Raw genomic sequence first — 56,177 nt, forward strand, 5'->3', positions numbered from 1 at the left:
GCCGGGCCGCAGCTGGACGCCGATCGCGGCAGGCATCCATGCGGCGGGCGCCCGCAGCAGGGCCAGCAGCTGCAAGGCGCACAGCGCGCCGGCCAGGGCGAGCGGCAGGGCAAGCCGGCGCAGCAGGCCCTTCATGCCGCGCTCCGCAAGGCGGGCTGGCGCAGGGCCGCCGCCGCATCGGCCAGCATCCGGCTGATTTCCAGCGCGTGCCGGGGACGGTCCCCGGGCCGCTCGGCCAGCAGTTTGCGCAGCAGGGGCAGGGCCGGGGCGGCGCGGCCGGCGAACAGGGCGGCCTCGTCGGCCTGCAGGACGGCCGGCCGGCCCTGGGCCGCCAGCACGGCCGCCGCCTCTCGTCCATGGGCCTGCCAGGCCTGGCCGCAGGCGGCGCTGTAGCGCAGCAGGCGTCCGCACACCAGGTAGTAGAGCAGGGCGCCGAGGGCGAAAATGTCGCAGGCCGCGCCGGTCAGGTAGCCGTCCGCTCCGGGGAAGAACTGCTCGGGAGCCTGCCAGTTGGCGGTGCCGCCGTAGGAGTGGGCGCGCAGGTCGTCGAGGCGCCGGTTGGTGCCGAAATCGGCCAGCTTGAGGGTGTTCGTGCCGCGCTCGAGCAGCAGGTTGCCGGGCTTGAGGTCGAGGTGGCGCCAGCCATAGGCGTGCACCTTGGCCAGCGCCTGGTTGACCTGCGCGGCCCAGTCGAGGGCCTGCAGTACCGGCACCGGGCGGCCGGCGGCCTGCTCTGCGGCCAGGTGGGCGGCCAGGTCGCCGTCCAGCAGTTCGAGCGCCAGCGCCGGCATGCCCTGGTGTTCGCCGGCGTCGACCAGGCGCACGATGTGGCGGCCGTCCCAGGGCGCCAGGCCGCGCAGGAAGGCGAGCTCGGTGCGGGCGCAGGCGATCCAGCGGGCGCGAAGCGGCGCCGGCGCGCGTTCCATCTGCTCGGTGTTGACCAGCTTGAGCGCCACGCCCGGTCCGGCGCCCGGGGCGTCGGCGCGCCATACCACGCCGTAGGCGGAGCCGGCCAGCGCTTCGCGCAGCCGGTAGTGTCCACCCGCCAGTTCCACGATGCTGCCTGCTTCGACCATGTTCTCTCCTCATCCGCCAATGCCCTGGACAAGCGGGGGGCGGATGAAAGCGGGGCGCGCGTCCTGTTGACGCGCGCGCAGGCCACGATTTGTATCGGAAAGCTATAATTTGCGAATTTGCAATTGATGAGAGTTCGACGAGCCTCATGAGCGCCCAGCACGACCTGCTTCACCCAGCCGCAAGCGGAACTGTCGACGCACAGGCAGCGCCCAGCGCGCTGCGCATCGCCGTCGTCATCCCTGCTATAACGAGGCGCTGACGATCGGGCAGCTAGTGCGCGACTTCCACGTCCACCTGCCGCAGGCCCAGGTCTACGTCTTCGACAACAATTCCAGCGACAACACGGGCCAGCTTGCGCGCGAGGCCGGCGCCATCGTCCGCAACGTGGCGATGCAGGGCAAGGGCAGCGTGGTGCGGCGCATGTTCGCCGACGTCGAGGCCGACGCCTACATCATGATCGACGGCGACGGCACCTATGACGTGAGCGCGGCGCCGAGGCTGGTCGACAGGCTGCTGCACGACGGCCTGGACATGGTCGTGGGCAGCCGCGTCAGCGCCGGGCAGGGCGCCTACCGTTTCGGCCACCGGACGGGCAACAGCATGCTGACCGGCTTCCTCTCGACGATCTTCGGCCGCACCTTCACCGACATCCTGTCCGGCTACCGGGTGTTCTCGCGGCGCTACGTGAAGTCGTTCGCGGCGCATTCCTCGGGTTTCGAGATCGAGACCGAGCTGACGGTGCACGCACTCGAGCTCCGCATGCCAGTGGCGGAAGTCGAGACCGTGTACGGCGCACGCCCGGCAGGCTCGGTCAGCAAGCTCAGTACCTGCCGCGACGGCGTGCGCATCTTCCTGACCATCCTGCGGCTGTTCAAGTCCGAAAAGCCGCTGGGTTTCTATTCGATCGCCTTTGCCCTGTGCGCCCTGGCCTCGATCGACCTGGCGATTCCGATCTTCGTCACCTACCTGGAAACCGGCCTGGTGCCGCGCCTGCCCACCGCCGTGCTGTGCGCGGCATTGATGCTGCTCGGGGTGATCCTGCTCGCTTGCGGCATCATCCTCGACGCCGTCACCAAGGGACGCATCGAGCAGAAGCGTTTTTCCTATCTCGCCGTGCCCGCCTTCGATCCGTCCGGCGAAAATGCGTAGGGACGCACGCCCGGCGGGGCAGTTCGGCCGCTTCGCCGTGGCCGGCGCCTTCGGCATGGTGGTCGACATGGCCGTCCTCTACGCCGCGCTGGCCTTGGGGGCCGGCTGGATTGGGGGGCGCCTGCTGTCATTCCTGGCGGCGGCGAGCTTCACCTGGGCCGCCAACCGGCGCTACACCTTCACGGCGACCGCGTCGCCCTGGCGCGAGTGGGTGCGCTACCTCGCGAGCATGGCGGGCGGAATGGCGGTCAATTTGCTGGTGTACGGGCTGGTGCTCTCGCTGCTGCCGGAAGCGTGGTGGGCGCCGGGCGCCGCCGTGGCCTGCGGTTCCGCCGCCGGGCTGGCCGTCAATTTCGTCAGCGCGAAATTCCTGGTATTCAGAGCATGAGGGATGTCGATGGGTTCTCCTAAGCGGCTGTTCGCCGCACTCGAAGCATGGTTCGTGCGCCGCACCGCGGCGCTGGCGCACCCGCGGGCGCCGCGCCGCGCCATGTGGCTCGTGCCGGTGCTGTTCGGCCTGCTGTCGGTCGGCCTCGGCCAGGACCAGAACTGGGACCTGAGGAACTATCACTGGTACAACGCCTACGCCTTGCTGAACGGGCGGCTGGACATCGACATGGCCCCGGGCCAGTGGCAGAGCTATTTCAATCCGCTGATCGACCTTCCTTATTACCTGCTGAGTACGACACTGCCCGGCCCCGTGGTCGGTTTCCTGATGGGCTATGTGCATGGGCTGAACTTCGTGCTGCTGCTGGCCATAGGCCGCCGCCTGCTCGGCGAGCGCGCCGGCGGCGCGCGCCTGGCGCTGCTGCTGGCCCTGTCAGGGACCTGCGGCGCCGCCTTCCTGTCGGAGCTGGGCAATACGATGGGGGACAACCTGACCGCGCTGCTGGTCCTGTCCTCGCTGCTGCTGGTGCTGCGGCGCTGGGAGGCGCTGCAGGCCTGGTCCGCCGCCGCGGCCAGCCTCATGCTGCTGTCCGGCCTGCTCATGGGACTCGGCACGGGCCTGAAACTGACCAATGCCACCTATGCCGCCGCGCTCTGCATCGCGCTGCTGCTGGGCCTGGCCGCCCCCTTGCGCGCGCGGTTTGCCCTGGCCTTCACGCAAGGCTGCGGGGTCCTGGCGGGGATGCTGGTCACGGGGGGCTACTGGTGGCTGGAGATGTGGGAGCGCTTCGGCAATCCGCTCTTCCCTCAGTTCAACAACATCTTCCGCAGCCCGCTGGCGCAGCAATTGGGCGTGATCGACGATTTCCACCTGCCGCGCCATGCGCTGGAAGCCTTGTTCTGGCCCTTCGTCTTCGCCATCGATGTCGGCCGCGTATCGGAAATCCCGCTCAAGATCGCGGCCGTGCCTGTCCTCTATGCGCTGGCGCTGCTGTTCCTGGTGGTGCTGGCGGTGGACGGTGTCCGCGGCCGGAAGGCGCACGCCCGGCTTTCGCCACGTGCGCGTTTCATCCTGATCTTCGCCCTGGTCGCCTACCTGGCCTGGATGAAGCTGTTCGGCATCTACCGCTATCTGGTGCCGCTCGAACTGCTGGCGCCACTGCTGATCTGGATCCTCATTGAGCGCCTGGCGGCGCCCGGCAGGGCGGTGCGGATCGGCGGCTGGCTGCTGGCCGCCACCACCATCGTGGTGTTCCCCTTCGACACCTGGGGACACGGCGGCTGGGCCTCGCCGAACTTCAGCGCGCAAGTGCCGCCGCTTGCGCGGCCGGCTGCCACCATCGTGTTTACGGCCCATGGGGATCCGCCGATGGGCTGGCTGGCGACCTTCTTCCCGCGGGACGTGAAGCTCATTGCGCTGGCCGGCGGCTTCCCGGAATCGCCCCCCTATCTGGAGCGCATCCAGGCTGCCGTCGGGTCCCGCCCGGGGCCGCATTACGTGATGCTGTCGGCAGCCAGGAGCGACAAGGAGAACAGTCTGCAACGCAAGCGCGCGCTGGCGGACTTCTTCGGCTTCACCGCGAGTACGCAAGGCTGCGCCCGGCTGGAGAAACTGGCGCGCCGCCTCCACGCCGACGTCAAAGCGGCCGCCGAGCCCGGACGCGCCTGCACGCTGGAGTTGCCGCAGCGCTACCTCGCAGGACTGCCGGAACAAGACCGCGCCCTCATGCAGGCTGCCCGGCAGGGAATGCGCCGTTATGGCCTGAGGATCGACGAGGCCGCTTACAAGACTTATCCCGCCGCCCTGGGTGCGACGCCATTCCCGTTCCGCTTCTGCCCGGTGACGGTCGAGCGCTGAACGAACGAAGGGCCGGATCCTGCGGAACAGGTCCGGCCCCGCTTGCTGCCGTCCAGAGGACGGAAGGGGTGATCAGCGGCCGTAGTAGCCGCGGTCGCCGCGATCCCAGCGGTCGCCGCGGTCCCAGCGGTCATCGCGGTCCCAGTGGCGGCGGCCATGGCCATGGCCGCGTCCCGGATGGACGTAGACCGGGCGCGACTCGATGTACACGGGGCGCGGCTGGACATAGACCGGACGCGGTTCCACATACACCGGGCGCGGCTGCACGTAGACCGGCGCCGGGCGGTAGTTGCTGGTGGCGTAGCCGCGGTTGTCGTAATAACCACGGTTGTCGTAATAGCCACGATTATCGTAGTAGCGGCGGTCGTCGCGGGTCGAGATCGAGCTGCCCACCGCCGCGCCCAGCACGCCGCCGACGATGGCGCCCTCGGTGCCGCCGGCACTATGGCCGATGGCGGCGCCGAGCACCGCGCCAACGGCTGTGTTCGTACCGCGGTCGCCAGCCATGGCCGCTGGCGAAGCAGCGGCAGCCGCCAGCAGGACCGCACCAAAGGTTTTCGAATTCAACATGGCTTTTTCCTCTCGCCCCAGCGGAGATCGGATGATCGCTGCAACGCCGGGCATGGAATCACTATAGCCTCGTGTTCCAAGCATTCCACGCGTTAATACAGATTCTTACAACTCCGGCGCGGCTGTAACATTGGCCGCCGCCGCCGCCGCCGCCGCCGCCGCTGCCGCGGCCGGCCCTTGCAGTGGCGCGCCGCCGCCCCATCTACCCAGCATCTTCTTTCCGCGTCCACTTCCATGCGACCCAGCCGTAGCTTCGTGATCCTGCTTTCCCTCCTCGTCCTGCTCCAGGTGTACATCGGCATGCGGCTGCTGCCCGACCTGGCGCTGGGGATGGCCGGCAACATCGCCGCCGTGCTCGCCCTGGTGCTGCTGACCGTGCTGGTTCCGGTCGGTCTGATGTCGGCTTCGCTGCGCCGCCGGCGCTGGTCGGGGATGGTGGCCTGGGCCGGGCTGCTGTCGATGGGCTTTTTTTCTTCGCTGCTGGTGGCGACCCTGCTGCGCGACCTGGTGCTGCTGGGCCTGATGGCGGCCGGCCTCCTGAGCCCGGCGATCGGCCGGGGCAGTGCGCTCGCGGTGCCGCTGGTGGCCGCCGGCGTGACCCTGGTCGGCTTCGTGAACGCGCGCCGGGTCGCGCGCGTGGTCAGGGTCGACGTGCCGATCGCCCGGCTGCCGCCCGAGCTGCATGGCTATTCCATCGCCCAGATCTCCGACATCCATGTGGGGCCGACCATCAAGCGCGCCTTCCTGAACGCCATCGTCAACAAGGTCAACGCGCTCGGCGCCGACGCCATCGCGATCACGGGCGACCTGGTCGACGGCAGCGTGCAGCGCCTCAGCCTGCACACCCAGCCGCTGGCGCGCCTGGCCGCGCCCGACGGCGTGTACTTTGTCACCGGCAACCACGAATACTATTCGGGCGCCGAAGAATGGATCGCCGAGGTGCGCCGCCTGGGCGTGACCGTGCTGCTCAACCAGCACGTGGTGCGCCGGCGCGGCTCGGCGGCCCTCATGATTGCCGGGGTGGCCGACTACACGGCGCATTTCTTCAATCCCGCCCACCGCAGCGACCCGCGCGCCGCCGCGGCTGGGGCGCCGCAGGACGTCGACGTGCGCGTGCTGCTGGCCCACCAGCCGCGCAGCGCGCCGGAAGCGGCGGCCGCCGGCTTCCACCTGCAGCTGTCCGGCCATACGCACGGCGGCCAGTTCTTCCCCTGGAACCTGTTCGTGCCCCTGCAGCAGCCCTTCGTGGCCGGCCTGAAGCGGGTGCGCGAGATGTGGGTGTACACCAGCCGCGGCACCTGCTACTGGGGCCCGCCCAAGCGCTTCGGCGCGCCGTCCGAGATCACCCTGGTGCGCCTGGTCCCTCAGTAAAATACATGTCAATACGGAAATAAAAGCTCGGCAAAAACGCACCGGATGCGCTATTGTTGGCGTCTTTGTCGACCCGACCATAGGATACCCACGCATGAACCGCCGTAGCCTCCGTCTCCCCGTCCTGACCGTCCTTGCGGCCAGCCTTGCCAGCCTGGCCAGCCTGTCCGCCTACGCCGCCAGTCCCGGCAACGATCCGGCCGCGCTGGCGAAGATCCGCGACGCCGCGATGCAGAGCGACTACGCCTGGGAGCGCACGGCGGACATGACCGACCTGATCGGCCCGCGCCTGTCCGGCTCGCCGGGCGCGGCGGCGGCGGTGGCCCAGGTGGCCGAGGCCATGCGCAAGCTGGGCGCCAAGGTGACCCTGCAGCCGGTCAAGGTGCCGCACTGGGTGCGCGGCGTCGAGACCGGCGAGCTGGTCGCGTACAAGGGCCGTCCCGAGGGGATCACCCAGCGCGTGGTGCTCACCGCCCTGGGCGGCTCGGGCGCGACCCCGGCCGAGGGATTGACGGCGCCGGTGCTGGTCGTCAGGAGTTTCGACGAGCTGAAGGCGCGCGCCGGCGAGGTGAAGGGCAAGATCGTCCTGTTCGACGTGGCCTTCGACCAGCACATGGCGGACCGCGGCCTGGCCGGACCGGCGTACGGCCAGGGCTCCGCCTACCGCCGCGACGGCCCGCGCCTGGCCGCCGAGCTGGGCGCGGCGGCGGCCCTGGTGCGCTCGGTGGGCGGCGCCAGCTACCGCCTGCCGCACACGGGCGGCACCGGCCTGCAGGACAACGCGCGCATCCCGGCGGCGGCCGTGACGGCGGAGGACGCCATGCTGATGGCGCGCCTGGCCAAGCGTGGCCCGCTGAGCATGCGCATGGTGCTGACCCCGCAGATCCTGCCGGACGCCGACAGCTACAACGTGATCGCCGACCTGCCGGGCACCGACAAGGCCGACGAGATCGTGATCGTGTCCGGCCACCTGGATTCCTGGGACCTGTCCACCGGCGCGCACGACGACGCGGCCGGCGTGGCCAGCGCAATGGCCGTGCTCGATACCTTGAAGAAGCTCGATTACCGTCCGCGCCGCACGATCCGCATGATCGCCTGGATGAACGAAGAGAACGGCGCGCGCGGCGCGCGCGGCTACCTGGCGGCCGAGGAGGGCAACGCCGGCAAGCACTTCGGCGCGATCGAAAGCGACAACGGCGCCGGCCGTCCGTTCGGCATGCGCACCAGCGTGCCGCCGCAGGCGATGAAGCTGTTCAGCCCGCTACAAGCCGCCCTGCAGCCGCTGGGCGCGGGCGTTTTCCAGCGCCAGGACGCCTTGCAGACCGGCGACCTGTCGGGCCTGGAGCGCGCGGGCGTGCCCAGCTTCGCTCCGCTGATCGACACCTCCAGCTATTTCGATTACCACCACACGCCGGCCGACACGCTGGACAAGGTGGACCCGGACCACCTGCGCCGCCACGTGGCGGTGATGACGGCCACCGCCTGGTTCCTGGCCAACATGGACCAGCCGATCGGCCGCGCCAGCGTGCCGGAACGCTGATCCCGGGCGCGGCGTATCCCGGACCGGGGATCAAGCGCTCGGGATGCGCCTGACCGCGCGCGCATGGCCGCGGTAGGGCCGCCCGTAGATGGTCTGGATGCCGCTCGCAAAGTTCTGGCCCCAGACCAGCTGGACCCGGGTTTCGTGCGGCTCGCTGGACCAGTACCACTCGCGTTCGAAGGCTTCGCGCAGGTTGGCGAACAGGAGCGCCAGTTCGCGCCGGGACGGCAGCACGCCGCCGTTCTGCATGGCCCAGTCGCAGGCCGCCGGCCAGCTCACGTCCGCCACGTCGCCGGGCAGCAGGATCAGGTGGTAGTCGGGTTCTTCCTTCCCCAGGATCAGGCCTGCGTATTGCTCGTCTTCGCGCAGCATCCCCCGGATTTGCATGTATTCGCCCATGGTGTTCCTTCGCAAGTGATGGCAGTCCGGTTCGACCGTCCGCCCCGCACCTTAGTTGCGTGGATCTTACGATTTGGATCATGCAAATAGCTGATTTCTATCAAGAAACCATGTGGTGTGTGCTACCCGAGGAAACAGCGAAAAAAAAGTTGAACTTAGGAAGTTTCCTCCACTCAAAGAAGCATTCCGTTTCTTTGGCTCAGGGAGTTTCGCATGCACAAATTCGTTCAAGTTTCGTCGATTGCCCTCGGACGCGGCCTGCTGTGCGGCTGCGCCGCGATCCTGTTGAGCGCGTGCGGCGGCAATGGCGGCGACGCCGCAGCCGCCGGTCCGGTGACCCAGACCGCAGCCGAGGTGCTCGACAGCAAGACTTCTGCGGCCGTCCGCTTCGACCCAAGGAATCCGGCGGTGGCGGAAGCGGCAACGGCCGCCGCGATCGCCGGCACCAGCGCCGATGAGACCGCGGGACCGTCCGCGGAGAGCGCCACGCCTGAACCGGCGCCGGCCGCTCCGGCGCCTCAGCCTGCCGAGACGGCCGCCATGCCCGTGGCCCCCACTGCACCGGCCCCGGGCGCCGCTCCAGCCGCTGCCGGCACGGCCCGCATTTACGTCGCAGGCGCCGGGCAGGCGGCCGTGCTGTAGGAGCTCGGACCTCGGGCAGCAGCGGGGGCGCGATGGCCCGTGTCCGACGGATGAACTTTTCTGGCGGCCGGGAGCATAATGGAGTCCTTCCCACCCGACGCGGAAGGACAATCCCATGAAAACGCTCGTCCCGATTGCCGCCGCCGCGCTGCTGGCCGGCAGCGCCCCTGCGCTTGGCGCATCCTCCTCGCTCACCCCGGCGGACGAAGCGGCCGCCTTCAAGGCCGCCGGCTTTACGCTGAAGGGCAAGCAGTGGCGCAAGTGCGAAGATCCGTCGCCGGCGTATTCGCCAGGCGAACTCAGCGAGGTGCGTGACCTGAACGGCGATGGCGTGCCCGAAGCGCTGATCACCGAAAGCAGCAGCTTTTGTTTCGGGCATAGCGGCGCCGCCTACACGCTGGTGTCGAAACAGGCCACCGGCAGCTGGAAAAAAATCACGGGCGGGACGGGCATGGTGGCTGTCTTGCCTGCGAAGGGCAAGGACGGCTGGCCGGACCTCGAGGTCGGCGGCCCCGGCTTCTGTTTTCCGGTAGAGCGCTGGAATGGCAAGGCCTACGTGCTGAACCGGCACCAGTACGAGGGGAGGGCCTGCCGGCCGGGCCGGTGAGGCTAGTCGATCGGCAGCGCGATCTGCGGCCCTTGCTTGCCCTTGTTCACATCGGTGCTGACCTTGTGCCACTCGAAGGCTTCCGGCGGCAGCGCCGCGCGGCGCGCCAGCTCGGCGGCTTCGTCGGGCGTCAGGGCAGGGTCGAGCCAGAGCGCCGCATCTTCCGCATCGAGTACCACCGGGCGCCGGTCGTGGATGTCCAGCATTCCGCCCGACGCGTCGTCGGTGATCAGGACGAAGCCGGCCTCGGCCCGGTTCTCGGTGAAGGCGCCGAAATTCGCCAGCGCCAGCATGTAGAGGGGTGCACGGTCCTTGCGGTGGATGTGCCAGGGCTGCTTGTGGCCTTTTTCGCCGGTCCATTCGTACCAACCGTCGGCCGCGACCACGCCGCGCCCTGATTTCATCAGCGCGCGCCAGTAGCGGTTGGTGAGCTTTTCCATGCGGGCGTTGATGCAGACCGGGACCTTGTCCTTGGCCCAGCGCGCCTGGTAGCTCCAGTACACGTCGTCCACGCGCCGCTCGCCATCCTGGATGTGCATCACCGGCCGGTAAGTGCCGGGCGCGACGTTATAGGCCGGATCGGATTCGCTGTCGAATACGGCGTCCGTCCAGCCGAAGGCGCTGGCGTAGTTGCGCGCCGTCTGGCTCTGGTCAAATCGTCCACACATGGCTGCATCCTACCGCAAGCGCCGAAGAAGGCACGCACGCGTTCCGCCCGGCGCGCGCCTGCCGTGCGCCGTTTGGCCGTCCTCACCGGCGATGGTATGCTCAGGGGTAAATAGACAAATCGACATCGACAAGGAGCAGGTATGGCAGCAAGCTGGTGGAAGGTATTGAAGACCGTGCCGTGGAGCGAGGTGATCCACGCCGCGCCCCAGGTGGCAACGGGTGCGCGCCGCCTGTGGGACACCGTGGCGCGCCGCTCCGGCACCATGCCGCCGCCGGGTCCCATCATCGACGAGATCGAACCGCAGGAAGACGTGTTCGGCATCGTCATGGCGCGCCTGGACAAGAACGAGACCACGGTGGGCGAGCTGCGCGGCCAGATGCTGTCGGCCTCGGAGATCATCGCCAACCTGGCCGACCAGAACGCCCAGCTGATCGCCAAGATGGATGTCATCCGCACCCGCATGCTCTGGCTGAGCGTCGCCACCGGCGTCTCTTCGCTGCTGGCGCTGATCGCGCTGGCCCTGGTCGCCGCACGCACCTGAGGACCTGCCCGGCATGAAAGCGGTACTGATCCTGGCGACCTCGTTCGTCTTCATTTCGATGCTGATGAACGCGGCGCGCCGGCGCGGCAAGCTCGACGAGCGTGCGAACCGCGCCGTCGGCGGGCTGGCGAACTCGATGCGCTGGTTCGTCTGGGGCTTGCTGTTCTTCGTCGGCGTGGTGTGCGTCGCGATGGCCTGGCAGACCTTGCAGGCTCCTCGCTGATCCCGGCTCAGCCCGGCGCCGGCGCGGTGCCGAACAGCACCGCCAATTCCTCGATCGCGCGCAGCACGTGCCGCTTCAGGTAGAGCCGGTAGCGCCCGTAATAGATCGCCACATCGTCGTGGTAGTCGCAGCCCAGGACCTTGTCGTCCAGCTGGGTCGCGCGCGGGCAATAGCCGGCCACGCGGTAGAAACGGTACCCGGCCGACTGCCCGGGCGACTGTCCCGCGGCCGGCTTGGTCCACACGTGGCAGGCCGCGTTGCGGCACTTCGCCACCAGCTCCGTGATGTTGGACGCATCTTCCTTCGGATCGATGTAATCGCCAAACACCAGCGGGCGGCCGCTCGCCCTGGCGGTCTGCAGCAGGTCGTGCAGATTCACCAGGAGCATGAGGACGCAGGCTTCGTAGACGGTCTCGGACAGGTCGTACTGTCCCAGGCTCTGCATCAGCGAGCGGCAGGTGCGGATGGCCTGGCCGGCGTCGAAATCGGCGGGCGGCGAGGGCGGTGCGCGGCGTTCAAAAGGGAAGACGTTGTCGGTGTTCATGGTATGCAAGGCGTCTTGTGCTTGTGCTAACCATAGCACAGCGGCGGCGAGCGGCGGTTCAAGCGTGCGCATGGGCGTGCGATTCGCCAGGACAGCCCGCCAAAACCTTCGCGCAAACTGTTGGAATTCCGGTATCATTCGCCGGTTTATTTCTTTTTTTCAACAAATCGTGCTCATCTCCAAGCCAGAAGCAGGCGCCGGGCTGGCGGCGCGCATCATGAACCTGGTCGACTGCGGCATCGTCGTCGTCGACAGCCAGCAAGAAATCGCCTTGTGGAACAGCTGGATGGTGCCCCGTTCCGGACGGTCCGCCTCCCGAGTCCAGGGACAGCCCTTGTTCGACGTGTTCCCGGCCCTGCGCGGCTCGCGGGTCGAAGCGGCGGTGCTGGCGGCGCTGACCGATGGGCAGGCGGTCACTATCCCGCAGTCGCAGGACCGCACGCCTTTCCCGCTGCGCGAGGCCGGCAGCTTCGACGGCGCCCTGATCGAGCAGGCGGTGTCGGTGACGCCCTTCAGCGAGGACGGCGAACGCTGCTGCATGATCGAGATCCGCGACGTCAGCGGCTCCGCCGTGCGCGAACGCAAGCTGCTCGACCACGCCGAGTCGCTGCGCGCCCGTTCTTATGTGGACGGCCTGACCGGCATCGCCAACCGCCGCCACTTCGACGTGGCGCTGGAGCGCGAACTGCGCCGCGCCCAGCGCGCGGGCGGCGCGCTGTCGCTGCTGCTGGTCGACATCGATTCCTTCAAGGCCTACAACGACCACTTCGGCCACCAGCAGGGCGACAGCTGCCTGACCACGGTGGCGCAGGCGCTTGCCGCCATGCTCAAGCGTCCGGCCGATGTCGCGGCGCGCTACGGCGGCGAAGAGTTCGCCGCCATCCTGCCGGATACCTCGCTGGAACAGGCGCGCGCGCACGCCAACGCGATCCGCGAGCACGTGGCCGCGCTCAACCTGGTTCATGCGCCCGCGGCCGTGCATCCGATGGTCACTCTCAGCATCGGCGTGGCGAGCTTCGACAAGGACCGCCTGAACGAACCGGCGGCCCTGATCGAAGCGGCCGACAAGGCGCTCTACGCCGCCAAGCGCGGCGGCCGCAACCGGGTGGTGGCGGACGGCGACGCGGCCTGAGGGCCGGCCGCCGCTGTTCTAGCTTGATAGCGGCATCTTCGCGATCAGCTTGTCGAGCGTGATCGGATAATCGCGCACGCGCACGCCGGTGGCGTTGTAGATCGCATTCGCCACCGCGGCGGCCACCCCGCAGATCCCCAGCTCGCCCACGCCCTTGGCCTTCATCGGCGAGGAGACCGGATCGGCCTCCTCGAGGAAGATCACGTCCTGGTGCGGGATGTCGGCGTGCACCGGCACCTCGTAGCTGGCCAGGTCGTGGTTGACGAAGAAGCCGTGGCGCTGGTCCACCACCAGTTCTTCCATCAGGGCCGCGCCCACGCCCATGGTCATGGCGCCGATCACCTGGCTGCGCGCCGACTTCGGGTTGAGGATGCGCCCGGCCGAGCAGACCGCCAGCATGCGCCGCACGCGGGTCTCGCCGGTGTAGGCATCGACCGCTACTTCGACGAAGTGGCCGCCGAAGGTCGATTGCTGGAATTTCTTGTCCAGGTCGCCGTACTCCATGATGTCCTCGCCGACCAGTTCCGCGCCTGCCGCCACCTGGACCAGCGGCACCGTGCGTCCGCCTGCGCGCACCGCGCCGTCGGCGAACACGGCCTCGCTTTCCGCCACCCCCAGGCGCTGCGCGACCGCTTCGCGCAGCTTGACGCAGGCCGCGTAGACGCCGGCGGTGGAACTGTTGCCGCCCCACTGGCCGCCCGAGCCGGCGGAAATGGGGAAGTCCGAGTCGCCCAGGCGCACCTCGACGCGCTCGAGCGGCACGCCCAGCATCTCGGCCGCCGTCTGGGCGATGATGGTGTAGCTGCCGGTGCCGATGTCGGTCATGTCGGTCTCGACGGTGACCTTGCCCGCGCGGTCCAGGCGCACGCGCGCCGCCGACTTCATCACCAGGTTGTTGCGGAAGGCGGCCGCCACGCCCAGGCCGACCAGCCAGCGGCCGTCGCGCACCTGGCCGGGACGCGGATTGCGCTTCTTCCAGCCGAAGGTGTCGGCGCCGAGGCGCAGGCATTCGGCGAAGCGGCGTTCCGAGAACGGACGGACCGGCTTTTCCGGATCGACCTTGGTGTCGTTGAGGATGCGGAAGGCGATCGGGTCCATCCCCAGCTTCTCGGCCATCTCGTCCATGGCGATTTCGAGCGCCATCATGCCCGGCGCCTCGCCGGGCGCGCGCATGGCGTTGGCCTCGGGCAGGTCGAGGGTGGCCAGGCGCAAGGCCGTCATGCGGTGCGCGCCGGCGTACAGCAGGCGGGTTTGCTGGACCGCTGTCTCCGGCTGGCCATCGGGCAGGTCGCCGGACCAGCTTTCGTGGGCGATGGCGCTGATCTTGCCGTCGCGCGCAGCGCCGATCCGGATGCGCTGGATGGTCGCCGGGCGGTGGGTGGTGTTGTTCATCATGATGGCGCGCTGCAGGGCCACCTTGACCGGCCGCCTGGCGGCGCGCGCCCCGAGCGCCGCGCACAAGGCCTCGGCGCGCAGGAACAGCTTGCCGCCGAAGCCGCCGCCGATGAAGGGCGAGACCAGGCGCACATTGGCCGGCGGCAGGCCGAGGGTGCGGGCCAGGTCCTTGCGGCCCCAGTCGACCATCTGGTTCGAGGTGTAGACCGTCAGCTTGCCGCCTTCCCATAGGGCGAGCGTGGCGTGCGGTTCCATCATGGCGTGCGACTGGTCGGGCGTGGTGTAGGTGGCGTCCAGGCGCACCGGTGCTTCTTCGAAGGCGCGTGCGAAGTCGCCGACACTGGTATCGGGCTTTTCCTCCTTCTTGGGCACGCCCGCCGTCGGCTTGGCCGCGGCCAGGTCGTAGCGTCCGGGCTTCTTCTCGTAGCGCACCCGCACCAGGCCGGCGGCGGCGCGCGCCTGCTCGAAGGTCTCGGCGACGACGACGGCGACGGCCTGGTGATAGTGCTCGATGTTCGGACCGCCCAGCAGGTGGGCGGTGTTGAATTTGCCCTTGCCGAGCTTGCCGGCGTTGGCGGCCGTGACCACGGCGAGCACGCCCGGAGCGCGCTTCGCGGCGGCGGTGTCGACGGAGACGATGCGGCCCTTGGCGACGGCGGCGCCGACGATGTAGCCGTGCGCCGCGTTCGGGGCGATGTCGTGGCGTTCGTAGGCGTAGGGCGCGGTCCCGGTGCACTTGAGCGGGCCGTCGATACGGTCCGTCGGACGGCCGACGATCTTGAGCTGGTCGATCGGGTTCCGGGTGGCTGGCGTGGTGAATTTCATGGATCAGGCTTTCTTGAGGTCGTGCAGGACGCCGGCCAGGGTGCGCTGCACCAGCGGCAGCTTGAAGGCGTTGTGCTCGGTGGTCTTGCTGCCGGCCAGCAGCAGCTCGGTCACGGCGGCCGCCCCGGACTGCAGGCGCGCTTCGGCCGCCTCGACGCGCCAGGGCTTGTGCGCCACGCCGCCCAGGGCGATGCGGCCGCTGCCGTCCGGCTGGACGATGGCGGCCACCGACACCAGCGCAAACGCATAGGACGAGCGGTCGCGCACCTTACGGTAGACCTGGACGCCCCCGGCCGGCTTGGGCAGCTTGACCGCGGTGATCAGTTCTCCCGGTTCGAGCACGTGCTCGATGTGGGGCGTGTTGCCGGGCAGGCGGTGAAAGTCGGCGATCGGGATGACGCGCGTCTTGCCGTCCACGCGCACGGTCTCGACCTCGGCGTCCAGCACGCGCATGGCGACCGCCATGTCGCTCGGATGGGTGGCGATGCAGGCTTCGCTGGCGCCGACGATGGCGTGGTGGCGGCTGAATCCCTGCAGGGCGCCGCAGCCGCTGCCCGGGTTGCGTTTGTTGCAGGGCATGTTGGTGTCGTAGAAGTAGTAGCAGCGGGTACGCTGCAGCAGGTTGCCGGCCGTGGTGGCCTTGTTGCGCAGCTGGCCGGAGGCGCCGGAGACCAGGGCCCGCGTCAGCACGCCGTAGTCGCGGCGCACCCGCGCATCGGCCGCGAGGTCGGTATTGCGCACCAGGGCGCCGACCCGCAGGCCGCCGTCTGGCGTGGCTTCGATCTTGTCGAAGCCCAGGCCGTTGACGTCGATCAGGTGGGCGGGCGTTTCTATCTCGAGCTTCATCAGGTCGAGCAGGTTGGTGCCGCCCGCGATGAAGCGCGCGCCCGGCGTCCTGGCTGCGGCGGCCGCTTCGCCGGCGCTGGCGGCGCGCTGGTAGGTGAAGGGCTTCATGCGCGTCCTCCCGAGATTCCCGCAACCTCTCCGATCGCATCCAGGATGTTCGAGTAGGCGCCGCAGCGGCAGATATTGCCGCTCATGCGCTCGCGGATCTCTTCGAGGGACAGCAGGGGGCGCGCGCCGATGTCGGCGCTGGCGTGGCTGGGCACGCCCTGGCGGATCTCGTCGAGCACGGCGACGGCCGAGCAGATCTGGCCCGGGGTGCAGTAGCCGCACTGGTAGCCGTCGTGCTTGACGAAGGCCGCCTGCAGCGGATGCATGCGGTCCTTGCTGCCCAGCCCCTCGATGGTGGTGACTTCGGCGCCCTCGTGCATCACGGCCAGGCTCAGGCAGGAATTGATGCGGCGTCCGTCCACGATGACCGTGCAGGCGCCGCACTGGCCCTGGTCGCAGCCTTTCTTGGTGCCGGTCAGGCGCAGGTGTTCGCGCAGGGCGTCGAGCAGGGTGGTGCGGCTGTCGAGCTGTAGGGTGACGGCTTTGCCGTTCACCTTCATGCTGACCCCGGCGGTGCTTGGCGGGCGCTCCTGGACAGCGGCGGCATTGCCCTGGGCCGCGCCGGCCGGCATGGCGGCGCTCGACATGGACGCGGCGCCGGCAAGCAGGAGATTGCGGCGGCTGATCTTGACGTAGCTGAAATCGTGCATGCTCCCGTTCCTTTGCAGAGACCTCGGGCTTCCGGAGACCGGCCCGGTGCGCCGGAAGGGCGAGGCATGAACCTTGATTGAACTTTGCCGGGTACCGCTATCGAGGCATCGGGGCGGCCGGCACCGTCCGGCCTCGATTGGACGGCGGCCATCAGCTTGCGGGGTGGCTCGGGTTTCGCCTCGACGATGGGCCCTCGCCGCTGCCGCCGTGATCCCGCCTCGCAGCCCCGGCAGCCTGTTGGAATGTAGCGGTAACAGCGCCCAAGGATTCTAAGTCAGCGGACTTCAAGGCGCGCGTACGGTAGGGTACGGCAATTTTTCTCTATCAAAAGCAACAGCTCACCATGCGCGGGCCGGCGCCAGAGAGCCCGGCCATGGACTCCCTTAGCGCTGCAGCACATAGGCGCCCGGCGCCGGCGGCCGGTCGGGCAAGGCCGGGGGCGGCGCCACGCGCGGCCCCGCCCGCCGCGCCAGCCAGGCTTCCCATGCGGGCCACCAGCTGCCTTCGACCTGCTCGGTCCGTGCCTGCCAGGTGTCCGGGTCGATGTAGGGATCGGCGTGGGCGTGCACGCCGATCTGGTAGCTCCGCCTGGCGCTGCCGGGCGGCGCCACCACGCCCGCGTTATGGCCTCCCGAGGTCAGCAGGAAGGTCACTTCGGTATCGCTCAGCGGGATGATCTTGTAGACGGAACGCCAGGGCGCCACGTGGTCGGTCAGGGTGCCGATGGCAAAGATCGGCGCCGTGATGTCCGTCAGGGCCACCGGCCGCCCGCCGACGAGGTAGCGCGAGCTGGCCAGGCTGTTCCTGAGGAAGAGCCGGTGCAGGTAATCCGCGTGCATGCGGTAGGGCATGCGGGTGGCGTCCGCGTTCCAGGACATCAGGTCGGTCTCGCGGTCCGGGATGTCGAGCAGGTAATGGCGCAGCCGCCGCGACCAGATCAGGTCGTTCGACCGCAGCAGCTGGAAGGCGCCGGCCATCTGGCGCGTGTCGAGGTAGCCTTGCTGCCACATGGTCGCTTCCAGGAAGCTGACCTGGCTGTCGTCGATGAACAGGGACAGTTCGCCGGGCTCGGTGAAGTCCACCTGGGCCGCGAGCAGCGACATGCTGGCCAGCCGGCGGTCGTGGTCGCGCGCCATGGTGGCCGCCGCGATGGCCAGCAGGGTGCCGCCCAGGCAGTAGCCGGCGGCATTGATGTGCGGTGCGCCGGTCTGCTCGGTGATGGTGTCGATGGCCGCCATCACGCCCAGGCGGCGGTAGTCGTCCATCGACAGCTCGCGGTCTTCCGCCTGCGGATTCTTCCACGACACCATGTAGACCGTGTGTCCGCGCTCGACGAGGTAGCGCACCAGCGAATTGTGCGGCGACAGGTCGAGAATGTAGTACTTCATGATCCACGCCGGCACGATCAGCAGCGGCACCTCGTACACGTCCGGGGTGGCCGGATCGTAGCGCAGCAGCTCGATCAGCTCGTTCTGCATGACGACCCGTCCCGGCGTGACCGCCACCTCGCGGCCCGGGCGGAAGCTGGGCGGGCGCGCCTGGCCGGTCAGCGCCTCGCGTGCATCGCGCGCCGCCCGCATCGCGCCATTCAGCAGGTTCAGGCCGCCGCTCTCCAGGGCGGCGCGCTGGACGACCGGATTGGTGGCGACAAAGTTGGAGGGCGCCACGCAGTCGAGCATCTGGCGTGCGACGAAGGTCACCACGTCCGAATGGTGGGGCGACACGCCGCGCACGCCCGCAGTCGCGCGGTGCCACCATTGCTGAGTGAGCAGGAAGGCCTGGCTGATCTGGTGCCAGGGCCAGGCCTGCCAGTCCGGGTCGGCGAAGCGCTTGTCCTGCTCCAGGGGCCGCACCGGATCGGCGCCGCCGGTGCTCGCATAGGTCAGCCAGCGCTGGGTGTTGGTGGCGGCCTGGGTGAACAGCTCGTGCTGCTTGTCGGGCGACAGCATCAGGTGGCAGGCCCAGTCGAACCAGGCGACGCCGAGGGCGCCGGGCGACAGGTGACCGGTCATGCGGCCGAGCCAGGCGGACAGCACGAGGTCGGCGACGGCGTGGCCGACGGTGGCTTCCGGATAGCGCGGCTTGACGCCTTGCCAGGAGCTGGCTTCCAGGCGCCGTGTGCTGTCGGCGGCTTCGGGGCGGGTATCGGGTGGCATCGTCAGTGTGCGATCAGGAGTGGGCTTGTGCTGCGCGCCAGCAGGGCGCGCGTGACGCCGCCGAGCACGAATTCGCGGTAGCGGCTGTGGCCGAAGGCGCCGGTGACCAGCAGGCTGGCGCCGGCGCGGCGCGCCACCGCCATCAGGGCCTCGCCGGCGCTGTCGCGTGTGTGCTCCAGCACCACCTCGACCCTGGCGCCGTGGCGGGCCAGGTGCAGGGCCATGTCGGCCCCCGGTTCCTCGCCATGCAGGTCGCCCATGGTGTCGGGATTGACGAGGGTGAGCTTGACCGACTCGGCCTGCCGCAGCAGCGGCATGGCGGCGGCGATGGCGCGGATCGCCTGCACGCTGCCGTCCCAGCCGACCACGGCGTGGCCGTTCAGCGGCAGGTCGGGCCAGCCGGCCGGCACCACCAGCACGGGCCGGGCGCCGTGCAGGGCGACGTACTCGGGCAAGCCGCGCACCTGGGTCGCCAGCCCGGGAATGGGCGGAGCCTCGGCTTCGCGGCTGACCACGACCAGGTCGGCATAGCGCGACTCGAGCAGCAGCGCGTAGCGGGCGTCGTCCTCGATCATGCGGCTCTCGAAGGACGCGACGCCCAGGCGCTGGATGGCGGTTTCGAATTGCCGCAGGCGCAGCTGGACCGCCTCGCGCACGCCGTTGAAATCGGACTCCGGCATCATCGGCGCGCCCATGGAGCCGGTCAGCAGGGCGTAGTCGAGCCAGGATATCCCGGTCGCGGCGCTGCCCACGAGATGGGCCTCCTGTTCATTGGCGAGCCGGGCGGCGGCGCGCAGCCGGGTCTCCTGCTCCGGGCTGCCGTCGACATGCACCACGATGGTCTTGTACATGCTCGTTCCTTTCAAACGGGTTGGCGGACCCGTGCGGCCTGCTTTCCATACGACCGGCGAGCCGGGTCAGCAAGGGAATCTGGCCGGGCGACCGATGCTTGATTGGATCACCCTGTTGCCAATGTATTCCTTTGCCTGATCTGTGTCAGTAATGCGATTGAGATGGATCAAAGAACTTGTAAAAAAGCGTGGCCGAGTTGGCTTGGCAGCGCGCTGAAGATGTATTTCCCGCGTGGTGTGCGACTAGGCTTACGCAAGGACGCGGCATGGATTACCGAAAAACGGGCTTGTACGGAGGATTTGTATCCCAATCTCTGGTTGCGTACCGGCGCGAGTGGTCGGTTCTCTTTGTGTCTCCATCTCAGCATGGCTGAGGATTCGGCCGCTGCCGGCAGTACGGGCAGCGGCTCTTTTTTTTCGTCCCAGTGGTCTATGCCAGTCAGAGGAAGCGCTTTCCCCCAGTTGCACGCCGCGGCGGGCTGCAGCCGGGCGAATCGGGCCTCCTACCGCGATCCGCCTGGATGCTTGGACACCGTAGCAATGGCATGTAAGTTATTCCGACAGGAACGATGGCCCCGGAGTGGCTGAGCTGTTTCGTCAATCGCGGGCCTAGGCCACTGAACGCGGCCGGGGGCGAACAGGCAGCAGCAGCGGGCGGCTCTCTTGCCGCATGGGCAAAATTGCCAGGATGATCCTGGCAGGGCATGCATGTGCTAGAATGCCGCGCGCTGCCCGGATGGTGAAACTGGTAGACACTGGGGACTTAAAATCCCCCGCCAGGAATGGCGTGCCGGTTCGATTCCGGCTCCGGGCACCACGAATTTTCTCTTCTGTTCACAGCGAACTGCCGCCCTTCACGGCCGCGTTCGCGGGACCTTGCCTGCGGGCGCGCCGCGCGACCGGTGCGGATCGCGCCAGGCATCCAGCGAGTCAGTCTCCGCGCTTCGCATGCACAGGGCGATATTTTCCGCCGCGCCGGATTCCAGCCGTCGCCAACAATCCAAGCCCAAGCAGCGCCAGGGAGGCCGGCTCCGGTACCTGCCGGATGTGGCCGGTCGCCCCGGTGCGGGGAATCTCCGTGGTCCAGCCGGACCCGCCTGGGGCATGCCCTGGTCGCTGTTCGCGTCCTGCACGGTGAAGACGATGCTGTTCGACTCCAACCTGATAGGGTGCTCGCTGTTGTTCGCGTAGATATAGCCGCTCAGGTAGCCGCCCCGATGGAAGCTCAGTTCCATGCCGAGGTCGCCCAAGCCGTGCGCGAAGCCCTCGGTTCTCGGGAAATAGGTCATCGGCGTGTACACGCCGGGAAAGGCGGCGTGCATGGACAGCAGGCCGGAACCCGGACGAGGCATGGGCGGCTGCTCGGGGACGAGGTGAAAGCTGAATGCGCCGCTCCTGACCGTGTCATGGTCGAACTCCAGCCGGAGCGTGATCCCATACGGCGTCTCGTGGTTGAGGGCGCGCCATTCATACAGGACGCCAGCTTGGGCGAGGACGGGAGATAGCAGCAGGGCCGCGACCAGGACGGAAATCTTCATTGAATCCTCCATGGGGAAATGATTTCGACCACGCAATGTTCGGGCCAGAAACCCGTGTCCTTGATCTGAGGAAGGTTTACCGCCGGTTCCTCCGCGCGGCGCGACTGTTTGTAAAAAATCCGACGCCCAGGACGGGCGAAGCAGCAATGCACATACCGAGTAGCCGGCCCCGACATTGGAAGGGTGGCAAGGATGGTGTAGCATGCACGGCGGCGCCGGACGGCGCCACGCCGACGCCTGAAGCATGCATGAGGACCACCATTTGAACATCACGATCAACGACGAGCTCCGATCCTTCGTCGACCCCCTGACGCCCATCGAATACGCCGCCCTCGAGCGCAGCCTGCTCGCGGAAGGCTGCCGCGACGCGCTGGTGCTGTGGGGCGACGTGCTGATCGACGGCCATAACCGCTACGAGATCTGCCGCAAGCACGGCATCGACTTCCGCACCGTCCAGAACGACAAGTTCACGTCCCTGGAAGACGTGATGCTCTGGATGATCGACAACCACCTGGCGCGCCGCAGCGTATCCGACTTCCAGCGCGGCGTGCTCGCCCTGCGCAAGAAGGAAATCCATGCTGCCCGCGTGGTGGAAAGACCCGAAGCCGACGAGGGCGACAAGAACGACCCCGGCGCCGACACCACGCCGCCCTGGAACACGCGCGAAGACATCGCCCGCGCAGCCCGCGTGTCGAGCAACACCATCAGCCAGATCGAGCGCATCCAGAAGGCCGCCACGCCCCAGCTGCGCGAGGCCGTGCGCCAGGGGACGATCTCGATCAATGCCGCCGCCAACGTGGCCCAGCTGCCGGAAGCGGTGCAGATCGCCGCGGTCGCCGGCGGCCGCAAGGAGCTGCAGCAGGCCGCGCGCCAGGTGCGCGAGCAGAAAGCCGCCAGCCGTCCGCGCAAGGAAACGCCCGAGGGCGAGCCGGTCGACGAGAAGGCCGCCTTGCGCGCCGAGGTGGCCGCGCTGAAAGACCGCGTCGCCACCTTGATGACCGAGAACGAAGTACTGAAGCAACGCCTGGCCGCAGCGGGCGCCCAGGACGCATAACACCATCCTCCAGGAGACCTTCACCCATGCTCAGACCCCGTCTCATCGTCACCGCGCTGCTCGGCGCCGCCGCATTCACGGCCCAGGCCGCCCACGCCGAGCCCGCCCTCAAGCCGGCCGCGCAGCACGCCGCCAGCAGCGCCGACATCGCGCGCTGGAAGAAGGCGGCGCAGCAGGTGACGATCCTGCGCGACAAGTGGGGCATTCCGCACGTGTTTGGCAAGACCGATGCGGATGCGGTGTTCGGCATGATCTATGCGCAGGCGGAAGACGATTTCAACCGGGTCGAGCTCAACTACATCAACGCGATGGGGCGCCTGGCCGAGGTAGAGGGCGAAAAGGAGATCTGGCGCGACCTGCGCATGAAGCTGTACATCCAGCCGGACGCCATGAAGGCCAAGTACGCCGCCAGCCCGGCCTGGCTGAAGAAGCTCATGAATTCCTTCGCCGACGGGCTCAACTGGTACCTGCACACCCATCCCGAGGTCACGCCCAAGCTCATCACCCGCTTCGAGCCGTGGATGGCGCTGAGCTTCAGCGAGGGCAGTATCGGCGGCGACATCGAATCCATCGACCTCAAGCAGCTGGAGCAGTTCTACGGCAAGCGCACCGAGCTGGCGCAGCTGGACGCCGGCAAAGGCTTCGACCCGGAGCCGCGCGGCTCCAACGGTTTCGCGATCGCGCCCAAGCTGAGCAAGTCGGGACGCGCGCTCCTGATGATCAATCCGCACACCTCCTTCTACTTCCGCCCCGAAGTGCACATGGTGAGCGAGGAGGGCCTGAACGCCTACGGCGCCGTCACCTGGGGCCAGTTCTTCATCTACCAGGGGTTCAACGAGAAGCTGGGCTGGATGCATACCTCGGGCGGCGGCGATGTGATCGACGAATACCTGGAAACGGTCACGGAGCGCGGCGGCAAGTTCTTCTACAAGTACGGCGAGGGCGAGCGCCAGGTGCGCGCCGTGCCGGTCACCCTGCCGTACAAGACGCCAGGCGGCGCCATGGCCAGCCGCACCGTCACCGCGTATTTCACCCACCACGGCCCGGTGGTGCGCGCGCTGGACGGCAAGTGGGTTGCGGTCAGGATGATGGACGAGCCCCTCAAGGCGCTCACCCAGTCCTACACCCGCACCAAGGCCAGGAACTACAACGCTTTCTACAAGGCGATGGAGCTGCGCACCAATTCCTCGAACAACACGGTGTATGCGGACGCCGACGGCAACATCGCCTACTTCCACGGCAACTTCATCCCGAAACGCGACCCGCGCTTCGACTGGAGCAAGCCGGTGGACGGCAGCAACCCGGCCACCGAGTGGAAGGGCCTGCACGACATCCGCGAGACGATCACCTTGTTCAATCCGGCCAGCGGCTATATCTCGAACACCAACAACTGGCCCTTCAGCAGCTCCGGCGCCAGCAGCCCCAGGCGCCAGGACTATCCGGACTACATGTGGTCGCTGCCCGAGAACGCGCGCGGCCGCCACGCCGAGCGCGTGCTCAAGGGCGCGAAGGACTTCAGCATCGACAGCCTGATCGCCGCTTCCTACGACAGCCACCTGACCGCCTTCGAGCCGCTGCTGCCTCAGCTGTTCCAGGACTACGAAGCGCTGCCGGAGACCGATCCGCGCAAGGCCCAGCTGGGCGAGCAGGTCGCGGTGCTGCGCAACTGGGACCAGCGCTACGCGGCGGCCTCGGTGCCGACCTCGCTGGCCATCTACTGGGGCCAGGACATGGTGGCGCAGCACGGCGCGCGCGCCCGCGCCCAGGGCACGCCGGCGGTGGACTTCATCACCAGCCAGCTGAACGGCGAGGAGCGCCTGGCCTCGCTGGCGCGCGCCTCTAGCAAGCTGCAGGCCGATTTCGGCGACTGGCGCACGCCCTGGGGCGAGATCAACCGCTTCCAGCGCATCAGCGGCGACATCGACCAGCAGTACGACGACAGCAAGCCGAGCTGGCCGGTGGCCTTCGCCTCGGCCAACTGGGGTTCGCTGGCGTCCTTCGGCATGGTGGCCAAGCAGAAGACCAGGCGCATCTATGGCGACCGCGGCAACAGCTTCGTGGCCGCCGTCGAGTTCGGTCCGCGCGTGCGCGCCAAGAGCATCCTGGCCGGCGGGCAGAGCGGCGATCCGCGCTCGCCGCACTTCAGCGACCAGGCCGAGATGTACAGCCGCGGCGAATTCAAGGATGTCCTGTTCTACAAGGAAGACATCGAGAAGCAGCTCGAACGGCGCTACCATCCGGGCATGTGAACCCATGAGCCTGAGCGAAAAGCAGAAAATGCTTGCCGGCCTGCCTTACCACGCCGGCGACGCGGAACTGCGGGCCGAGCAGGCGGCAGCCGCCGCCTGGCTGGCGCGCTATAACGCGGCGCTGGGCGAGCCGGTGCCGGTGTGGCAGGCGCTGCTGGCCGAGCGGGCCGCGCGCGTAGGGCAGGGCGCCGTGCTGCGCCCGCCTTTCCATTGCGACTACGGCTGGAACATCGCGTTCGGGGCGCGCGTGTTCGTCAACTTCGACTGCGTCTTCCTCGACGTCGCCCCGATCACGATCGGCGACGACACCCGCATCGGCCCCGGCGTGCATATCTACACGGCCGACCATCCGCGCGACCCCGTGCAGCGCCGCGCCGGCTTCGAATCGGGCCGGCCCGTCACCATCGGCTGCAATGTCTGGATCGGCGGCGGGGCCATCATCCTGCCCGGGGTGACGGTCGGCGACGACGCCATCATCGGCGCCGGCAGCGTGGTCACCCACGACGTGGCGGCTGGTGCGAGCGTGGCGGGAAACCCGGCCCAGGTGCTGGCCGGCGGCTAGGGCTGCTTGCTATAATCCAACTCTCATTTTTCCCATTTTTCCGCGTAGGGCAGGGCAGTGGCTAAACTCTATTTCAGGTACTCGGCGATGAACGCCGGCAAATCGACCGCACTGCTGCAGGTGGCGCACAATTACGAGGAGCAGGGCCAGCAGGTCAAGCTCTACACCGCCGCCATCGACGACCGCTACGGCGTCGGCCTGATCACCTCGCGCCTGGGCCCGCAGCGCCAGGTCGATACCTTCTCATCCGATACCAATTTCCTGGACAAGGCGCCGGACGTGGCCTGCGTGCTGGTCGACGAAGCCCAGTTCCTGTCGACGGCCCAGGTCCAGCAGCTGCACCAGCTGGCCCAGGTGCGCGGCGTGCCCGTGATCTGCTACGGCCTGCGCAGCGACTTCCGCGGCGAGCCTTTCCCCGGTTCGGCCTACCTGCTGGCGCTTGCCGACGACATCGAGGAAATCAAGAACATCTGTACCTGCGGCAAGAAGGCGACCATGAACATCCGCGTCGACACGGAAGGCCGCCGCATCAAGGAAGGCGAGCAGGTCAGCATCGGCGGCAACGAAAGCTACCGCCAGGCCTGCGGCCGCTGCTTCTATTCGACCTGATCGCGCGGCGGCTTGCCCATGGCGCTGCTGAGCGCGTTCCAGGCCTGGCCGCATGCCGACCTGCTGCTCTACCTCGCTCCTTCGGCGGCGCTGGCCTTCCTGTTCTGGATCGGCTCCAGCGCCCATCCCTTCTTCTTCGTGTTCACGGCCGCCGGCACCCTGTGCCACGAGCTGGCGCACTTCTCGGTGGGCCTGCTGACCAATGCCGAGCCGATCGGCCTGAGCGTGGTGCCGCGCCGCATTCCGCGTCCCGGCAAGGGACACAACTGGGAACTGGGTTCGGTCACCTTCGCCAACCTGCGCTGGTATAACGCGGCGCCGGCGGCGCTGGCGCCCTTGCTGGTGCTGCTGCTGCCTTTCCTGGTGGGCTGGTGGCGCACCCGGGGACAGTGGGCCTTTGAACCCCTCGACCTCGCCCTCATGTTCGTCCTGGCGCCGCAGTTCTTGTCGTTCTGGCCATCGCCGGTCGACTGGCGCCTGGCGAGCCGCTCCTGGCCTTATGTGCCGCTGCTGGCGCTGGGCCTGGGTTTCTACATTTACCATGGCCAGCTGCTCCAGCTTATCAAAGGCTAACGCATGGCTTATGCCAGCCTTAAGTTTGCACTACCGAAACGTACAATCCCGCTCTGCTTGCCAGTTCCTTCCTGTAGAATGGGCCGCAAGCGCGGTTTGACCGGTCCATGCCTGCAAGTGTCGCTGGGCCGCACCGCCACCGCAACAGTATCCGTTCGGAGAACCGAAGAATGAAGAAGCACGTGTTCATCGCCGCCCTGGCATTCGCCATGTCCGCCCATGTGGTGACCGCACAGCCCGAAAGGGACAAGGCCGTCGCCACCATCGCGCCGTCCACTCCCGCCTCCCAGATGAAGCCGATCGCGGCCCAGACCCAGGCCGCGCTGTGGGCCTCGCGCGTGCTGGGGCGCTACCACTACAAGGCGGTGCCGCTGGACGATGCGATGTCGAGCAAGATCTTCGACAACTACTTCGAATCCCTCGACAGCGAGAAGTTGTACTTCGTGCAAGGCGACGTCGACCAGTTCGCGCCGATGCGCACCAAGCTCGACGACGCCATCAACAGCGAGAACCTTACCGTTCCGTTCACGATCTACAACCTCTACCAGCAGCGCTTCACCGAGCGCATGACGTATGCACGTGAACTGCTGAAGACCAGGTTCGACTTCACTGCCGATGAGTCCCTGCAGCTCGACCGCGAGAAATCGCCCTGGGCCAAGTCCGAGGACGAGATCCGCGACCTGTGGCGCAAGCGCGTCAAGAACGACTGGCTGCGCCTGAAGCTGGCCGGCAAGGAAGACAAGGCGATCCGCGAGACCCTGGACAAGCGCTACGAGAACTACATCAGCCGCATCAAGAAGCTGAACAACGAAGACGTGTTCCAGATGTTCATGAACGCGTACGCGACCGCGATCGAGCCGCACACCAATTACCTGGGCCCGCGCTCGGCCGACAACTTCGACATCTCGATGCGCCTGTCGCTGGAAGGCATCGGCGCCGTGCTGCAGTCGCGCGACGAATACACCATCATCCGCGAGATCGTGCCGGGCAGCCCGGCCGACAAGTCGGGCAAGCTGAAGGTCGGCGACCGCATCGTCGGCGTGGCCCAGGGCAACGGTCCCTTCACCGACGTGCTGGGCTGGCGCCTGGACGACGTGGTGGCGCTGGTGCGCGGCGAGAAAGGCTCGACCGTCCGCCTGGACGTGATCCCGGGCGACGGCGGCCAGGACGCCAAGCACGTGGCCGTGTCGATGGTGCGCAAGAAGATCAGTATGGAAGAGCAGGCCGCCAAGAAGTCGATCATCAAGGTCAAGGAAAACGGCGTGGAGCGCCGCATCGGCGTGATTTCGCTGCCGACCTTCTACCTGGACTTCGAGGCGCGCCGCAAGGGCGACAAGGACTTCCGCAGCGCGACCCGCGACGTGGCCCGCATCCTTGGCGAGCTCAAGAAGGATAAGGTGGACAACGTCCTGATCGACCTGCGCAACAACGGTGGTGGTTCGCTGATCGAGGCGATCGAGCTGACCGGCCTGTTCATCGACAAGGGCCCGGTGGTCATGCAGCGCACCGCCGAAGGGCGGGTCGAGGTCGAGGCGGACACCACGCCGGGCCTGGCCTGGGATGGTCCGATGGGCGTCCTGATCAACCGCGGTTCGGCCTCGGCGTCCGAGATCTTCGCCGCGGCGATCCAGGACTACGGCCGCGGCCTGGTGATCGGCGAGCCGAGCTTCGGCAAGGGCACCGTGCAGACCCTGATCGACCTGGACCGCTTCTCGCAGAGCGAGAAAGTGCGCTACGGCGAACTCAAGATGACCATCGCGCAGTTCTTCCGCATCAATGGCGGCACCACCCAGCTGCGCGGCGTGACGCCGGACATCAAGCTGCCGGTGCTGTCGGACCTGGAGAACTTCGGCGAGTCCTCGTATGACAATGCGCTGCCGTGGGTGGCGATCAAGCCGGCGACCTACCTGCCGGCGGGCGACCTGAAGGAATTGATTGCGCCGCTGCAGAAACGTCACGAGGCGCGTATCGCCAAGGACAAGGAGTTCCAGTTCCTGCAGGAAGACATCGCCGAGGTGCTGAAGCTGCGCAAGGAGAACGCGATCTCGCTGAACGAAGCCGTGCGCCGCAAGGAGCGCGACGCCCAGGACGCCCGCGCCAAGCTGCGTGAAGCCCGCCTGGCAGGCGCCTCCGGCACCGCCGAGGACGAGCCGGCCCGTGCGCCGGGCGGCAAGGAAGCCCGCGCCAAGGTGCCGGAACCAACCAAGCCGGCCAAGTCGGTGGTGGCCCTGCGCGGTTCGCCGCGCCAGGACGACGGCCTGCAGGCCGACGAGCGCAACCTCCAGGCCGAGCTGGCAGCCGAGAAGGCCGCCAAGGACGCCAAAGACGTGCTGCTCCAGGAAGCGGCGAACATCCTGGCCGACGAGGTAGGCATGCTCAAGACCGATACCCGCATGGCCTCCCGCGCCATGCCGTATATGGCATCGACCCGGGGTAACTGACCCCGACCCGGCTTGGCCGGGTCTGAATCCCCGGGTCGCCCGGCCTGCTGAAACGGCCGCATTCGAAAGGATGCGGCCGTCTTTCTTTGCGTGGCGATCGCGATGACCGGCCGCATTCACACGCGATCTTTGTCAATAATAATTACACAATGAAACAATTCGTTGGATGTGGTCGGTCTGATAATTTCAGATAGTCATTGGTATGTTAAACACCCAACAGACGAGTCGGTACCTATCGGTTAAAGAACGTGTGTAATCAATAGGGCTACTTGCTCGAAATTAATATACTTTTGGAAGGCGGGGACGAAAAAAACGCGCTTACCGAATTGAAATGTTCGCCTAGTACAGCCATTCCCCTGCCGCGATTTCCATATGATGAGTCTGCTACAACTCAACAATAAACAACAGCGCACAATTTAACACTTGTAAAGATTGATAATTTTCCAGTTATGTTACGATAACTTTGAAGTTGCAATAAGAATAACCGCTCAACCTCAAAGGAGTTATTATCATGGCAATTCGCCGCCTTGTACTAGCAGCGCTGCTCGTCAGCGCTGGTATGGCCCAAGCAGCAGTCGTTCCGGCCGCCGCATCCTCCAATTTCCTGACTAACTGGACCAACGGCAACGGCACCGACGTGATCGCATCCGGCGCACTGTCGGACAATGTGACGCTGATTGGTGGTATCTCCCACGGCGCCAGCGCCAGCCTGGAAGACGTCCTGTTCGGCAAGGTGAGCGCCCAGCAGGCCAGCAGCAGCGGCACGCAACTGAAGTACGCCTCGGGCGTCCAGGGTAACTACCTGCTGGGCACCGACAACGGCGCACTGGCCGCACGTCTGGGCAACAGCAAGTCGGTCGTGAACACCAACGACGGCGTGACCGTCCTGGACGGCGTGACCAAGCCGGGCCTGGGCAATGGCAGCGATTTCACCCCGGCACTGGACGACATCCCTGGCAAAGGCGTGGGTCTCGACCAGAACGTGGGTGTCGACGTGGGCGTGGGTGTCGACCAGGGCGAAGGCAATGCCCAGCCGGCCGAGGTGCCTGAGCCGTCGAGCGTCGCCCTGATGCTGGCAGGCCTGGTCGGCGCCGGCTCGCTGGCCCGCCGCCGCAAGCAGTAATTCCTGGGTAAGCGTGAGCGCAGCCTGCGGGCTGCGCTTTTTTTTGGCGCTGTCACCGTTGAGTGTTGAATCTTCCTTAACTGCTGAGGTCTAACGAGGATCCATATCTCGGCGGAGGAAGCGATGAAGGACTCGACATTCAAGAAGCTGTTGGAACAGGTCGCAGTCCTAAGCAAGCGTCAACGCGAGCAGCTGCTTCAGGTGCTGCGTTCGACGGTTGGGCTGGACCGCTATTTTGCGCGTGAATCCGGCATCTCTCACCAGGCCGTCAACCTGCGCGCCGGCGAGCGTGTGCGCGGGGCAGTCCATGTCCAGAACGTCAACGCCTACCATCGCCGCGGCCGGAAATGGCTCGCCCGCTTCCATGGCGTAGCCACTCGCTACCTTCCCAACTATCTCGGATGGCGCTGGGCGCTGGATGGAAATCGCTTGGATTCGCCTGACACTCTCCTGCGAGCCGCGATTGGCATCTTCAACACTCAACGGTGACAGCGCCTTTTTTTTCGCTTGTCGTGCGCGGGTATTTCGCTGCGTGTCTAGCGCCGCCCACTTGGCGGCAATCTTGATTCATGTACAATCCTTGTGAACGATCGTGCTTTTTCGGGCGACAATAACAAGGAGACGACATGGATCTGCATTACACGGACGAGGACCTGGCCTTTCGCGACCAGGTTCGCGCCTTCCTCGATTCCCATTTGCCGCAGGACTTGCAGGAAAAGGTGCGCCAGCACCGGCGCCTGAACAAGGACGACTACGTCCGCTGGCACAAGATCCTCGCCGCCCAGGGCTGGGTGGCGCCGGGCTGGCCGAAGCAATACGGCGGCCCCGGCTGGACCCCGGTGCAGCGCCACCTGTTCGAGGAAGAATGCGCGCTGGCGGGCACGCCGCCCATCCTGCCTTTCGGCGTCAACATGGTCGCTCCCGTGATCATGGCCTTCGGCAACCAGGCCCAGAAAGATCACTACCTGCCGCGCATCCTGTCCTGCCAGGACTGGTGGTGCCAGGGTTATTCGGAGCCCGGCGCCGGTTCCGACCTGGCCTCGCTCAAGACCACGGCCGTGCGCGACGGCGACCACTACATCGTCAACGGCCAGAAGACCTGGACCACCCTGGCCCAGCATGCCGACATGATCTTCTGCCTGGTCCGCACCGATCCCGGCGTGCGCAAGCAGGAAGGCATTTCCTTCTTGCTGATCGACATGCATGCGCCCGGGGTCACGGTGCGCCCCATTATCATGCTCGACGAAGACCACGAAGTGAACGAGGTGTTCTTCGACAACGTGCGCGTGCCCGTGGCCAACCTGGTGGGCCAGGAAAATCGCGGCTGGACCTATGCCAAATACCTGCTGGGCCATGAGCGCACCGGCATCGCGGCGGTCGGCCGTTCCAAGCGCGAACTGGCCTTCGTCAAGCGCCTGGCGGCGCGCGAGCAGAAGAACGGCCGCCCGCTGATCGAGGATCCGCTGTTCGCCGCCAAGGTGGCCGGCGTCGAGATCGAGCTGATGGCGCTGGAAATCACGGTGCTGCGCGTGCTGGCGCGCGCCGACCAGGCGCCCGGGCCGGAGGCCTCGGTGCTGAAGGTGACGGGCACCGACATCCAGCAGGCCCTGACGGAGCTGATGCTGGAGGCGGCGGGCCCGATGGCCCTGCCTTTCGACCCGGCCTACCTCGAAGGCGAACGCGCGCACAGCATCGCCGGCGACGACGAGGCGGCGCCGCTCGCGCCTTACTACTTCAATTACCGCAAGACCTCGATCTACGGCGGCTCGAACGAAATCCAACGCAACATCATCACCCAGATGATCCTGGGGCTGTAAGGGGACCACGATGAACTTCGACTTCAAAGAAGAACAGCTCCAGTTCGCGGATGCGCTCAGGCGCTGGGTGGGGCGCGGCTACGACTTCGAGAAACGCCGCGCGATCGTCCGTTCGGACAGCGGCATCGACGACCGCGCCTGGGCCACCCTGGCCGAACTCGGGATGACGGCGCTGCCGGTGGCCGAGGAACACGGCGGTTTCGGCGGCTCCGCGGTCGACATGTTCGTGGTGATGCAGGAGCTGGGCCGCGGCCTGGTGGTTGAGCCCTACCTGGCCACCATGCTGGGCGCCGAATTCCTGCGCCTGGGAGGCGGCCACGGCGAGCTGCTGGCCCAGGTCGCGGGCGGCGAGCTGAAACTGGCCTGCGCGCTGGGCGAGCGCCAGTCGCGCCACGAGCTGAACGACATCGCGACCCGCGCCGAGGCGCATGACGCCGGCTGGCGCCTGGAGGGTGAAAAGAAGGCGGTCCTGCACGGCGCCGCCGCGGGTGTGCTGATCGTGTCCGCTAGGACCGGCGGCGGCCAGCGCGATGCGCAAGGCATCAGCCTGTTCGCCCTGCCTGCGGATACGCCCGGCATCACGGTGACCGGCTACCGCACCCTGGACGGCATGCGCGCCGCCGATGTGCGCCTGGAGGGCGTCCTGGCGCCACAGGCAAGCCTGATCGGCAAGGCGGGCGAGGGCGCCGCGATCCTGGAGGCGGCCGCCGACTATGGCGCCGGCCTGCTGTGCGCCGAGGCGCTGGGCGCGATGCAGGCGCTGTTCGACGCCACCCTCGATTACCTCAAGACGCGCCAGCAGTTCGGTGTCCCGATCGGCAAGTTCCAGGGGCTGCAGCACCGCATGGCCGACATGTACATGCACCTGGAGCAGGCGCGGTCGATGGCGCTGCTGGCGGCGGTGCGCCTGGCCGAAGGCGCGGACGGGGAGCGCCGGCGCGCCGTGTCGGCGGCCAAGTACCGCGTGGGCCAGGCGGCGCGCTTCATCGGGCAGCAGGCGATCCAGCTGCATGGCGGCATGGGCGTGACCGACGAACTGCCGGCCTCGCACTACTTCAAGCGCCTGTCGATGATCGAACTCACCCTGGGCGACAGCGACCACCACCTGGCGCGCTTCGCGTCCCTGCCTGGCTTCGCCCCGGAGGCGGCATGAGCAAGGTAGAAAAGACGCAATGGTATTTCGAGGATTTCCATCCCGGCCAGGAGATCGACCTGGGCGAACGGCTCGTGACCGAGGAGGAGATCGTGGCCTTCGCGCGCGACTTCGATCCCCAGCCCTTCCACGTCGACCATGAGGCGGGGGCCGCCTCGATCTACGGCACGGTGATCGCCAGCGGCTGGCACACCTGCGCCATGATGATGCGCATGGTGGTCGATGGCCTGATGTGCGCCGCCTCGAGCATGGGTTCCCCCGGCCTGGAAAAGGTGCGCTGGATCCGGCCGCTGCGTCCCGGCGACACCCTGCGGGTGCGCTACCTGACGCATGAGGTGAAGGGCTCGAACTCCAGGCCGGACCGCGGGGTGGTGTGGTCCAAGTGGATCGCCACCAACCAGCACGGCGAGGAAGTCTGCACCGTCGAGGGCATGGGCATGTTCGGCCGCCGTCCGAAGGAGGGCGCCGATGCCTAGGGTGCTGCGCTTCGAAGAACTGCCCGGCCTGGCGGGCCAGGAAGTCGCGCTCTCCGACTGGTTCGCGGTCGGCCAGGAGCGCGTCGACGCCTTCGCCGAGGCCACCGGCGACCGCCAGTGGATCCACGTGGACCCGGAACGCTGCCGGCGCGAATCGCCTTTCGGCGGGCCGGTGGCGCACGGTTTCCTGAGCCTGTCGCTGCTGCCGGCCATGCTGGACAGCGCGCTGCGCATCGAGGGCCTGCGCATGGGTCTCAACTATGGCCTGAACAAGGTGCGCTTTCCGGCGCCGCTGCCGGTCGGCAGCCGGGTGCGGGCGCGCTGGACGCTGGCGGCGGCCGAACCGGTCGCCGGCGGCCTGCAGCTGACCTGGGAGGGACTGGTCGAACGCGATGGCGCCGGAGACGGGCGGCCGGTGTGCGCCGCCGAATTCCTGGTGCGCTGTTACGGCTGAAGCGACTGGAGCTCCTGGACCGCGATCCGGTACTGGTTGCGGCCGTCGGCCTTGGCTTCGTAGAGCTGGGTGTCGGCTGCGGCGACCAGGGCTGCCGCGGCCTGGTCTTCGCCCGGCACCTGGGTCGCCAGCCCCATGCTGACCGTCAGGCGCGAGGCGGTGGGCGAGGCCGCATGCGGCAGGTTGAGCTGGGCCAGCTCGTGCTGCAGGCGGCGGGCCACGCATTCGGCGCCGGCCGCGTCCAGCTGGGGCAGCAGGATCGCGAATTCCTCGCCGCCGTAGCGGGCCACCAGGTCGTGGGTGCGGCCCGCGGCCCGGCGCAGGCCGGCCGCCACCTGCACCAGTCCCGCATCGCCGGCCTGGTGGCCGTAATGGTCGTTGTACATCTTGAAATGGTCGACGTCGACCAGGATCAGCGATACCGGCAAGCCGGCGCGCGCGCAGCGCCGCCATTCGGCTTCCAGGCGCTCGTCGAAGGCGCGCCGGTTCGCCACCCCCGTGAGCGGGTCGGTCAGGGTCAGGGCGCGCAGGGCGTCGGCCTGGCGCTTGACGGTGAGCTGGGTGCGCACCCTGGCGCGCACCACCGCGGCGTTGACCGGCTTGGTGATGAAGTCCGCCGCGCCGGCCTCCAGCGCGCGCGTCTCGTCCTCGGGGCTGGTCAGCGCGGTCACGAACATGACCGGGATGTCGCTGGTTTCCGGCGCCGCGCGCAGCGCCGCGCACACGGCGTAGCCGTCCATGTCGGGCATCACGGCGTCGAGCAGGATCAGGTCCGGATGCTGGGTGCGCGCCAGTTCCAGGGCGCGCTGGCCGTCCAGGGCGAACAGCACTTCCTGCTCGTCCTGCAGGGCGCCGTGCAGGATCTGGATATTTTCCATGGCGTCGTCGACGACCAGGATGCGCCCGTTGAGGGCCATTTCGGTCCAGCTCATGCTTGCGCCTTTCCTTCTAACAGTTCGCGTATTCGTGCGGCCGCCTCCCCGAAGCGCAGGGTGCCGACGGCTTCCGCCAGCGCGGCCGCCGCTTCCTGGCCGTAGCGCGCCGCCAGCGCGGGGCGCAGGACCTCGAACTGGGTGGTCGCCTTCATGTTGTTATTCTCCAGCAGATGCAGCAGGCGCGCCAACGCGTCCTGCAGCGCCGCGCCGCCGCCTTCCGCCGGCAGGGGCAGGGCGGCATCGCGCGTGGGGTTCTCGAGCTCGCGCGCGCCGGCGGCGGCCACGTCCAGGGCCGCGGCCAGTTCGGCCAGGCGCAGGACCACGGTCGGCTGGCCCTCGTTGCGCAGCGCCAGTTCGAGTTCGTGGGCCGCGCGCGCGACGTCGACCGCGCCCAGGTTGGCGGCGACCCCACGCAGGCGGTGCGTGGCCTGCTGCGCGGCCTGGCGGTCGCCCGCGTCGACCAGCAGGCGCAGCTCCGCCAGCGCCGCGGCGCGGCCGTCGACGAAGCGCCCGAACACCGCGGCGAAGCGCTCGAAGCTGCCGCCGAAGCGGGGCAGGGTGGCCTGCAGGTCGATGCCGGGCAAGTGGGCCGGCACCGGCATCGGCGCGGCCTGGGACGCTTCCTCCTTCCCTGTGGCGGCGCAGGGCGCGGCGGCCCGCGGCACGATGCGCGCCAGCGTGGCCACCAGTTCGTCGACGTCGATCGGCTTGGCCAGGTGGGCCTGCATGCCGGCCGCCAGCGAGCGGGCGCGGTCTTCTTCCATGGCGTTGGCGGTCATGGCGACGATCGGCAGCGCCAGGCCGGCCGCGCGGATCGCGGCCGCCGCCTCGTAGCCGTTCATCACCGGCATCTGCACGTCCATCAGCACCACGTCGTAGTCGGCGCGCTCGGCCAGCATGCTGACCGCCACCCGGCCGTTGCCCGCGATGTCGACGCTGGCGCCCGCGTGGGTCAGGATGAAGCTGGCCACTTCCTGGTTGATCGGGTTGTCCTCCACCAGCAGCACGCGCAGGCCGAGCAGGCGGGCCGCCAGCGGCGCCGCCTGGCCCGGCGCGGAGGAGGATGTGGCGTCCCCGCCGAGCAGGCGGTCGGCGGCCGCGCGCAGCGTGGTGGGCGTGAAGGGCTTGCCGAGCACCGCGCCCAGCTGCAGCTCATTCGCCAGTTCGGCCATGCGCTCGGCGTCGGGGTCGGCCACCAGCAGGCAAACGCGCGGCAGCGCCCCCGGATTGTCGGCCCGGGCGCTGGACAGCACTTCGACGCCGTCCAGGTCCGGCATGGCGGCGTCCAGGAAGGCCAGGTCGTAGCGCTGGCCGGAGCGCAGCTTGTCCAGGGCCGCCTGGCCGCCGCCGGCGCCGTCGACGCTCCAGCCATAGGCGGCGCAGGCCGCGGCCAGGGCGGCCCAGGCGCTGTGGTTGTCGTCGGCCACCAGCACCCGCAAGGGCTGGCCGGCGCCGGCCGGCAGGGGCCGCGCATCGTCGACCACCACGAAAGGCAGGGTGAAATGGAAGTCGGCTCCCGCGCCGGCGGCGCTGGTCAGGCCCAGGCGGCCGCCGGCCAGCTCCACCAGGCGGCGCGCGATCGCCAGGCCCAGTCCCGCGCCGCCGTACTTGCGGCTGGTCGAGCTGTCGCCCTGCGAGAAGGCCTCGAACATGCGCGCCTGCTGCTCGGGCGCGATGCCGATGCCGGTGTCGCGCACGGAAAAGCCCAGCTCTACCTGGTCGGCGGCGCGCTTGACGACGCGGATCGACAGCACGATCTCGCCGCGCTCGGTGAACTTGACGGCGTTGCCCACCAGGTTGAGCAGGACCTGCTCCAGGCGCATCGGGTCGCCCAGCAGGGTCGCCGGAACATCGGGCGCCACCGCGAACACCGGCTCCACGCCCTTGGCCCAGGCATTCGGCGCGGTGATCACCGCGATGCTGGCCAGCAGGCTGTCGACCGCGAAGGGCGTACGCTCCAGCACCAGCTGGCCGGACTCGATGCGCGAGAAGTTGAGCAGGTCGCTGAGCATGCCCAGCAGCGAGCGGGCCGCGGTTTGCATGCGCGAGACGTAGCCGCGCTCGCGCCGGCCCAGCTGGCCTTCTTCGAGCAGGCGCGCCAGCCCGACGATGGCGTTCATCGGCGTGCGCAGCTCGTGGCTCATGTTGGCCAGGAACTCGCCCTTGGCGCGGCTGGCCGCCTCGGCCTGGTGCAGGGCGCCGACCAGCTGGGACTGGACGTGCTTGAGGTCCGTCACGTCGGTATGCAGCATGTAGAAGCCGCGCACCTGGCCGGCGTCGTCGACCTCCGGAATGAAGTTGCTGAGCGCCTGGATGATGGCGCCGCCCGGCTTGGACAGGGTGCGCTCGAAGGTCTGGGGCGCGCCGGTGAGGACGGCTTCCAGGAAGGGCTTCACCTGCGCCAGCTGCTCGGCCGGCAGCAGCTCGGCCGCGGTGCGGCCCAGCACGTCCTCCTCGCTGCGTCCGAGCCAGTCCAGGTAGGGGCGGTTGGCGAAGCGGCAGCGCTGCTGCGCGTCCCAGTAGCCGACCAGGGCCGGCAGGTTGTCGGTGACGGTGCGCAGGAAGCGTTCGCGCTCGGCCAGCTGGGCGCTGGCGGCGTGCAGCGCGGCCTCCGCCTCGACCCGGGCGCTGATGTCGCGGATGGTGGCCGCCATCATGCCCGCGCCGCCGATATCGATCCGGCTCAGGAGCACGTCGGCATGGAACAGGCTGCCGTCGGCGCGGCGGTGCAGCCATTCGAACTGGCAGCGCCCGGTGTCGATGGCGCGCCGCATGTATTCCATCGCCGCTTCCGCCGTCGGGCGGCCGTCGCCCTGGAAGGGTGGTGAAGTGCTGACCGGCGATTCATTGAGCAGGGCGTCGACGCCGGGATAGCCGAACAGGTCGGCCGCCGCCTGGTTGGCGCTGACGTAGCCGGCCCCGAAGGCGATCAGGACCTGAGCGTCGCTGGAACCCTCGAACAGCACCCGGAACATCTCTTCGTTGTCGCGGTTGCGCTGTTCCTGGCGCTTGCGCTCGGTGATGTCGAGCACCACCGCGTTCACGCCCATCAGCTGGTGTTCGGGGCCCCACACCGGGTAGTAGCTGGAGATCCAGTGGCGCGTCTGTCCCGGCGTGGCCGGGACTTCGCCGGTGGCTTCTACTTCGAGCAGCGGACGGCCGGTCTCGAGCACCTTGCGGTAGCCGACCTCGAACTCGCTCCCCACCGGGCCCAGGAGCTCGGGCAGGGTGTGGCCGATATGCTCGCGCGCGGACAAAGCGTTGATCTCGGCCAGGTAGTCGTTGATCATGACCACCCGCATGTTCGTGTCCATGAAGCACAGGCCGACCGGGGCCGAGGCGTAGACGATCTCCAGCTGGGCCTTGGAGCGGGCCAGTTCGGCGGTGCGCTCGTCCACCAGGGTCTCGAGGCGGGTGCGGTAGGCCTGCAGCTCGGCGTCGACGCGCTGCAGCGAGCGCGCCACCTTGTCGACCTCGTCGATCTCGGGCGGCGGCAGGGCCAGGGGCTCGCCGCGGCCCAGGCTCTCGGCCGGCTCGGCCAGGTCGCGAACGGCGCGCGCGATGGCGCCGCCCAGGGCCCGCGCCAGCCCCAGGCTGATGATCAGCAGGACGGCGATCGCGATCACGGTGGTGGCCAGGGAATGGCCGAGCAGCTCGCGCGCCGCATTGGTCGGGTAGCGGATCGCGACCACCCAGCCGTGCTTGGGCGAGCGCGCGTAGGCCGCGAAGCCCGCCTCCTCCCCGCTGCCCAGCAGAACGGTGCCGCGCCCGTCGCGGGCCAGCCGTTCCGCCAGGGCCGGCGCCATGGGCGCGCCCACGTGGGCGCTGGGGTCGCTGCTGCGCGACACCATCAGCAGGCGCTTGTCGTAGATTTCCGCGGCCCAGCCGTCCGGCAGGTGCTGGCTTTCGAGCAGTTCGGTCAGCCTGCGCGGCCGCAGCAGCACCGACAGGACATAGCGCACCTTGCCATCGATCCAGACCGGCACGTCCACCGACAAGGCGTAGGGCTGGTCGCCTTCCGCCCGGTGCAGCCCCGAGGCGATGGAATCCCCGGTGGCGAACACGCGCCGGATGTCGTCCGGATTGCCGAGCAGGGGCAGGGGCGCGCCATAGGAGTAGCGCGTGTGGAGCAGGGGCACCGCGCCGGGGCCGCTGAGCATGAAGCCCTGGGCCGGGAATTCCGGGCGCAGCAGCAGGCGCGCGGCGGCATGGAAGGATTCGAGTTCGCCCCTGGCCAGCGTCGGCGAATTCGCCAGCACCCGTGCCGCCGTCTCGCCGCTGTCGAGGTCACGGTCGACCGCGGCGGCCAGCACCTCGGCCACGGTCTGGGCGTCGTCCGACACGTGCGAACGCTCCCGCACCGCCGCGTCCCGGGCCAGGGCGATGTAGCCGATCAGGATCGGCAGCGCGCAGGCCAGGACCAGGGTGTAGAGCTTGGAGCGTATCGTCGGCAGCGAATGGCGTGAGAACGGCAACGGGCCTCCCCGGGGCGAAGCGGCTTGGGCGCCGCGATGCCCCATGGTAGCTGAGCTCAGTCACCATGCATAGCGGCGTCCCGCATGGCCCCCGCCGGCCCGGCTCAGCCGTGCCTGCCCAGCTCCAGCTTGGCGATGGCGTTGCGATGCACCTCGTCGGGGCCGTCGGCCAGGCGCAGGGTGCGGTTGGCCGCCCACTGGTAGGCCAGCGGGAATTCCTCCGAGACCCCGGCCGCGCCATGGGCCTGGATGGCCCAGTCCAGCACGTCCTGGGCTACGGTGGGCGCCAGCACCTTGATCATGGCGATTTCCATCTGGGCCACCTTGTTGCCGACCGTGTCCATCATGTAGGCGGCCTTCAGGGTCAGCAGGCGTGCGGTGTCGATGCGGATGCGGCTCTCGGCGATGCGCTCGCGCCAGACGCCCTGGTCGGACAGCTTGCGCCCGAAGGCCACCCGGCTGCCAAGCCGCCGGCACATCAGTTCGAGGGCTCGTTCGGCCACCCCGATGGCGCGCATGCAGTGGTGGATGCGGCCCGGTCCCAGGCGGCCCTGGGCGATCTCGAAGCCGCGCCCTTCGCCCAACAGCATGTTGGCCGCCGGCACCCGCACGTTCTCGAACAGGATCTCGCAGTGGCCGTGGGGCGCGTCGTCGTAGCCGAACACGGGCAGGGGCCGCAGCACGGTGATGCCTTGTGTATCGGCCGGGACCACGATCATCGACTGCTGGCGGTGGCGTTCGGCCCCGGGGTCGGTCTTGCCCATCACGATATAGACGCGGCAGCGCGGATCGCCCGCGCCCGAGATCCACCATTTGCGGCCGTTGATCACGTAGTCATCGCCGTCGCGCTCGATGCGGGTGGCGATATTGGTCGCGTCCGAGGACGCCACGTCCGGTTCGGTCATGGCGAAGGCCGAGCGGATCTCGCCGCGCAGCAGCGGTTCGAGCCAGGCCTGCTTCAGGTCTTCGCTGGCGTAGCGCTCCAGGGTTTCCATGTTGCCGGTGTCCGGCGCCGAGCAGTTGAAGACTTCCGGCGCCCAGGGCACCCGGCCCATGATCTCGCACAGCGGGGCGTAGTCGAGATTCGACAAGCCTTCCGGCGCACGGCGCGAGCGCGGCAGGAACAGGTTCCACAGCCCGGCCTGGCGGGCGAGGGGCTTGAGGCGCTCGATCAGCTCCACCGGCTGCCAGCGGTTGCCGGCGGCGCCGTTGCGCGCGACCGCCTCGCCGAAGGCGGCCTCAACGGGGTAGATGTGCTCGTCCATGAAGGCGAGCAGGCGGCTGCGCAGTTCTTCGCAGCGGGGCGAGTAGGCGAAATCCATGTGTTCTCCAGTTCAGCTCGCGCTGCGCGAGGCGAAGCGCCACGCCATCTCGGCCATCGGGCGCGCGGCCTTTCCGTTTTCCAAGGCCGCGGCGCTGGACGCGGTCCCGTCGACATAGCGCTTCATGATGCCCTGCATGATCCCGGCCAGGCGGAACATGTTGTAGGCCAGGTAGAAGTCGAAGTCTTCCTCGCGGATGGTCTTGCCGGTCCGCTCGCAGTAGCGCGCCACGTAGTCGCGCAGCGCGGGGATGCCGAGGGCCGCCAGGTCCAGGCCCGCGATGCCGCGGAACTGGCCCGGCGGGATGTGCCAGCTCATGCAGTGGTAGGAAAAATCGGCCAGCGGATGGCCCAGGGTCGACAGCTCCCAGTCCAGCACGGCCAGGATGCGCGGCTCCGTCGGGTGGAAGATCAGGTTGTCGAGGCGGTAGTCGCCGTGCACGATGGCGGTGTCGTCGCCGGGCGGGATGTGGGCCGGCAGCCATGCCATGAGCCGGTCCATGGCCTCGATCGGCTCGGTCATCGAGGCCTGGTATTGCCTGGTCCAGCGTTCGATCTGGCGCGCGAAGTAGTTGCCGGGCTTGCCGTAGTCCTGCAGGCCGATGGCCGCGTAGTCGATGGTATGCAGCTGCGCGATGACGCGGTTTTGCTCGTCGTAGATGGCGGCGCGTTCCTCCGGCGCCATGCCGGGCAGGGACTGGTCCCACAGCACCCGGCCCTCGACATGCTCCATGACGAAGAAGGCGCGCCCGATCACGACTTCGTCGGTGCACAGGGCGAACTGGCGCGGCACCGGGAAGGCGGCGCCGTGCAGCGCGGACATCACGCGGAATTCGCGTTCGATCGCGTGGGCCGAGGGCAGCAGTTTGGCGGCCGGGCCGGGCTTGGTGCGCAGGACGTAGCGCTGGCCGCCTGCACGCAACAGGAAGGTCGGGTTGGACTGGCCGCCCTTGAACTGCTCGGCCTCGAGCGGGCCGCCGGGATAGCCGTCGACATGCGCGCGCATCCAGGCGTCGAGCGCTTCCGTGTCGAAGCGCTGGCGCTCGGACACCGGTTTGGTTCCCATCATGTTTTCGAACATCGTGTCTCCGCTTATTTTGGTAGATCGGATTGCCTTGGAAAGGCACGCGCGTACTATTTTTAGACCGAATGAAAACGGCTTCAGCGTCCTTTCCGGTATTGCTCGAACAATTGTTCCATCGTCGTGGTGCGCGCCCCCGGCTGCAGCGGCCCCGGCGGGACGTAGTTGACGAAGCGGACCACCCAGTCGTGCGAGTCGCCGCCGACGTCGAGGGCATTAATGCAGCCGGCCGCCTGGGACAGGCCGCCCAGGAACAGGCGCTGGCCGGTGAGGGCGAGGGACAGGATGGCGCAATTGACGCCGCCGTGCAGGACCAGCAAGGCCGTGTCCCAGTCCTGTTCGGCGCGCAGCCTGCTTACCGCCGGGTGGACCCGGTCCATCATCTCGCCCACCGATTCGCCGCCCAGGAAGCGCTGCTGTTCGTCCACCAGGCCGTCGAAGGCGCCGGTAAAGGCGCGGCGCAGTTCGGCCGTGGGAATGCTGGACAGGCGCCCGCCGCGGATTTCATGCAATTCGGGCCAGACCTCGATCTCGACCGGCTGCCCTGCGATGGCCAGCACCCGCTGGGCGGTCTGGATCGTGCGCGGCAGGCCGGAAACGATGACCCGGTCGAAGCGCACCCCGGCATCGGAGAAGGCATGGCCGGCAGCGTCCGCCTGGGCGCATCCGGTCTCGTTCAGGGGCACGGTCTCGGGCAGGAAGGGCTTGCCGCTGTCGTCGAAGTAGGTGACGCTGCCGTGCCGCATCAGGTAGATGCGGCGCCGTTCGCCTGGGGCGCTGTCATGCATCGGGACTCCCATATTCGGCAAGTTCTTGCCGGGTTAGATATGCAATTTGGCCATCTTACACCGCGGGTATGGATGAGCGAGGCGAATCCGAGACAAAATTGCGCCGTCGAGAGGATGCCAACGGTCAATTTGCATGCTTTCTGGCATAAAATTGTGCCCGCGAAACATAACTCTCAAGGGGTGCCATGGCAAGGCCAGAAAAAGTCCGTCTCGGCGAAGTGCTGATGCAGCAGAAGCTGTTGAGCGAGGAACAGCTCAACCAGGCGCTGGCGGACCAGAAGCGCACCGGCCGCAAGCTCGGCCGCGTGTTCGTGGAAAGCGGTTTCGTGACCGAGGACCAGATCTCGGGCGCGCTCGCACGCCAGCTGAACATCCCTTACATCAATCTCAAGTTCTACAACATCAACGCCGACCTGGTGCGCCTGCTGCCGGAGACGGCCGCGCGCCGCTTCCGCGCGCTGGTGCTGGAAGACCGCCGCGAGACCATGCTGGTCGGGGTGTCCGACCCGACCGACCTGTTCGCCTACGACGAGATCGCGCGCCTGATCAAGAAGGGCGTGGAGCTGGCCGTGGTCAACGAGACCGAGGTCCTGGCCGCGATCGACCGCATCTACCGCCGCACCGGCGAGATCACCGGCCTGGCGCGCGAGGTCGAGGCCGACCTGGGCGACACCTCGATCGACTTCGGCGCCCTGGCCGCCAATCCGGGCCTGGAAGAGGCGCCCATCGTCAAGCTGCTGCAGTCGGTGTTCGACGACGCGGTGCAGGTGCGCGCATCCGACATCCACATCGAACCGCAGGACGGCCGCCTGGCGATCCGCTTCCGTATCGACGGCGTGCTGCACCTGCAGACCGAGGCCGACCTCAAGGTCGCCACGCCGCTGGCGCTGCGCCTCAAGCTGATGGCGGACCTGGACATCTCTGAAAAGCGCCTGCCCCAGGACGGCCGCTTCGCGGTCAAGGTGCGCAACCAGCGCGTCGACGTGCGTATCTCGACCATGCCCACCCAGTACGGCGAATCGGTGGTCATGCGTCTGCTGAACCAGGTCGGCACCACCCTGCGCCTGGACGCCATCGGCATGCCGGCCAGGATCGTGGAGCGCTTCCGCAGCATCGTGGCGCGCCCGAACGGGCTGGTGCTGGTGACCGGCCCCACCGGCTCCGGCAAGACGACCACCCTGTACAGCGCGCTGGCCGAGCTGAACTCGGTGGAGAAGAAGCTGATCACCGTCGAGGACCCGGTCGAATACCGCCTGCCGGGCATCAACCAGGTGCAGGTCAACGACAAGATCGAGCTGACTTTCGCGCGCGTGCTGCGCTCCGCGCTGCGCCAGGACCCGGACATCGTCCTGGTCGGCGAGATGCGCGACCAGGAAACCGCCCAGATCGGCCTGCGCGCCGCCATGACCGGCCACCTGGTGCTGTCGACCCTGCACACCAACGACGCCGCCTCGACGCCGCTGCGCCTGATGGACATGGGCGTACCGCGCTATATGGTGAGCGGCTCGCTGCAGGCCGTGCTGGCCCAGCGCCTGGTGCGCGTGATCTGCGAAAGCTGCACCGTTCCCTACGAGCCCGAGGCCAGCGAAGTGAACTGGCTGCGCGCGGAACTGGGCGAGCACGCCGCGACCACCCGCTTCTACCACGGCAAGGGCTGCTCGCACTGCAACGGCACCGGCTACCGCGGCCGCACGGGCGTCTACGAACTGCTCGAGATGACGCGCGCCGTGACCGAAGCGGCCAACCACCCCGATCCCTCGCATTTCCTGAAGGTGGCGCACGCCGAGATGCAGGGCCAGACCCTGCGCCGCCACGCGGTCTTCCTGGCGGTGAAGGGGCGCAGCACCATCGCCGAGGCGATGCGGGTCAGTAACCAGCAAGACGACTGATGCCTTTCTTCGCCTATAAAGGCCGCGACGGGCGCGGCGAACTGACCCAGGGGGTGCTGGAAGGCGCCGACAGCTCCGCCATTGCAGATCTGCTGTTCGGCAACGGCATCACGCCCATCGAGATCACGCCCAGCCGCACGGGGCCGGGCGCCGCCGGCGGCGCCCAGGGCTCGCTGCTGGCGCGCTTCACCGAGAAGAAGGTGACCTCACTGGACGTGCAGCTGTTCAGCCGCCAGATCTACACCCTGCTCAAGTCCGGCGTGCCGATTATGCGCGGCCTGGCGGGCCTGCAGGAATCGGCGGTCAACAAGTCCTTCGCCAGGGTCATCAAGGACCTGCGCGAGTCGCTCGACTCCGGCCGCGAACTGTCCGCGGCCATGATGCGCCACCCGGAATGCTTCTCGGCCTTCTACCTGTCGATGGTGAAGGTGGGCGAGATGACCGGCCGCCTGGAAGAGGTCTTCCTGCGCCTGTTCGACCACCTGGAATTCGACCGCGACATGCGCGAGCGGGTCAAGACGGCGCTGCGCTACCCGACCTTCGTGGTGATCGCGATGGCGATCGCCATGGTGATCGTGAACATGTTCGTGATTCCGCAGTTCGCCACGGTGTTCAAGTCCTTCAACGCCCAGCTGCCGCTGATGACGCGCATCCTGCTGGGGACCTCGGAATTCACGGTGGCCTACTGGCCGGCGATGGCGGCCATGCTGCTGGGCGCCGTGTTCGGCTTCCGCTCCTGGATCGCCACCACCCGCGGGCGCCTGGTCTGGGACCAGAAGAAGCTGCGCATCCCGATCGCCGGCAAGATCATCCACAAGGCCACCATGGCGCGTTTCGCGCGCAGCTTCGCGCTGTCGATGCGCAGCGGCGTGCCGATCGTGCAGGCCCTGACCGTGGTCTCGCAGACCGCCGACAACGCCTACCTGAGCATGCGCATCGAGCAGATGCGCGACGGCGTCGAACGCGGCGAGAGCATCCTGCGCACCTCGGTCGCGGCGAATGTGTTCACGCCCATCGTGCTGCAGATGATCGCCGTGGGCGAGGAATCGGGTTCGCTGGACGACCTGATGGACGAGATCGCGCAGATGTACGAGCGCGAGGTCGACTACGAGCTCAAGACCCTGTCCGCCCAGATCGAGCCGATCCTGATCACCTTCCTGGGCGTGATGGTGCTGGTGCTGGCGCTGGGTATCTTCCTGCCGATCTGGGACCTGGGCAAGGCCGCCCTGCATGGCGGCAAATGATGCGGCCGCGGCGCGCCGGCGGGGCGACCCGCTTCGAATTCGCGGTGTGCGCCATCCTGGTGGCCGTGCTGACGGCTGCGCTGCTGGCGCGCCTGCTGGCGTGGCGCGAGCAGTCCGAGCGCACCGCCGCCTACCACGTGGTGGCGTCGCTGCGCACCGCCTTGGCGGCGAAAGCGGCGCAGGTCGGGATGACCCAGGGCGAGCAGGGGATTCTTGCTTTAACACAAGAAAATCCGATGACCTGGCTCAGCAGGATGCCGGCCAACTACCTCGGCGAATACTATTCGCCCGACCCGCGGAGCCTGCGGCGCGGTGCCTGGTTCTTCGACCGGACCGATAAAACAGTCAACTATTTGCTTGGGAACGACACTTTTTCTTCCGGGACATCAAACTTGCTTAAGTTCAAGGTAGAATTGTCCCGCACCTCTGATCCATCCGGCATAAACGCGCAGCACGGCGGGCGGAACAGGAATCCAGGCGCACTGGTCATCGGCGAAGTCGGGACCGGACGCCAACACTAACCAAAGAACGCGGATTCCATCCGCACCACCTCAACGGAGAGAAAAACGATGAACAAATTCAACACCAAGGGCGCGCAGGGCGGCTTCACGCTGATCGAGCTGATCGTCGTGATCGTGATCCTGGGCATCCTGGCCGCCACCGCGCTGCCGAAGTTCGCCAGCCTGGGCGGCGACGCACGCATCGCCAGCCTGAACGCGGCCAAAGGCGCCATGACCGCCACCGCATCGATGGCGCACGGCAAGTGGCTGATCAACCCGAGCATCACCAAGGTGGCCGTCGAGGGCACCGACGTCAACATCACCAACGGCTATCCGGCTGCGACCAAGAACTTCGCCATCGCCTCGGGCCTGAACGACACCGACTACAAGATCGACGTGTCGGGCACCACCGTGACCGTCACCCCGATCAGCGTGTCGACCCACGCCACCCTGAAGACCACCTGCAACGTGGTCTACACCGAAGTGACGACCGCCGGCGGCGTGCCGACCTACGCGCTGGCTGCCAATACCCAGTGCGAATAAGCCCCAGCGTGTAATCTTTCCGGCGAGGCTGCATTGCGCAGCCTCGCCGCTTCATTTCAGGAGCAGCATGGATCTCAGCCTTCGCCCGAACCGGCGGCAAGCCGGTTTCACGCTGATCGAACTGATCGTCGTGATCGTCATCCTCGGCATCCTCGCGGCGACCGCACTGCCGAAATTCGCCAGCCTCGGGGGCGACGCGCGCGTGGCCAGCCTGCAGGCCGCGCGTGGCGCGCTGAGCGCCTCGGCCGCCATGGTCCACGGCAAATCGCTGATCCGGCCGGCCGACACCTCGATCGATGTCGAAGGCACGGCCGTCGCCATCGTCAACGGCTATCCGAAGGCGAGCAAGGCCTTCGCCACCGCGGCGGGTCTGGGCGACGGCGATTACCTGATCGAGGAAAACAAGGACGAGCTGACGGTCACGCCGCGCAGCGTGGCGGACAATCCGACGCTCGCCGCGACCTGCTTCATCAGCTATGCGGCGCCGACCGCCGCCAACCAGCCTCCGGTCCTGCAGCAGGCCGCGGATCCGCTGGTCTGCGAATAAGCCCGGGACCGGCGTAGCGTGGGCGGCCAGCTCCCCATTTCCCGCTTCCAGCCGCGCCCGGCGCGCGGCTTCACGATGGTCGAACTGATCGTCGTGATGGTCCTCATCGGCATCCTGGCGGCCGTCGCCGCCAGCCGTTTTTTCGACCGCACCGGCTTCGACGCCGACGGCTTTGCGGAACAGAGCCGCGCCTTGCTGCGCTACGCCCAGAAGGCCGCGATCGCGCGCAACGCGCCGGTCTTCGTGCAGCTGGACGACAACCGCATCGCCCTGTGCTACAGCTCGCCGCGCAACTCCCCCCAAGGCAACTGCGACCCCACCCAGCGCGTGCCCGCGCCGGGCGGCCAGATCGGCGGCGGCGCCACCGAGGCCCAGTGCCAGGCGCCCGGCTGGTTCTGCATCGGCCGGCCCGAGGGCGTGCAGCTCGCCTTGTCCGAGCCGATGACCGAATTCAGCTTCAACGCGCTCGGCAGCCCGGTGGCCGCCGGCGGCTTCGGCGGCCTGACCCTGACCATCACCAGCAAGGGCGAATCGCGCACGGTGTCGGTGGTCCAGGAGACCGGTTATGTGCAGTAAGACCGCGCGTGCCCGCCAGGCGGGCCTGACCCTGATCGAGATGATCATGTTCATCATGATCGTCGGGGTCGCCCTGGCCGCCGTGATCGGCGTGCTGAACCTGAGCACCAAGGGCAGCGCCGACCCGCTGCGGCGCAAGCAGGCGCTGATGATCGCCGAAGGCTTGCTGGAGGAAGTCCAGCTGGCCAAGTTCACCTGGTGCGACCCGACCTCCGGCAACGCCGGCGACGAGAACGTCAGGAGCAGCGCCGACTGCAACCTGGCCGAGAACTGGGGCCCGGAAGCGGGAGGCGAAAGGCCGCACGACAACGTCAACGATTACGTCAGGGCGGCTGCCCAGGCCGAGGCCAGCTTCAACAATGGCGCCGGCGTGCTGACCGATGCGAACGGAGACGCGATGAACGTGGCCGGTTATACCGCCACGGTGAGCGTCATCCCCGAATCGATCGGCGGCATCCCCGTCGCGAACACCACCTCGGCCGACAGCGACGTGCTGCGCATCCGGGTCGAGGTCCGTTACGACCAGGAGTCCGTCGTGCTCGACGCCTACCGCACTCGCTACGCGCCGGGCTTCCTATGAACCGGCCAGCCCCGCGCCGCGCACGCGGCTTCACCCTGGTCGAGGCCATCCTCGTCATCGTCATCATCGGCGTGATCGGCGCCATCGTGGCGGTCTTCATCCGCGCCCCGGTCCAGGGCTATGCCGACAGCGCGGCGCGCGCCGCCGCCACCGACGAAGCCGACCTTGCGCTGCGCCGCATCGCGCGCGACTTGCGCCTGGCCCTGCCCAACAGCGTGCGCGTGAGCGACGACGGGGCCGCGGTCGAGTTCCTGCAAACCACGACCGGCGGGCGCTACCTGACCCTGGACGACGGCGTGGCGGCCATGCCGGTCCTCGATTTCGACGACGCCGCCCAGACCCGCTTCACCGTGGTCGGCGGGACCATGCGCCCGATCGAGCGCGGCGACTTCATCGTGGTCTACAACCTGGGCGGCGGCGCGGTGCCCTCGGACGCCTACCTGTATCGCCAGGGCGCTCCCGACAACAACATCGTGCGGGTGGCCAGCGTCGACTACTCCACGCCCAACCACCCGGTCGTCACCATGGAAAACAATGCCTTCGCGCTCCAGGCGACGCCGATGCGCTCGCCGAGCAACCGCTTCCAGGTGGTGAGCGGGCCCATCACCTACGCTTGCGAGACGGGGCGCGACGGCAGCGCCGAGCTGGTGCGCTACTGGGGCTATCCGATCGACGCCAGCCAGAACCTGCCGCCGCAGGGCACGCCGCAGCGCGCCGTGATCGCCTCGCGGGTGGCGGACTGCAGCCAGGTGTTCCGATACGGCAGCGACGTCACGCGCCGCAGCGCGCTGGTGATCCTGAATTTGTCGCTGCGCCTGGCCAACGACCGGGACAGCCAGGTGCGCCTGGTCAACCAGGTTCACGTGGACAATACGCCATGACGAAGCATTTCCGCACTCTGCGCCGCCAGGCCGGCGTCGGCCTGGTCACCGCGATCTTCCTGCTGGTGGTGCTGGCTGGCCTGGGCGCCGCCGCCGTCACTTTGTACAGCGCCCAGGAGGCCAGCTCGAGCATCGATATGGAAGGAGCCAAGGCCTACCAGGCCGCGCGCGCGGGAATCGAGTGGGGCTTGTACGAACAGCTGCGCCAGAACCGCTGCGCTGCGCGCACTTCCTTCGGCTTTCCGGACACTACCGTGCTGGCGAGCTTCCGCGTGACGGTGAGCTGCCAGGCCATCGACGGCCTGGCCGACGAGGAAGGCGCGGCCGTGGCGCAGACCCGGCGCTGGCGCATCGGCGCCGTCGCCTGCAACCAGCCGGTGCAGGGGGAGTGCACGGCCCAGACCACAACCACGAACACCAGTCCCGACTACGTCCAACGCAGGCTCGAGGTAGAGATATGAACACGCTGCTGAACTTCACCCGCATCGCCTTGTGCGCCGGCGCCTTCGCCTGCGCCGGCCAGGCCGCCGCCGCTTCGCTGGCGCTGGCCAAGTCCTTCGAGGGGAATGTGAACTTCGCCGGCACCCAGGCCAGCCTGCAGTCCAAGACCAACGGCGCCAAGGCCTGCGACCTGGCTTCGAGCGCCTCGGCCGGCATCAGCCTCCCGTCGGAGGCGAACGTGGTCTCCGCCACCTTGTACTGGGCGGGATCCGGCTCCATCGATCCGCAGGTGCTGCTCAACGGCGCCGTGGTCACCGCGCCGGCCGAGCGCCGCTATTCCTCGACCATCGACGGCCTGAGCTATTTCGCGGCCGCCGAGGATGTGACCGAGCTGGTCCGGGGCAAGGCCTCCTTCACCTTCGGCGGCCTGTCGGTATCGACCGGCGCCGCCTACTGCTCGAACAAGCCCAAGGACAACGCGGTCCTGGCCGGCTTCTCGCTGGTGGTGGTGTATTCGCACCGGCTGGAGAAGTACCGCACCGTCAACCTGTACGAAGGCTTCCAGGCCTTGCGCAACACCAGCGTCACCGTCCCGATGCGCGACTACAAGCCGCGCACGACCACCGGCGATTCCGGCCGCTTCGGCTACATCGTGTGGGAGGGTGACAAGACCGGCCAGCAGAAGGGCGACTGGGTCAGCTTCGCCGGGCAGGTCCTGCAGTATTCTCCCTTCGCGCAGAAGGACAATGCCTTCAATTCCAAGAGCAGCGCCAACAGCGACGAAAACTCGCCCGGCATCGACTTCGACATCTTCGATCTGGCGCGCCTGCCTGCGTCGGCGAGCGAGGCCAACGCGGTGTTCACCACCGAATCCGACCGCGTGCTGCTGAGCAGCGCGATCGTCGCGCTGCCGTCCATGCCGGCCGACCTGAGCATCCAGAAGACCGCGTCCGGCGACTACAAGCTCGGCAGCGAGATCAAGTACACGCTGGCGGTGTCGAACCTGGGCACGCGCGCCGACAGCCAGGTCAAGGTGGTGGACGTCCTGCCGGACACGCTGAGCTATGTGTCGGCCGCCGGCGCCGACTGGACCTGTTCGGTGAGCGGCAAGGCGGTCAGCTGCAGCTACAACAAGGCGCTCGAGCCGGGCGCCTCGGCCAGCGTGGTCCTCACGGCGAAGATCGCGGCCGAGGGAAAGATTTCCAACACGGCCGAGGTGAGCGGCACGGCCGATGGCGTGCCCGGCAATAACCGCTCGACCGCCGCCGGCGACACCGGCGGCGGCGCGGTCGGCAAGGATCCCTGGGTGTTCACGGTCGGCGAATGCGCGCCGGATACCGCGATCAAGCCCTCGGGCGAAGGCTGCGCGCTGTTCACCGGCCCGCTCACGGCCGGCGAAAGCCGGGCGATCTTCCTTACCCGCTCGGTGGACGGGGTGGCCAAGGCGGTCAGTACGAGCGCCAGCACCTCGGTGCTCGGCCACTTCGCCCTGGAGTGCAACAATCCCGCGACCACCGCCGGGGTCAAGCCGCGCATCAGCAACCTGAGTCTGCCGGAGTGCGTGCAGAACGGCACGCTCACGCTGGACGGCTCGAACGCCTTGTACGCCAGCGTCACCTTCGAGGCCAACAAGGCCTCGCGCCAGATCACCTTCCAGTACAACGATGTCGGCCTGGTCAGCCTGCGCATGGTCGAAAACGGCGGCAAGGCCGCCAAGGCCGCCTTCGTGGTGCGCCCCGACAGCATCAAGGCGGCCTACACGCGCGCGTCCGACGGCCTGGCCAATCCTGGCTCCAGCACCCTGGCGGGCGCCGGCTTCGCCGAAGCGGGCGAAGGCTTCCGGGTGACGGTGACCGCCTACGGAATCGGCCTGGCCGACCCCTTGAAGAGCTTCGGCCGCGAAACCGGCGAGACCGCGCCGGCCGCCATCCTGGCAGTCAATGCCGCCGGCGGCGAGACCGAGCAAAAGCTGCTGCAGCAGCAGGGCGCCTGGAGCCATGTAGCGACCGCGAACGGCGGCACCCTGGTCGGCAGCTTCTCCTGGAACGAAGCGGGCGCCGCCAGCCTGGCGCCCAGGCTGGAAGGCTATCTCGGCATCGACCGCACCCTGCTGGGCAGCCGCGAACTGGTCGGCCGCTTCTATCCCGCCTACTTCAGGACCAACACCGAACTCGGCTTCGAGTGCGCGAAGCGCATGGGCTGCCCGCAAACGGGGACCAACCCGGTCACCCGCGCATCCTTCTCGAGCCAGGACTTCGGCGTGCTGGTGCGCGCCTTCGGCCGCAACGGCGAGCTGCAGCGCTTCAGCGGCGACCTGGTGCCGGATATCAAACTGGGCGCCGCCGGCGCGCCCGGCGCGGATACGCTGCTGACCGGCCTGCGCGATCCCGGGCAGGACAAGCGCCTGCTCGAGCGCGAGGTCAGCTACCAGCTGGCCGTCCCTTACGACGCCACCCAGGACCGCGGCGCCAAGTGGACCGCTCCGACCGCGGTCTACCTGCGCGCCAGCGTCGAGGACCAGCGCGCCATGCCGGGTGGCCCGGCGCGCATCGTCATCACCTCCGACCGCGACGCCGATTCGATCGAGGGCGGGATGATGATCCTGAATGGCCGCCTGCTGGTGGTGAACACCCTCGGCACGCCGCTGATGAAGACCCCGGTGCCGCTGCGCGCCCAGTACTGGACCGGCCAGGTCTGGGAGCACAACGGCGTCGTCGACGAGGCCGATCCGGGCAAGGGCGCGGTGCAGTTCTCGGGCTGCACCCGCAGCCTGCGCTTGAGCGCGACCGCGCCCGGCGGCGATTGCAACCGGAGCATCGTAACCCTGGCCAGCGGCGCGAGCCCCGACTCGGTCGACCTGCCGGCCATCGCCGACGGCAAGGGCGTGCTGGTGCTGGGAGCCGTGCCGAACACGGCCAGCGGCAACGTCGACATCCTCGTCAAGGGCTATGAATGGTTACCCAGCACCTTCGGGCGCGTGACATTCGGGCAGTTCAAGAGCCCCGTAATCTACGTCCGAGAGATGTATTGACAACGGAAGCGTCGTAAAGCGGCCTAAAACCTCATTGTTTTGTGAGGGAAAGTGAGTTTTTGTGATCGATTTGGGCTCGGCTTGAATATAATCAAGCCTTTGCCGCACCGAACTATTATTCGCGATCACAGACCGCTTGCATGCGTTTTTTTAAGAGAGCAAAGAAGAAAGATGGCTGGCTGACCATCGCCGTCCAAGCGGACGGCGTGGCGGCTACCAGCATCAAGCGCGTCGCGGGTGCGAAGCCCTTCGTGCGCTTCGCCCATTTCCTGCCGGGACAGCCGGGCGTGGAAGTGCTGGAGAAAGCCGCGCGCGAGGGCAACGCCAACGCCTACCGCTGCGCGACCCTGCTCTCGGGCGGCGATTACCAGGTGATCAACCTCGAAGCGCCGAACGTGCCGCGCGAGGAATTGAAGACCGCGGTGCGCTGGCGCCTGAAGGACATCCTCGACTTCCCGGCCGACCAGGCGACCATCGACGTGCTCGACATCCCGGTCGACGCCAACGCCCAGATGCGCGCCCAGCAGACCATTTTCGTGATCGCGGCCCGCAATACCGTGATCAAGCCGCGCCAGCAGCTGTTCCTCGACGCCAAGGTGGAACTGAGCGTGATCGATATCCCGGAGATGGCCCAGCGCAATATCTCGGCCATGCTGGAGCCGGAAGGGCGCGGCGTGGCCATGCTGTCCTTCGGCGCCGACGGCGGCCTGCTGACGGTCTCCTATCGCGGCGAGCTCTACCTGTCGCGGCGCTTCGACGTCAGCCTCGATCAGCTGCTCGAGACCGATCACGAGCGCAAGCACGCCAGCTTCGACCGCATCACGCTGGAGCTCCAGCGCTCACTCGACAACTTCGAGCGCCAGTATTCCTTCATCAGCATCGCCAAGCTGGTGCTCGGCCCCTCCGGCGTGACCGGCCTGGACGAGTACCTGTCGAGCAACCTGTACACCCCGGTCGAGACCCTCGACCTGGCCACCGTGCTGGACCTGAGCCGCACGCCCGAGCTGATGGACGCAGGCATGCAGCAGCGCTTCTTCATTCCGCTGGGCGCCGCCCTGCGCGCGGAGGAGGCGGCATGAGCCAGCAGATCAACTTGTTCAACCCGGCCTTCCAGCCGCAGAAGAAAGTCCTGACGGCAGCGACCATGGCGGTCTCGCTGGCGCTGCTGGCGGGCGGCATCGGCGCGCTGGCGAGCTACGGCAAGATGCAGACCGCGCGCCTGCAGGAAGAAGCGAACGTCGGCGCGCTGCGCCTGGAACAGAAGCAGGCGCGCCTGGCCAGCGTGAGCACCGAGTTCGCGCCGCGCCAGAAGAACCGCGAGATCGACGCCCAGATCCTCGAAGCCGAGACCCAGCTGGCGGCGCTGCGCAACATCTCGCGCGTGATCGAGCGCGGAGAACTCGGCGACACCAGCGGCTATGCCGGCTACTTCAAGGCGCTGGCGCGCCAGACCGTGCCGGGCCTGTGGCTGACCGGCGTGAGCGTCTCGGGCGCCGGCCAGGAGATCGGCATCAAGGGCCGCAGCACCGACCCGGCGACCCTGCCGGGCTACCTGAACCGCCTGACCCAGGAACCGCTCATGCGCGGCAAGTCCTTCACCAGCCTGCAGATCGGCCAGGCCGCGCCGCTGGTCGCGGCGGCGGCCGACGGCAAGCAGGGCGCGACCCCGGCGCCCTACGTCGAGTTCAGCCTGCAGTCGGTACCGGAAGAGGTGCGCAAATGAGCGTCCCGTTGAAACAGCGCGTGACCGAGCTGGGCGCGCGCATCGACGCCCTGACCCTGCGCGAGCGCGGCCTGCTGTTCGCCGCGGCCGCCGCGGTGATCGTGTTCGTCGGCCACACCATGGTGCTGGGCCCGATCTACCGCGCCCAGGACCTGCTGCGCGACCAGATCAGCCAGCAGCGCAACAACATGATCGGCCTGGACGGCGAGATCACCGCCAAGGTCCAGGCCTACCAGGTGGATCCGGACGCGCCGGCGCGCGCCAGGCTCCAGGCCGTGCAGCAGGAAACCGCGGCCCTGGGCGACTCGCTGCTGGCGATGGAGCACGGCCTGGTGCCGCCCGAGCGCATGGCGCCGCTGCTGGACACCATCCTGCGCGCCAATGGCCGCCTGAAGCTGGTGTCCATGCGCACGCTGCCGGCGGAAGGCGTCGGCGCGCCCGCCGGTGCGGACAAGACGGCGCCAGCCGCCGCGCCGGCCAAGGACGCCGCGGCCAAGCCCGCCGACCTGCTGTACCGCCACGGCGTCGAAGTGACCGTGCGCGGCAATTATCTCGACATGGTCGATTACATGAGCGCGCTCGAAGCGATGCCGACCCGGCTGTTCTGGGGCAGGGCACAGCTCGATGTGGAGGAATATCCGGCCTCCCGCCTGACGCTCACGCTCTATACCCTGAGCCTGGACCGGAAATGGATGAAGCTGTGAAGGACACCCTCGTGAAGCCCATGATCCTCATCTTGGCGGCCCTTGCGCTCGCCCACGTTCCGGCCGCCGCCCAGTCGCTGGCCGACCCGACCCGTCCGCCCGCGATGCTGGACGCCGGCCGCGCCGACGGCCTGGCCGATGGCCTGCCGCGCCTGCAGTCGGTGCTGATTTCGCCGCGCGGGCGCCACGTGGCCGTGATCGACGGCGAAACCGTGCGCCTGGGCGAGAGCTTCCGCGGCGCGCGCGTGGCGCGCATGAGCCAGGGCGAGGTCGAACTGGTGCGCGGCCGCGAACGCCAGGTGCTGCGCCTGGAATCCCTGGCCGCGCCGGTCGCCGGCGTCACCCCGGCCGCGCATTGACGAACGCCCGATGAAACGGACCACGATGAACACACGCTTCCTGATCCCGGCCGCCCTTGCCGCCACCGCGCTGCTGTCCGGCTGCCAGAGCGCCAGCCGGCACGACACCTATGACGCGATCGGCAAGGAGATGGAAAAGGCCGGCGCCAGGTCCCAGCAGGCCGCCGCGGCGCCCAGCGACGAAGCCGTCGCCAACGCGCTGCTGCCGCCGGTGAGCAGCCTGGCCAGTCAGCTGCCCAAGGCGCGCCCGGCCCTGGAAGAGCGTTTCAACGTCTCCTTCAACAACGTCCCGGCCCAGCAGTTCTTCCGCTCGATCGTGGCCGGCACCCGCTACAACATGCTGGTCCATCCCGAGGTCAGCGGCAACATCAGCGCCAACCTGAAGGACGTGACGATCGCCGAGACGCTGGAAGCGATCCGCGAGATGTACGGCTACGACTACAAGATCGAGGGCACCCGCATCACCATCCGTCCGCTGACCATGCAGACCCGCATGTTCCAGGTGAACTACCTGACGGCCAAGCGGCGCGGCATGTCGAACCTGCGCGTGAACTCGACCTCGGTGGCCGACGCGGGGGGCGTGCGCAACAACGGCGGCCAGAACCAGGGCAATACGGGCAACACGGGGAACAACACCGGCGGCCAGAACCAGGGCGGCCAGAACGGCTCGAACATGGTCCAGGTCGACAGCACCGACATCAACACCACCTCCGAGAACGATTTCTGGGGCGAGCTGAAGTCCGCGCTGGAAGCCATTGTCGGCTCGAAAGAGGGCGGCCGCAGCGTCGTGATCAGCCCGCAGTCGGGCGTGGTCGTGATCCGCGCCATGCCGGACGAACTGCGCAGCATCGACGCCTACCTGAAGGCCACCCAGCTGGCGGTCGACCGCCAGGTGATCCTGGAAGCCAAGATCCTCGAAGTGGAGCTGAACGACCGCTTCCAGAGCGGCATCAACTGGGCCTCCTTCG

The 56,177-nt window shown here is 68.1% G+C and carries 52 protein-coding genes, 1 tRNA gene and 1 pseudogene (1 of these 54 running past the window's edge); 38 read left to right on the top strand and 16 right to left on the bottom strand.

Going from position 1 to position 56,177, the window contains the following annotated elements; genetic code table 11:
• Positions 1–131: 131 nt before the first annotated feature.
• The gene (locus tag J8847_RS17280; RefSeq protein WP_211525949.1) at positions 132–1,076 is read right to left on the bottom strand and encodes a protein kinase; all 945 of its coding nucleotides are present in this window, start codon (positions 1,074–1,076) and stop codon (positions 132–134) included.
• Positions 1,077–1,350: 274 nt separating this feature from the next.
• Here J8847_RS17280 and J8847_RS17285 point away from each other — a divergent pair, with 274 nt between their 5' ends.
• Genes J8847_RS17285 through J8847_RS17295 form a run of 3 tightly spaced genes read left to right on the top strand, consistent with a single transcriptional unit; the run spans position 1,351 to position 4,471 of the window.
• Entirely contained in the window at positions 1,351–2,226 is an 876-nt protein-coding gene (locus J8847_RS17285; RefSeq protein ID WP_373999929.1) for a glycosyltransferase, read from the top strand.
• Positions 2,219–2,614, top strand: coding sequence for a GtrA family protein (locus tag J8847_RS17290; RefSeq protein ID WP_211525950.1), 396 nt, complete (start codon positions 2,219–2,221; stop codon positions 2,612–2,614). Before J8847_RS17285 ends, J8847_RS17290 begins: the two co-directional genes overlap by 8 nt.
• A gap of 9 nt (positions 2,615–2,623) precedes the next feature.
• The gene (locus J8847_RS17295; protein WP_211525951.1) at positions 2,624–4,471 is read left to right on the top strand and encodes a hypothetical protein; all 1,848 of its coding nucleotides are present in this window, start codon (positions 2,624–2,626) and stop codon (positions 4,469–4,471) included.
• A 72-nt stretch (positions 4,472–4,543) separates the two neighbouring features.
• On the opposite strand, the gene J8847_RS17300 is transcribed toward J8847_RS17295, so the two are convergent.
• Positions 4,544–5,041: a glycine zipper domain-containing protein gene (locus tag J8847_RS17300; protein WP_211525952.1), complete on the bottom strand. Its 498-nt coding sequence runs from the start codon at positions 5,039–5,041 to the stop codon at positions 4,544–4,546.
• Positions 5,042–5,275: 234 nt separating this feature from the next.
• On the opposite strand from J8847_RS17300, the gene J8847_RS17305 reads away from it, so the two are divergent.
• Together J8847_RS17305 and J8847_RS17310 are read left to right on the top strand one after the other, a co-directional pair.
• Positions 5,276–6,412, top strand: coding sequence for a metallophosphoesterase (locus tag J8847_RS17305; RefSeq protein WP_211525953.1), 1,137 nt, complete (start codon positions 5,276–5,278; stop codon positions 6,410–6,412).
• Between the two features lie 94 nt (positions 6,413–6,506).
• Positions 6,507–7,952, top strand: coding sequence for a M20/M25/M40 family metallo-hydrolase (locus J8847_RS17310; RefSeq protein WP_211525954.1), 1,446 nt, complete (start codon positions 6,507–6,509; stop codon positions 7,950–7,952).
• A gap of 30 nt (positions 7,953–7,982) precedes the next feature.
• On the opposite strand, the gene J8847_RS17315 is transcribed toward J8847_RS17310, so the two are convergent.
• Positions 7,983–8,339 (bottom strand): DUF1566 domain-containing protein, encoded by a 357-nt coding sequence (locus J8847_RS17315; RefSeq protein ID WP_229429749.1) that lies wholly within the window; start codon positions 8,337–8,339, stop codon positions 7,983–7,985.
• A 225-nt stretch (positions 8,340–8,564) separates the two neighbouring features.
• Here J8847_RS17315 and J8847_RS17320 point away from each other — a divergent pair, with 225 nt between their 5' ends.
• Both J8847_RS17320 and J8847_RS17325 read left to right on the top strand, forming a co-directional pair.
• Positions 8,565–8,993, top strand: a complete 429-nt coding sequence (locus tag J8847_RS17320; protein ID WP_211525956.1) for a hypothetical protein — start codon at positions 8,565–8,567, stop codon at positions 8,991–8,993.
• A gap of 115 nt (positions 8,994–9,108) precedes the next feature.
• Positions 9,109–9,600: a hypothetical protein gene (locus J8847_RS17325; RefSeq protein WP_211525957.1), complete on the top strand. Its 492-nt coding sequence runs from the start codon at positions 9,109–9,111 to the stop codon at positions 9,598–9,600.
• 2 nt (positions 9,601–9,602) lie between these two features.
• Here J8847_RS17325 and J8847_RS17330 read toward each other — a convergent pair whose 3' ends face one another.
• Entirely contained in the window at positions 9,603–10,268 is a 666-nt protein-coding gene (locus J8847_RS17330) for an SOS response-associated peptidase (protein ID WP_211525958.1), read from the bottom strand.
• A gap of 141 nt (positions 10,269–10,409) precedes the next feature.
• On the opposite strand from J8847_RS17330, the gene J8847_RS17335 reads away from it, so the two are divergent.
• Positions 10,410–10,811, top strand: coding sequence for a hypothetical protein (locus tag J8847_RS17335; RefSeq protein ID WP_229429750.1), 402 nt, complete (start codon positions 10,410–10,412; stop codon positions 10,809–10,811).
• Between the two features lie 13 nt (positions 10,812–10,824).
• On the top strand, positions 10,825–11,034 hold the full coding sequence (locus J8847_RS17340; protein ID WP_211525959.1) for a hypothetical protein: 210 nt from the start codon (positions 10,825–10,827) through the stop codon (positions 11,032–11,034).
• A 7-nt stretch (positions 11,035–11,041) separates the two neighbouring features.
• On the opposite strand, the gene J8847_RS17345 is transcribed toward J8847_RS17340, so the two are convergent.
• Complete coding sequence (locus J8847_RS17345) at positions 11,042–11,587, bottom strand: hypothetical protein (RefSeq protein ID WP_211525960.1); 546 nt, start codon at positions 11,585–11,587, stop codon at positions 11,042–11,044.
• A gap of 160 nt (positions 11,588–11,747) precedes the next feature.
• Here J8847_RS17345 and J8847_RS17350 point away from each other — a divergent pair, with 160 nt between their 5' ends.
• A complete protein-coding gene (locus tag J8847_RS17350) occupies positions 11,748–12,710 on the top strand; it encodes a diguanylate cyclase domain-containing protein (RefSeq protein WP_373888801.1) in 963 nt (320 codons plus the stop codon).
• Between the two features lie 18 nt (positions 12,711–12,728).
• Here the strand turns inward: J8847_RS17350 and paoC are convergent, their stop codons facing one another.
• From paoC to J8847_RS17375, 5 genes are all read right to left on the bottom strand, one after another.
• Positions 12,729–14,930: an aldehyde oxidoreductase molybdenum-binding subunit PaoC gene (paoC, locus tag J8847_RS17355; RefSeq protein WP_211525961.1), complete on the bottom strand. Its 2,202-nt coding sequence runs from the start codon at positions 14,928–14,930 to the stop codon at positions 12,729–12,731.
• A gap of 3 nt (positions 14,931–14,933) precedes the next feature.
• A complete protein-coding gene (locus J8847_RS17360) occupies positions 14,934–15,884 on the bottom strand; it encodes a xanthine dehydrogenase family protein subunit M (protein ID WP_211525962.1) in 951 nt (316 codons plus the stop codon).
• On the bottom strand, positions 15,881–16,534 hold the full coding sequence (gene paoA, locus J8847_RS17365) for an aldehyde dehydrogenase iron-sulfur subunit PaoA (RefSeq protein ID WP_211525963.1): 654 nt from the start codon (positions 16,532–16,534) through the stop codon (positions 15,881–15,883). Before paoA ends, J8847_RS17360 begins: the two co-directional genes overlap by 4 nt.
• 384 nt (positions 16,535–16,918) lie before the next feature.
• On the bottom strand, positions 16,919–18,691 hold the full coding sequence (locus J8847_RS17370) for an alpha/beta hydrolase (protein WP_211525964.1): 1,773 nt from the start codon (positions 18,689–18,691) through the stop codon (positions 16,919–16,921).
• A gap of 2 nt (positions 18,692–18,693) precedes the next feature.
• Positions 18,694–19,542 carry a universal stress protein gene (locus tag J8847_RS17375; protein WP_211525965.1) on the bottom strand — a complete coding sequence of 283 codons (849 nt, stop codon included), beginning with the start codon at positions 19,540–19,542 and terminating at the stop codon, positions 18,694–18,696.
• 730 nt (positions 19,543–20,272) lie between these two features.
• Here J8847_RS17375 and J8847_RS17380 point away from each other — a divergent pair.
• Positions 20,273–20,359 (top strand) — tRNA-Leu (locus J8847_RS17380).
• Positions 20,360–20,472: 113 nt separating this feature from the next.
• Here J8847_RS17380 and J8847_RS17385 read toward each other — a convergent pair.
• Positions 20,473–20,928: a PEP-CTERM sorting domain-containing protein gene (locus tag J8847_RS17385; RefSeq protein WP_211525997.1), complete on the bottom strand. Its 456-nt coding sequence runs from the start codon at positions 20,926–20,928 to the stop codon at positions 20,473–20,475.
• A gap of 414 nt (positions 20,929–21,342) precedes the next feature.
• Here J8847_RS17385 and J8847_RS17390 point away from each other — a divergent pair, with 414 nt between their 5' ends.
• The 12 genes and pseudogenes from J8847_RS17390 to J8847_RS17445 all read left to right on the top strand — a co-directional run bounded on the left by J8847_RS17390 (position 21,343) and on the right by J8847_RS17445 (position 33,591).
• Positions 21,343–22,134: a hypothetical protein gene (locus J8847_RS17390; RefSeq protein WP_211525966.1), complete on the top strand. Its 792-nt coding sequence runs from the start codon at positions 21,343–21,345 to the stop codon at positions 22,132–22,134.
• Positions 22,135–22,160: 26 nt separating this feature from the next.
• Positions 22,161–24,383, top strand: coding sequence for a penicillin acylase family protein (locus tag J8847_RS17395; RefSeq protein ID WP_211525967.1), 2,223 nt, complete (start codon positions 22,161–22,163; stop codon positions 24,381–24,383).
• A 4-nt stretch (positions 24,384–24,387) separates the two neighbouring features.
• The gene (locus tag J8847_RS17400; RefSeq protein ID WP_211525968.1) at positions 24,388–24,945 is read left to right on the top strand and encodes a sugar O-acetyltransferase; all 558 of its coding nucleotides are present in this window, start codon (positions 24,388–24,390) and stop codon (positions 24,943–24,945) included.
• Between the two features lie 57 nt (positions 24,946–25,002).
• The gene (locus tag J8847_RS17405; protein WP_211525969.1) at positions 25,003–25,554 is read left to right on the top strand and encodes a thymidine kinase; all 552 of its coding nucleotides are present in this window, start codon (positions 25,003–25,005) and stop codon (positions 25,552–25,554) included.
• Between the two features lie 18 nt (positions 25,555–25,572).
• The gene (locus J8847_RS17410) at positions 25,573–26,127 is read left to right on the top strand and encodes a hypothetical protein (RefSeq protein WP_211525970.1); all 555 of its coding nucleotides are present in this window, start codon (positions 25,573–25,575) and stop codon (positions 26,125–26,127) included.
• 170 nt (positions 26,128–26,297) lie between these two features.
• A complete protein-coding gene (locus tag J8847_RS17415; RefSeq protein ID WP_211525971.1) occupies positions 26,298–28,568 on the top strand; it encodes a carboxy terminal-processing peptidase in 2,271 nt (756 codons plus the stop codon).
• Positions 28,569–29,127: 559 nt separating this feature from the next.
• On the top strand, positions 29,128–29,691 hold the full coding sequence (locus J8847_RS17420; protein ID WP_211525972.1) for a PEP-CTERM sorting domain-containing protein: 564 nt from the start codon (positions 29,128–29,130) through the stop codon (positions 29,689–29,691).
• Positions 29,692–29,925: 234 nt separating this feature from the next.
• A pseudogene (locus tag J8847_RS17425) lies at positions 29,926–30,182 on the top strand (IS1595 family transposase); the annotation flags it as partial.
• Positions 30,183–30,317: 135 nt separating this feature from the next.
• Positions 30,318–31,508 (top strand): acyl-CoA dehydrogenase family protein, encoded by a 1,191-nt coding sequence (locus J8847_RS17430; protein WP_211525973.1) that lies wholly within the window; start codon positions 30,318–30,320, stop codon positions 31,506–31,508.
• A 10-nt stretch (positions 31,509–31,518) separates the two neighbouring features.
• Positions 31,519–32,661: an acyl-CoA dehydrogenase family protein gene (locus J8847_RS17435; protein ID WP_211525974.1), complete on the top strand. Its 1,143-nt coding sequence runs from the start codon at positions 31,519–31,521 to the stop codon at positions 32,659–32,661.
• The gene (locus tag J8847_RS17440; protein ID WP_211525975.1) at positions 32,658–33,137 is read left to right on the top strand and encodes a MaoC family dehydratase; all 480 of its coding nucleotides are present in this window, start codon (positions 32,658–32,660) and stop codon (positions 33,135–33,137) included. Before J8847_RS17435 ends, J8847_RS17440 begins: the two co-directional genes overlap by 4 nt.
• The gene (locus J8847_RS17445; protein ID WP_211525976.1) at positions 33,130–33,591 is read left to right on the top strand and encodes a MaoC family dehydratase; all 462 of its coding nucleotides are present in this window, start codon (positions 33,130–33,132) and stop codon (positions 33,589–33,591) included. Before J8847_RS17440 ends, J8847_RS17445 begins: the two co-directional genes overlap by 8 nt.
• On the opposite strand, the gene J8847_RS17450 is transcribed toward J8847_RS17445, so the two are convergent.
• From J8847_RS17450 to J8847_RS17470, 5 genes are all read right to left on the bottom strand, one after another.
• A complete protein-coding gene (locus J8847_RS17450; protein WP_211525977.1) occupies positions 33,582–34,523 on the bottom strand; it encodes a diguanylate cyclase in 942 nt (313 codons plus the stop codon). The two genes, J8847_RS17445 and J8847_RS17450, sit on opposite strands and share 10 nt — an antisense overlap.
• On the bottom strand, positions 34,520–39,001 hold the full coding sequence (locus J8847_RS17455; RefSeq protein ID WP_211525978.1) for a PAS domain-containing protein: 4,482 nt from the start codon (positions 38,999–39,001) through the stop codon (positions 34,520–34,522). The genes J8847_RS17450 and J8847_RS17455 overlap by 4 nt, the downstream gene beginning before the upstream one ends.
• Before the next feature lie 104 nt (positions 39,002–39,105).
• Complete coding sequence (locus J8847_RS17460) at positions 39,106–40,323, bottom strand: acyl-CoA dehydrogenase family protein (RefSeq protein WP_211525979.1); 1,218 nt, start codon at positions 40,321–40,323, stop codon at positions 39,106–39,108.
• Positions 40,324–40,335: 12 nt separating this feature from the next.
• Entirely contained in the window at positions 40,336–41,403 is a 1,068-nt protein-coding gene (locus tag J8847_RS17465; protein WP_211525980.1) for a phosphotransferase, read from the bottom strand.
• Between the two features lie 80 nt (positions 41,404–41,483).
• Complete coding sequence (locus J8847_RS17470; RefSeq protein WP_229512960.1) at positions 41,484–42,191, bottom strand: histidine phosphatase family protein; 708 nt, start codon at positions 42,189–42,191, stop codon at positions 41,484–41,486.
• A gap of 185 nt (positions 42,192–42,376) precedes the next feature.
• Between J8847_RS17470 and J8847_RS17475 the strand changes: the two genes are divergently transcribed.
• From J8847_RS17475 to mshL, 15 genes are all read left to right on the top strand, one after another.
• The gene (locus J8847_RS17475) at positions 42,377–44,080 is read left to right on the top strand and encodes a GspE/PulE family protein (protein ID WP_211525981.1); all 1,704 of its coding nucleotides are present in this window, start codon (positions 42,377–42,379) and stop codon (positions 44,078–44,080) included.
• Positions 44,080–45,324, top strand: a complete 1,245-nt coding sequence (locus J8847_RS17480; protein WP_211525982.1) for a type II secretion system F family protein — start codon at positions 44,080–44,082, stop codon at positions 45,322–45,324. Before J8847_RS17475 ends, J8847_RS17480 begins: the two co-directional genes overlap by 1 nt.
• Positions 45,321–45,845 carry a hypothetical protein gene (locus J8847_RS17485; RefSeq protein WP_211525983.1) on the top strand — a complete coding sequence of 175 codons (525 nt, stop codon included), beginning with the start codon at positions 45,321–45,323 and terminating at the stop codon, positions 45,843–45,845. Before J8847_RS17480 ends, J8847_RS17485 begins: the two co-directional genes overlap by 4 nt.
• 48 nt (positions 45,846–45,893) lie before the next feature.
• A complete protein-coding gene (locus J8847_RS24455; RefSeq protein WP_211525984.1) occupies positions 45,894–46,367 on the top strand; it encodes a type II secretion system protein in 474 nt (157 codons plus the stop codon).
• Positions 46,368–46,434: 67 nt separating this feature from the next.
• Positions 46,435–46,914, top strand: coding sequence for a type II secretion system protein (locus tag J8847_RS24460; protein WP_211525985.1), 480 nt, complete (start codon positions 46,435–46,437; stop codon positions 46,912–46,914).
• Between the two features lie 18 nt (positions 46,915–46,932).
• On the top strand, positions 46,933–47,490 hold the full coding sequence (locus J8847_RS17500) for a GspH/FimT family pseudopilin (protein WP_211525986.1): 558 nt from the start codon (positions 46,933–46,935) through the stop codon (positions 47,488–47,490).
• Positions 47,480–48,070 carry a type II secretion system protein gene (locus tag J8847_RS17505; protein WP_211525987.1) on the top strand — a complete coding sequence of 197 codons (591 nt, stop codon included), beginning with the start codon at positions 47,480–47,482 and terminating at the stop codon, positions 48,068–48,070. The genes J8847_RS17500 and J8847_RS17505 overlap by 11 nt, the downstream gene beginning before the upstream one ends.
• Positions 48,067–48,951 (top strand): prepilin-type N-terminal cleavage/methylation domain-containing protein, encoded by an 885-nt coding sequence (locus J8847_RS17510; protein WP_211525988.1) that lies wholly within the window; start codon positions 48,067–48,069, stop codon positions 48,949–48,951. Before J8847_RS17505 ends, J8847_RS17510 begins: the two co-directional genes overlap by 4 nt.
• Positions 48,948–49,412, top strand: a complete 465-nt coding sequence (locus tag J8847_RS17515) for a pilus assembly PilX N-terminal domain-containing protein (RefSeq protein ID WP_211525989.1) — start codon at positions 48,948–48,950, stop codon at positions 49,410–49,412. Before J8847_RS17510 ends, J8847_RS17515 begins: the two co-directional genes overlap by 4 nt.
• Entirely contained in the window at positions 49,409–52,423 is a 3,015-nt protein-coding gene (locus tag J8847_RS17520; protein ID WP_211525990.1) for a DUF11 domain-containing protein, read from the top strand. The genes J8847_RS17515 and J8847_RS17520 overlap by 4 nt, the downstream gene beginning before the upstream one ends.
• 140 nt (positions 52,424–52,563) lie before the next feature.
• Positions 52,564–53,502: a type IV pilus biogenesis protein PilM gene (gene pilM / locus J8847_RS17525; protein WP_211525991.1), complete on the top strand. Its 939-nt coding sequence runs from the start codon at positions 52,564–52,566 to the stop codon at positions 53,500–53,502.
• Positions 53,499–54,146 carry a PilN domain-containing protein gene (locus J8847_RS17530; RefSeq protein WP_211525992.1) on the top strand — a complete coding sequence of 216 codons (648 nt, stop codon included), beginning with the start codon at positions 53,499–53,501 and terminating at the stop codon, positions 54,144–54,146. The genes pilM and J8847_RS17530 overlap by 4 nt, the downstream gene beginning before the upstream one ends.
• Entirely contained in the window at positions 54,143–54,850 is a 708-nt protein-coding gene (locus tag J8847_RS17535; protein ID WP_229512962.1) for a hypothetical protein, read from the top strand. The genes J8847_RS17530 and J8847_RS17535 overlap by 4 nt, the downstream gene beginning before the upstream one ends.
• Positions 54,851–54,870: 20 nt before the next feature.
• Positions 54,871–55,209 (top strand): hypothetical protein, encoded by a 339-nt coding sequence (locus J8847_RS17540; protein WP_211525993.1) that lies wholly within the window; start codon positions 54,871–54,873, stop codon positions 55,207–55,209.
• A gap of 10 nt (positions 55,210–55,219) precedes the next feature.
• Positions 55,220–56,177: the 5' portion of a pilus (MSHA type) biogenesis protein MshL gene (gene mshL, locus J8847_RS17545; protein ID WP_229512964.1), read on the top strand. 845 nt of this gene lie beyond the right edge of the window; the window shows 958 of its 1,803 coding nt (coding positions 1–958); its start codon is at positions 55,220–55,222; its stop codon lies beyond the right edge, outside the window.

Source organism: Massilia sp. AB1 (genome assembly GCF_018119385.1).
Taxonomy (GTDB): domain Bacteria; phylum Pseudomonadota; class Gammaproteobacteria; order Burkholderiales; family Burkholderiaceae_D; genus Telluria.

Excerpts from the sequence above, each read along its gene's own strand:
- J8847_RS17280 (WP_211525949.1), bottom strand. The coding sequence starts at position 1,076 with ATGGTCGAAGCAGGCAGCATCGTGGAACTGGCGGGTGGACACTACCGG.
- J8847_RS17290 (WP_211525950.1), top strand. The coding sequence starts at position 2,219 with ATGCGTAGGGACGCACGCCCGGCGGGGCAGTTCGGCCGCTTCGCCGTG.
- J8847_RS17295 (WP_211525951.1), top strand. The coding sequence starts at position 2,624 with ATGGGTTCTCCTAAGCGGCTGTTCGCCGCACTCGAAGCATGGTTCGTG.
- J8847_RS17300 (WP_211525952.1), bottom strand. The coding sequence starts at position 5,041 with ATGTTGAATTCGAAAACCTTTGGTGCGGTCCTGCTGGCGGCTGCCGCT.
- J8847_RS17305 (WP_211525953.1), top strand. The coding sequence starts at position 5,276 with ATGCGACCCAGCCGTAGCTTCGTGATCCTGCTTTCCCTCCTCGTCCTG.
- J8847_RS17310 (WP_211525954.1), top strand. The coding sequence starts at position 6,507 with ATGAACCGCCGTAGCCTCCGTCTCCCCGTCCTGACCGTCCTTGCGGCC.
- J8847_RS17315 (WP_229429749.1), bottom strand. The coding sequence starts at position 8,339 with ATGCAAATCCGGGGGATGCTGCGCGAAGACGAGCAATACGCAGGCCTG.
- J8847_RS17320 (WP_211525956.1), top strand. The coding sequence starts at position 8,565 with ATGCACAAATTCGTTCAAGTTTCGTCGATTGCCCTCGGACGCGGCCTG.
- J8847_RS17325 (WP_211525957.1), top strand. The coding sequence starts at position 9,109 with ATGAAAACGCTCGTCCCGATTGCCGCCGCCGCGCTGCTGGCCGGCAGC.
- J8847_RS17330 (WP_211525958.1), bottom strand. The coding sequence starts at position 10,268 with ATGTGTGGACGATTTGACCAGAGCCAGACGGCGCGCAACTACGCCAGC.
- J8847_RS17335 (WP_229429750.1), top strand. The coding sequence starts at position 10,410 with ATGGCAGCAAGCTGGTGGAAGGTATTGAAGACCGTGCCGTGGAGCGAG.
- J8847_RS17340 (WP_211525959.1), top strand. The coding sequence starts at position 10,825 with ATGAAAGCGGTACTGATCCTGGCGACCTCGTTCGTCTTCATTTCGATG.
- paoC (WP_211525961.1), bottom strand. The coding sequence starts at position 14,930 with ATGAAATTCACCACGCCAGCCACCCGGAACCCGATCGACCAGCTCAAG.
- J8847_RS17360 (WP_211525962.1), bottom strand. The coding sequence starts at position 15,884 with ATGAAGCCCTTCACCTACCAGCGCGCCGCCAGCGCCGGCGAAGCGGCC.
- paoA (WP_211525963.1), bottom strand. The coding sequence starts at position 16,534 with ATGCACGATTTCAGCTACGTCAAGATCAGCCGCCGCAATCTCCTGCTT.
- J8847_RS17370 (WP_211525964.1), bottom strand. The coding sequence starts at position 18,691 with ATGCCACCCGATACCCGCCCCGAAGCCGCCGACAGCACACGGCGCCTG.
- J8847_RS17375 (WP_211525965.1), bottom strand. The coding sequence starts at position 19,542 with ATGTACAAGACCATCGTGGTGCATGTCGACGGCAGCCCGGAGCAGGAG.
- J8847_RS17395 (WP_211525967.1), top strand. The coding sequence starts at position 22,161 with ATGCTCAGACCCCGTCTCATCGTCACCGCGCTGCTCGGCGCCGCCGCA.
- J8847_RS17400 (WP_211525968.1), top strand. The coding sequence starts at position 24,388 with ATGAGCCTGAGCGAAAAGCAGAAAATGCTTGCCGGCCTGCCTTACCAC.
- J8847_RS17410 (WP_211525970.1), top strand. The coding sequence starts at position 25,573 with ATGGCGCTGCTGAGCGCGTTCCAGGCCTGGCCGCATGCCGACCTGCTG.
- J8847_RS17415 (WP_211525971.1), top strand. The coding sequence starts at position 26,298 with ATGAAGAAGCACGTGTTCATCGCCGCCCTGGCATTCGCCATGTCCGCC.
- J8847_RS17420 (WP_211525972.1), top strand. The coding sequence starts at position 29,128 with ATGGCCCAAGCAGCAGTCGTTCCGGCCGCCGCATCCTCCAATTTCCTG.
- J8847_RS17430 (WP_211525973.1), top strand. The coding sequence starts at position 30,318 with ATGGATCTGCATTACACGGACGAGGACCTGGCCTTTCGCGACCAGGTT.
- J8847_RS17435 (WP_211525974.1), top strand. The coding sequence starts at position 31,519 with ATGAACTTCGACTTCAAAGAAGAACAGCTCCAGTTCGCGGATGCGCTC.
- J8847_RS17440 (WP_211525975.1), top strand. The coding sequence starts at position 32,658 with ATGAGCAAGGTAGAAAAGACGCAATGGTATTTCGAGGATTTCCATCCC.
- J8847_RS17445 (WP_211525976.1), top strand. The coding sequence starts at position 33,130 with ATGCCTAGGGTGCTGCGCTTCGAAGAACTGCCCGGCCTGGCGGGCCAG.
- J8847_RS17450 (WP_211525977.1), bottom strand. The coding sequence starts at position 34,523 with ATGAGCTGGACCGAAATGGCCCTCAACGGGCGCATCCTGGTCGTCGAC.
- J8847_RS17460 (WP_211525979.1), bottom strand. The coding sequence starts at position 40,323 with ATGGATTTCGCCTACTCGCCCCGCTGCGAAGAACTGCGCAGCCGCCTG.
- J8847_RS17465 (WP_211525980.1), bottom strand. The coding sequence starts at position 41,403 with ATGTTCGAAAACATGATGGGAACCAAACCGGTGTCCGAGCGCCAGCGC.
- J8847_RS17470 (WP_229512960.1), bottom strand. The coding sequence starts at position 42,191 with ATGCATGACAGCGCCCCAGGCGAACGGCGCCGCATCTACCTGATGCGG.
- J8847_RS17475 (WP_211525981.1), top strand. The coding sequence starts at position 42,377 with ATGGCAAGGCCAGAAAAAGTCCGTCTCGGCGAAGTGCTGATGCAGCAG.
- J8847_RS17480 (WP_211525982.1), top strand. The coding sequence starts at position 44,080 with ATGCCTTTCTTCGCCTATAAAGGCCGCGACGGGCGCGGCGAACTGACC.
- J8847_RS17485 (WP_211525983.1), top strand. The coding sequence starts at position 45,321 with ATGATGCGGCCGCGGCGCGCCGGCGGGGCGACCCGCTTCGAATTCGCG.
- J8847_RS24455 (WP_211525984.1), top strand. The coding sequence starts at position 45,894 with ATGAACAAATTCAACACCAAGGGCGCGCAGGGCGGCTTCACGCTGATC.
- J8847_RS24460 (WP_211525985.1), top strand. The coding sequence starts at position 46,435 with ATGGATCTCAGCCTTCGCCCGAACCGGCGGCAAGCCGGTTTCACGCTG.
- J8847_RS17505 (WP_211525987.1), top strand. The coding sequence starts at position 47,480 with ATGTGCAGTAAGACCGCGCGTGCCCGCCAGGCGGGCCTGACCCTGATC.
- J8847_RS17510 (WP_211525988.1), top strand. The coding sequence starts at position 48,067 with ATGAACCGGCCAGCCCCGCGCCGCGCACGCGGCTTCACCCTGGTCGAG.
- J8847_RS17515 (WP_211525989.1), top strand. The coding sequence starts at position 48,948 with ATGACGAAGCATTTCCGCACTCTGCGCCGCCAGGCCGGCGTCGGCCTG.
- J8847_RS17520 (WP_211525990.1), top strand. The coding sequence starts at position 49,409 with ATGAACACGCTGCTGAACTTCACCCGCATCGCCTTGTGCGCCGGCGCC.
- pilM (WP_211525991.1), top strand. The coding sequence starts at position 52,564 with ATGCGTTTTTTTAAGAGAGCAAAGAAGAAAGATGGCTGGCTGACCATC.
- J8847_RS17530 (WP_211525992.1), top strand. The coding sequence starts at position 53,499 with ATGAGCCAGCAGATCAACTTGTTCAACCCGGCCTTCCAGCCGCAGAAG.
- J8847_RS17535 (WP_229512962.1), top strand. The coding sequence starts at position 54,143 with ATGAGCGTCCCGTTGAAACAGCGCGTGACCGAGCTGGGCGCGCGCATC.
- J8847_RS17540 (WP_211525993.1), top strand. The coding sequence starts at position 54,871 with ATGATCCTCATCTTGGCGGCCCTTGCGCTCGCCCACGTTCCGGCCGCC.